Source organism: Streptomyces sp. NPDC104106 (genome assembly GCF_055584345.1).
In genome coordinates this window covers 544,729-600,004 of sequence record NZ_JBVJMF010000004.1, presented here as the reverse complement: position 1 = coordinate 600,004, position 55,276 = coordinate 544,729, and the positions used below count along the sequence as shown (strand labels likewise).

Annotated in this window: 52 protein-coding genes and 6 pseudogenes (2 of these 58 running past the window's edge); 29 read left to right on the top strand and 29 right to left on the bottom strand. The window is 73.6% G+C overall.

The window, feature by feature from the left end:
* Both ACZ60X_RS13515 and ACZ60X_RS13510 read right to left on the bottom strand, forming a co-directional pair.
* Positions 1–275, bottom strand: the 5' portion of a protein-coding gene (locus tag ACZ60X_RS13515; protein ID WP_469597358.1) for an FAD-binding dehydrogenase. The gene continues 1,399 nt to the left of window position 1, outside the view; 275 of the gene's 1,674 nt are visible here — the first part of the coding sequence; it begins with the start codon at positions 273–275; its stop codon lies off the left edge, out of view.
* A gap of 26 nt (positions 276–301) precedes the next feature.
* Positions 302–940: a TetR/AcrR family transcriptional regulator gene (locus ACZ60X_RS13510; RefSeq protein ID WP_469597355.1), complete on the bottom strand. Its 639-nt coding sequence runs from the start codon at positions 938–940 to the stop codon at positions 302–304.
* Positions 941–1,074: 134 nt separating this feature from the next.
* Here ACZ60X_RS13510 and ACZ60X_RS13505 point away from each other — a divergent pair, with 134 nt between their 5' ends.
* The 3 genes from ACZ60X_RS13505 to ACZ60X_RS13495 all read left to right on the top strand — a co-directional run bounded on the left by ACZ60X_RS13505 (position 1,075) and on the right by ACZ60X_RS13495 (position 4,439).
* Complete coding sequence (locus tag ACZ60X_RS13505) at positions 1,075–1,704, top strand: alpha-ketoglutarate-dependent dioxygenase AlkB (RefSeq protein ID WP_469597352.1); 630 nt, start codon at positions 1,075–1,077, stop codon at positions 1,702–1,704.
* Between the two features lie 84 nt (positions 1,705–1,788).
* Positions 1,789–2,535, top strand: a complete 747-nt coding sequence (locus ACZ60X_RS13500) for an MBL fold metallo-hydrolase (protein WP_469597349.1) — start codon at positions 1,789–1,791, stop codon at positions 2,533–2,535.
* A gap of 629 nt (positions 2,536–3,164) precedes the next feature.
* Complete coding sequence (locus ACZ60X_RS13495; protein WP_469597347.1) at positions 3,165–4,439, top strand: DUF4032 domain-containing protein; 1,275 nt, start codon at positions 3,165–3,167, stop codon at positions 4,437–4,439.
* Between the two features lies 1 nt (position 4,440).
* On the opposite strand, the gene ACZ60X_RS13490 is transcribed toward ACZ60X_RS13495, so the two are convergent.
* Positions 4,441–5,307: a universal stress protein gene (locus ACZ60X_RS13490; protein WP_469597345.1), complete on the bottom strand. Its 867-nt coding sequence runs from the start codon at positions 5,305–5,307 to the stop codon at positions 4,441–4,443.
* A gap of 152 nt (positions 5,308–5,459) precedes the next feature.
* On the opposite strand from ACZ60X_RS13490, the gene ACZ60X_RS13485 reads away from it, so the two are divergent.
* From ACZ60X_RS13485 to ACZ60X_RS13470, 4 genes are all read left to right on the top strand, one after another.
* Entirely contained in the window at positions 5,460–5,816 is a 357-nt protein-coding gene (locus ACZ60X_RS13485) for a VOC family protein (protein WP_469597343.1), read from the top strand.
* Positions 5,817–5,933: 117 nt separating this feature from the next.
* Positions 5,934–7,610, top strand: a complete 1,677-nt coding sequence (locus ACZ60X_RS13480; RefSeq protein ID WP_469597340.1) for an NAD(P)/FAD-dependent oxidoreductase — start codon at positions 5,934–5,936, stop codon at positions 7,608–7,610.
* A 16-nt stretch (positions 7,611–7,626) separates the two neighbouring features.
* Positions 7,627–9,087: an ATP-binding protein gene (locus tag ACZ60X_RS13475; RefSeq protein WP_469597338.1), complete on the top strand. Its 1,461-nt coding sequence runs from the start codon at positions 7,627–7,629 to the stop codon at positions 9,085–9,087.
* Positions 9,084–9,443: a UBP-type zinc finger domain-containing protein gene (locus ACZ60X_RS13470; RefSeq protein ID WP_469597335.1), complete on the top strand. Its 360-nt coding sequence runs from the start codon at positions 9,084–9,086 to the stop codon at positions 9,441–9,443. Before ACZ60X_RS13475 ends, ACZ60X_RS13470 begins: the two co-directional genes overlap by 4 nt.
* Before the next feature lie 22 nt (positions 9,444–9,465).
* Here ACZ60X_RS13470 and ACZ60X_RS13465 read toward each other — a convergent pair whose 3' ends face one another.
* The 3 genes from ACZ60X_RS13465 to ACZ60X_RS13455 form a co-directional block, all read right to left on the bottom strand.
* The gene (locus tag ACZ60X_RS13465; protein ID WP_469597333.1) at positions 9,466–10,689 is read right to left on the bottom strand and encodes an SGNH/GDSL hydrolase family protein; all 1,224 of its coding nucleotides are present in this window, start codon (positions 10,687–10,689) and stop codon (positions 9,466–9,468) included.
* On the bottom strand, positions 10,686–10,868 hold the full coding sequence (locus ACZ60X_RS13460) for a hypothetical protein (protein WP_469597331.1): 183 nt from the start codon (positions 10,866–10,868) through the stop codon (positions 10,686–10,688). The genes ACZ60X_RS13465 and ACZ60X_RS13460 overlap by 4 nt, the downstream gene beginning before the upstream one ends.
* A 207-nt stretch (positions 10,869–11,075) precedes the next feature.
* Positions 11,076–12,866, bottom strand: a complete 1,791-nt coding sequence (locus ACZ60X_RS13455) for a M4 family metallopeptidase (protein ID WP_469597328.1) — start codon at positions 12,864–12,866, stop codon at positions 11,076–11,078.
* A 322-nt stretch (positions 12,867–13,188) separates the two neighbouring features.
* On the opposite strand from ACZ60X_RS13455, the gene ACZ60X_RS13450 reads away from it, so the two are divergent.
* The 10 genes from ACZ60X_RS13450 to ACZ60X_RS13405 all read left to right on the top strand — a co-directional run bounded on the left by ACZ60X_RS13450 (position 13,189) and on the right by ACZ60X_RS13405 (position 24,102).
* Entirely contained in the window at positions 13,189–14,361 is a 1,173-nt protein-coding gene (locus tag ACZ60X_RS13450; protein ID WP_469597323.1) for a serine hydrolase domain-containing protein, read from the top strand.
* Between the two features lie 550 nt (positions 14,362–14,911).
* On the top strand, positions 14,912–15,439 hold the full coding sequence (locus ACZ60X_RS13445; RefSeq protein WP_469597318.1) for a hypothetical protein: 528 nt from the start codon (positions 14,912–14,914) through the stop codon (positions 15,437–15,439).
* A 56-nt stretch (positions 15,440–15,495) separates the two neighbouring features.
* Positions 15,496–16,173, top strand: coding sequence for an AIM24 family protein (locus tag ACZ60X_RS13440; RefSeq protein WP_469597314.1), 678 nt, complete (start codon positions 15,496–15,498; stop codon positions 16,171–16,173).
* 176 nt (positions 16,174–16,349) lie between these two features.
* Positions 16,350–17,390 carry a tetratricopeptide repeat protein gene (locus ACZ60X_RS13435; RefSeq protein ID WP_469597311.1) on the top strand — a complete coding sequence of 347 codons (1,041 nt, stop codon included), beginning with the start codon at positions 16,350–16,352 and terminating at the stop codon, positions 17,388–17,390.
* Positions 17,387–18,421, top strand: coding sequence for a polyprenyl synthetase family protein (locus tag ACZ60X_RS13430; protein ID WP_469597308.1), 1,035 nt, complete (start codon positions 17,387–17,389; stop codon positions 18,419–18,421). Before ACZ60X_RS13435 ends, ACZ60X_RS13430 begins: the two co-directional genes overlap by 4 nt.
* Before the next feature lie 102 nt (positions 18,422–18,523).
* Entirely contained in the window at positions 18,524–19,492 is a 969-nt protein-coding gene (locus ACZ60X_RS13425) for a threonine/serine dehydratase (protein WP_469597306.1), read from the top strand.
* A gap of 146 nt (positions 19,493–19,638) precedes the next feature.
* Positions 19,639–21,231 (top strand): protein kinase domain-containing protein, encoded by a 1,593-nt coding sequence (locus ACZ60X_RS13420; RefSeq protein ID WP_469597304.1) that lies wholly within the window; start codon positions 19,639–19,641, stop codon positions 21,229–21,231.
* 110 nt (positions 21,232–21,341) lie between these two features.
* Positions 21,342–22,313 (top strand): LLM class F420-dependent oxidoreductase, encoded by a 972-nt coding sequence (locus ACZ60X_RS13415; protein ID WP_469597300.1) that lies wholly within the window; start codon positions 21,342–21,344, stop codon positions 22,311–22,313.
* A gap of 119 nt (positions 22,314–22,432) precedes the next feature.
* Positions 22,433–23,500: a hypothetical protein gene (locus ACZ60X_RS13410; protein WP_469597297.1), complete on the top strand. Its 1,068-nt coding sequence runs from the start codon at positions 22,433–22,435 to the stop codon at positions 23,498–23,500.
* Positions 23,501–23,691: 191 nt separating this feature from the next.
* Positions 23,692–24,102 carry a VOC family protein gene (locus ACZ60X_RS13405; protein ID WP_469597294.1) on the top strand — a complete coding sequence of 137 codons (411 nt, stop codon included), beginning with the start codon at positions 23,692–23,694 and terminating at the stop codon, positions 24,100–24,102.
* Here the strand turns inward: ACZ60X_RS13405 and ACZ60X_RS13400 are convergent.
* The 5 genes and pseudogenes from ACZ60X_RS13400 to ACZ60X_RS13380 all read right to left on the bottom strand — a co-directional run bounded on the left by ACZ60X_RS13400 (position 24,099) and on the right by ACZ60X_RS13380 (position 28,836).
* Positions 24,099–24,641 carry a DUF6328 family protein gene (locus ACZ60X_RS13400; protein ID WP_469597291.1) on the bottom strand — a complete coding sequence of 181 codons (543 nt, stop codon included), beginning with the start codon at positions 24,639–24,641 and terminating at the stop codon, positions 24,099–24,101. The two genes, ACZ60X_RS13405 and ACZ60X_RS13400, sit on opposite strands and share 4 nt — an antisense overlap.
* 54 nt (positions 24,642–24,695) lie before the next feature.
* A complete protein-coding gene (locus tag ACZ60X_RS13395; RefSeq protein ID WP_469597288.1) occupies positions 24,696–25,679 on the bottom strand; it encodes an aldo/keto reductase in 984 nt (327 codons plus the stop codon).
* Between the two features lie 561 nt (positions 25,680–26,240).
* A pseudogene (locus ACZ60X_RS13390) lies at positions 26,241–26,586 on the bottom strand (MFS transporter); the annotation flags it as partial.
* 173 nt (positions 26,587–26,759) lie between these two features.
* Complete coding sequence (locus ACZ60X_RS13385) at positions 26,760–27,581, bottom strand: lipase family protein (RefSeq protein ID WP_469597285.1); 822 nt, start codon at positions 27,579–27,581, stop codon at positions 26,760–26,762.
* Positions 27,582–27,633: 52 nt separating this feature from the next.
* Positions 27,634–28,836, bottom strand: a complete 1,203-nt coding sequence (locus tag ACZ60X_RS13380) for an FAD-dependent monooxygenase (RefSeq protein ID WP_469597448.1) — start codon at positions 28,834–28,836, stop codon at positions 27,634–27,636.
* 332 nt (positions 28,837–29,168) lie between these two features.
* Here ACZ60X_RS13380 and melC1 point away from each other — a divergent pair, with 332 nt between their 5' ends.
* Both melC1 and melC2 read left to right on the top strand, forming a co-directional pair.
* Positions 29,169–29,552 (top strand): apotyrosinase chaperone MelC1, encoded by a 384-nt coding sequence (gene melC1, locus ACZ60X_RS13375; RefSeq protein ID WP_469597282.1) that lies wholly within the window; start codon positions 29,169–29,171, stop codon positions 29,550–29,552.
* A gap of 35 nt (positions 29,553–29,587) precedes the next feature.
* Positions 29,588–30,409 (top strand): tyrosinase MelC2, encoded by an 822-nt coding sequence (melC2, locus tag ACZ60X_RS13370; protein WP_469597280.1) that lies wholly within the window; start codon positions 29,588–29,590, stop codon positions 30,407–30,409.
* 20 nt (positions 30,410–30,429) lie between these two features.
* Here melC2 and ACZ60X_RS13365 read toward each other — a convergent pair whose 3' ends face one another.
* On the bottom strand, positions 30,430–31,137 hold the full coding sequence (locus ACZ60X_RS13365; protein WP_469597277.1) for a ribonuclease H family protein: 708 nt from the start codon (positions 31,135–31,137) through the stop codon (positions 30,430–30,432).
* Between the two features lie 59 nt (positions 31,138–31,196).
* Positions 31,197–31,991, bottom strand: coding sequence for a VOC family protein (locus ACZ60X_RS13360; RefSeq protein WP_469597275.1), 795 nt, complete (start codon positions 31,989–31,991; stop codon positions 31,197–31,199).
* A 1,023-nt stretch (positions 31,992–33,014) separates the two neighbouring features.
* Here ACZ60X_RS13360 and ACZ60X_RS13355 point away from each other — a divergent pair.
* The 4 genes from ACZ60X_RS13355 to ACZ60X_RS13340 all read left to right on the top strand — a co-directional run bounded on the left by ACZ60X_RS13355 (position 33,015) and on the right by ACZ60X_RS13340 (position 37,460).
* Positions 33,015–34,451, top strand: coding sequence for a family 2B encapsulin nanocompartment shell protein (locus ACZ60X_RS13355; RefSeq protein ID WP_469597274.1), 1,437 nt, complete (start codon positions 33,015–33,017; stop codon positions 34,449–34,451).
* Between the two features lie 16 nt (positions 34,452–34,467).
* Positions 34,468–35,520: a family 2 encapsulin nanocompartment cargo protein terpene cyclase gene (locus ACZ60X_RS13350; RefSeq protein WP_469597271.1), complete on the top strand. Its 1,053-nt coding sequence runs from the start codon at positions 34,468–34,470 to the stop codon at positions 35,518–35,520.
* A 65-nt stretch (positions 35,521–35,585) separates the two neighbouring features.
* The gene (locus ACZ60X_RS13345) at positions 35,586–36,461 is read left to right on the top strand and encodes a geranyl diphosphate 2-C-methyltransferase (RefSeq protein ID WP_469597269.1); all 876 of its coding nucleotides are present in this window, start codon (positions 35,586–35,588) and stop codon (positions 36,459–36,461) included.
* 90 nt (positions 36,462–36,551) lie between these two features.
* Positions 36,552–37,460 carry an aminoglycoside phosphotransferase family protein gene (locus ACZ60X_RS13340; protein WP_469597266.1) on the top strand — a complete coding sequence of 303 codons (909 nt, stop codon included), beginning with the start codon at positions 36,552–36,554 and terminating at the stop codon, positions 37,458–37,460.
* 4 nt (positions 37,461–37,464) lie between these two features.
* Here the strand turns inward: ACZ60X_RS13340 and ACZ60X_RS13335 are convergent, their stop codons facing one another.
* From ACZ60X_RS13335 to ACZ60X_RS13320, 4 genes and pseudogenes are all read right to left on the bottom strand, one after another.
* A complete protein-coding gene (locus tag ACZ60X_RS13335) occupies positions 37,465–37,947 on the bottom strand; it encodes a VOC family protein (protein ID WP_469597263.1) in 483 nt (160 codons plus the stop codon).
* 217 nt (positions 37,948–38,164) lie between these two features.
* Positions 38,165–38,623, bottom strand: a complete 459-nt coding sequence (locus ACZ60X_RS13330; protein WP_469597261.1) for a helix-turn-helix domain-containing protein — start codon at positions 38,621–38,623, stop codon at positions 38,165–38,167.
* A gap of 85 nt (positions 38,624–38,708) precedes the next feature.
* Entirely contained in the window at positions 38,709–39,161 is a 453-nt protein-coding gene (locus tag ACZ60X_RS13325; RefSeq protein ID WP_469597258.1) for an ATP-binding protein, read from the bottom strand.
* A gap of 113 nt (positions 39,162–39,274) precedes the next feature.
* Positions 39,275–40,556 (bottom strand): annotated as a pseudogene (locus ACZ60X_RS13320) (DUF6777 domain-containing protein).
* A 161-nt stretch (positions 40,557–40,717) separates the two neighbouring features.
* Here ACZ60X_RS13320 and ACZ60X_RS13315 point away from each other — a divergent pair.
* A complete protein-coding gene (locus ACZ60X_RS13315) occupies positions 40,718–41,995 on the top strand; it encodes a streptophobe family protein (RefSeq protein WP_469597256.1) in 1,278 nt (425 codons plus the stop codon).
* Positions 41,996–42,260: 265 nt separating this feature from the next.
* On the opposite strand, the pseudogene ACZ60X_RS13310 reads toward ACZ60X_RS13315, so the two are convergent.
* Both ACZ60X_RS13310 and ACZ60X_RS13305 read right to left on the bottom strand, forming a co-directional pair.
* Positions 42,261–42,740: pseudogene (locus ACZ60X_RS13310) on the bottom strand (FHA domain-containing protein); the annotation flags it as partial.
* Positions 42,741–42,810: 70 nt separating this feature from the next.
* Positions 42,811–43,221, bottom strand: coding sequence for a hypothetical protein (locus ACZ60X_RS13305; RefSeq protein WP_469597253.1), 411 nt, complete (start codon positions 43,219–43,221; stop codon positions 42,811–42,813).
* Between the two features lie 318 nt (positions 43,222–43,539).
* Here ACZ60X_RS13305 and ACZ60X_RS13300 point away from each other — a divergent pair, with 318 nt between their 5' ends.
* Together ACZ60X_RS13300 and ACZ60X_RS13295 are read left to right on the top strand one after the other, a co-directional pair.
* The gene (locus tag ACZ60X_RS13300) at positions 43,540–43,941 is read left to right on the top strand and encodes a nuclear transport factor 2 family protein (protein ID WP_469597251.1); all 402 of its coding nucleotides are present in this window, start codon (positions 43,540–43,542) and stop codon (positions 43,939–43,941) included.
* Between the two features lie 210 nt (positions 43,942–44,151).
* The gene (locus ACZ60X_RS13295) at positions 44,152–44,613 is read left to right on the top strand and encodes a DUF5990 family protein (RefSeq protein WP_469597248.1); all 462 of its coding nucleotides are present in this window, start codon (positions 44,152–44,154) and stop codon (positions 44,611–44,613) included.
* A gap of 40 nt (positions 44,614–44,653) precedes the next feature.
* On the opposite strand, the gene mgrA is transcribed toward ACZ60X_RS13295, so the two are convergent.
* The gene (gene mgrA / locus ACZ60X_RS13290) at positions 44,654–45,646 is read right to left on the bottom strand and encodes an L-glyceraldehyde 3-phosphate reductase (protein WP_469597244.1); all 993 of its coding nucleotides are present in this window, start codon (positions 45,644–45,646) and stop codon (positions 44,654–44,656) included.
* 148 nt (positions 45,647–45,794) lie between these two features.
* Here mgrA and ACZ60X_RS13285 point away from each other — a divergent pair, with 148 nt between their 5' ends.
* Complete coding sequence (locus ACZ60X_RS13285) at positions 45,795–46,703, top strand: LysR family transcriptional regulator (RefSeq protein ID WP_469597241.1); 909 nt, start codon at positions 45,795–45,797, stop codon at positions 46,701–46,703.
* 161 nt (positions 46,704–46,864) lie between these two features.
* On the top strand, positions 46,865–47,380 hold the full coding sequence (locus ACZ60X_RS13280; protein WP_469597239.1) for a mycothiol transferase: 516 nt from the start codon (positions 46,865–46,867) through the stop codon (positions 47,378–47,380).
* Here the strand turns inward: ACZ60X_RS13280 and ACZ60X_RS13275 are convergent.
* The 8 genes and pseudogenes from ACZ60X_RS13275 to ACZ60X_RS13240 all read right to left on the bottom strand — a co-directional run bounded on the left by ACZ60X_RS13275 (position 47,362) and on the right by ACZ60X_RS13240 (position 53,606).
* Positions 47,362–48,441, bottom strand: a complete 1,080-nt coding sequence (locus ACZ60X_RS13275; RefSeq protein WP_469597236.1) for an adenosine deaminase — start codon at positions 48,439–48,441, stop codon at positions 47,362–47,364. The two genes, ACZ60X_RS13280 and ACZ60X_RS13275, sit on opposite strands and share 19 nt — an antisense overlap.
* Positions 48,442–48,487: 46 nt before the next feature.
* A complete protein-coding gene (locus ACZ60X_RS13270) occupies positions 48,488–48,883 on the bottom strand; it encodes a VOC family protein (RefSeq protein ID WP_469597233.1) in 396 nt (131 codons plus the stop codon).
* Positions 48,884–49,039: 156 nt separating this feature from the next.
* Entirely contained in the window at positions 49,040–49,969 is a 930-nt protein-coding gene (locus ACZ60X_RS13265; RefSeq protein WP_469597231.1) for a M48 family metalloprotease, read from the bottom strand.
* Positions 49,966–50,346, bottom strand: a complete 381-nt coding sequence (locus tag ACZ60X_RS13260; RefSeq protein ID WP_469597227.1) for a BlaI/MecI/CopY family transcriptional regulator — start codon at positions 50,344–50,346, stop codon at positions 49,966–49,968. Before ACZ60X_RS13260 ends, ACZ60X_RS13265 begins: the two co-directional genes overlap by 4 nt.
* 226 nt (positions 50,347–50,572) lie before the next feature.
* On the bottom strand, positions 50,573–51,478 hold the full coding sequence (locus tag ACZ60X_RS13255; protein WP_469597225.1) for an aldo/keto reductase: 906 nt from the start codon (positions 51,476–51,478) through the stop codon (positions 50,573–50,575).
* A gap of 42 nt (positions 51,479–51,520) precedes the next feature.
* Positions 51,521–52,843, bottom strand: coding sequence for an aldehyde dehydrogenase family protein (locus tag ACZ60X_RS13250; RefSeq protein WP_469597223.1), 1,323 nt, complete (start codon positions 52,841–52,843; stop codon positions 51,521–51,523).
* Between the two features lie 223 nt (positions 52,844–53,066).
* Positions 53,067–53,258 (bottom strand): annotated as a pseudogene (locus tag ACZ60X_RS13245) (RNA polymerase sigma factor); the annotation flags it as partial.
* Positions 53,258–53,606, bottom strand: a pseudogene (locus tag ACZ60X_RS13240) (YciI family protein). The pseudogenes ACZ60X_RS13245 and ACZ60X_RS13240, both read right to left, overlap by 1 nt.
* Before the next feature lie 121 nt (positions 53,607–53,727).
* Here ACZ60X_RS13240 and ACZ60X_RS13235 point away from each other — a divergent pair.
* Positions 53,728–54,762: pseudogene (locus ACZ60X_RS13235) on the top strand (acyl-CoA dehydrogenase family protein).
* A 2-nt stretch (positions 54,763–54,764) separates the two neighbouring features.
* On the opposite strand, the gene ACZ60X_RS13230 reads toward ACZ60X_RS13235, so the two are convergent.
* Positions 54,765–55,276 carry the 3' portion of an HXXEE domain-containing protein gene (locus ACZ60X_RS13230; RefSeq protein ID WP_469597220.1) on the bottom strand. 25 nt of this gene lie beyond the right edge of the window, so the window shows 512 of its 537 coding nt (coding positions 26–537); the start codon falls outside the window, past its right edge — the gene reads right to left on this strand; its stop codon occupies positions 54,765–54,767.

Below are 55,276 nucleotides of genomic sequence, written 5' to 3'. Positions count from 1 at the left end.
CGCACCGCCCAGGAGTCCTCGTCGTCCAGCCGGTCGAACCGGGCGCTGCCCTGCCAGTCGTTCCAGGCGAGGTCGAAGGAGTCCTTGATGCCGAGGCGGCGCTGCTCCGGCGAGTCGACGAGGAAGAGCCCGCCGAAGGACCAGAACGCCTGGCCGCCGAGGTTGGCGGCGTTCTCCTGGTCGACCAGGGCCACCCTGCGACCCCGGCTGGTGATCTCGTGCGCGGCGACGAGCCCGGCGAGGCCCGCTCCGACGACGATGACGTCCGCGTCCATGGCGGCTGTGTCCTTCCTGACGGTGCTCAGGGGGTGCTCGTGCGGGGAGTGCTGCTGCCGTCGGTGAGCAGCGCCGTGAGCAGCTGCTTCAGCCAGGCCCGGGCGGCCTCGACGTCCTTGTCCAGCAGCAGTTGGGTGGTGACGCCGTCGTACGCGGCGACCACGGCGTGCGCGGCGCCGTCCGCGCCGCCGAGCACGGCGGGCAGTTCGGTGTGGCCGCGGGCCCGGAAGAGCCGGTCGGCGACGGCCTCGCGGAGCCGGGTGCGGTGGTCGAGGAGGAGCCGGGCGACGCCGGGGTCGCGGGCGGCGTGCACGAGGAAGTCGGTCTTGACCAGCAGCCAGTCCACGTCGAGCAGCAGCACTTCGGTGACCCGGTCCACGGAGGCCGGGACGTCGAGGCCGGGTCCGTCCTGGGCGAGGGCGTCGGCGACCTGGGCGGCGATGAGGTCGGCGCGTTCCCGGTAGAGCGCGAAGAACAGCTCGTCCAGCGTGGCGAAGTTCGAGTAGAAGGCGCCGCGGCTGTAGCCGGCGGCCTCGCAGATCTCCTCGATCGACACCCGGCCGAAGCCCTTGGCCGCGAACACCTCGAACGCGGCGTCGAGCAGCCGGGTCCGGGTGGCGACCCGGCGCCGGGTGACGCGCCGAGGCGTCTCGCTCGTCTCCATCACCCTCCCGCCGCCCGCGTGGCTTTCGATACACGAATGTATCCGATACATCGATGCATCGAAAGCCCCGATCAAGCACCGCGAGCACCCGATCAAATGGGAACGCACTTTCGATTCGGGAGTACGCTGGACCCATGTCCACGCACCTCCAGGGCTCCCTGTTCGACCAGACCGACGAGCTGCGGCTCGGCCCGCTGGACGGGCTGCGCCGGACCGAACTGGGCGCCGGCGCCTGGATCGACGTGCTGCCGGGCTGGCTGAGCGGGGCCGACGCCCTGTTCGAGCGGCTGGCGGCGGACGTGCCGTGGCGGGCCGAGCACCGGAAGATGTACGACAACGTCGTGGCCGTACCTCGCCTGCTGGCCTTCTACGCGGCCGGTGACCCGCTCCCCCACCCGGTGCTGGACGAGGCGCGCGACACCCTGTCCCGGCACTACGCGCGGGAGCTGGGCGAGCCGTTCACGACGGCCGGGCTGTGCTTCTACCGCGACGGCCGGGACAGCGTCGCCTGGCACGGCGACCGGATCGGGCGGGGCGCCCGCGAGAACACGATGGTCGCGATCCTCTCCGTCGGCGAGCCCCGCGACCTGCTGCTGCGGCCCGCCGGCGGGGGCGGCGCGACGGTACGGCGGCCGCTCGGGCACGGCGATCTGATCGTGATGGGCGGCTCCTGCCAGCGCACGTGGGAGCACTGCGTGCCCAAGAGCGCGCGGGCCACGGGACCGCGTATCAGCGTGCAGTTCCGCCCGCACGGCGTACGGTGACGTCCGGGCACCCGGTTGTGCCGGACGGTGTCACATCTGGTTGGCTGTGCCGCGACGACCAGCGGCCACCGGGGTGGAGAGACCATGCGGGCAGAAGTGAGCCAAGTCGCCGAGGGCATCTATCTGGTGCACGGCAGCAACGTCAACTGGGTGATCCTCAAGGACGGTGACGCCGTCACCCTCGTGGACACCGGCTATCCCGGCGACCGGCAGGGGGTCCTGGAATCCCTTGCCGCGGTGGGCAGTTCACCGGAGGCGGTCGCCGCCGTGCTGATCACCCACGCACACAACGACCACCTGGGGTCGGCCGAGTATCTGCGCGCCACTCACGGCACGCCGGTCTATCTGCATCCCGTCGAAGTCGGCCACGCGCGCCGGGACTTCCTCCAGCAGGCCGCCGTCGGCGACGTCGTGCGCAACATCTGGCGGCCGGGCGTGCTGCCCTGGGCCGTGCACACCCTCCGGGTCGGCGGCATGGAGCAGCACCCCGTCACCGCTCCCGAGCCGTTCCCGGCCGAGGGCCCGCTGGATCTGCCCGGCCGCCCGGTGCCGGTGCACACCCCCGGCCACACCGACGGCCACTGCGTCTACCACCTGCCCGAGGCGGGGGTCGTCATCTCCGGCGACGCGCTGGTCAGCGGGCACGCGATCTCGCGGATCACGGGCCCGCAGCTGCTGACCGACTTCTTCCACCACGACCGCGCCGAGGCGCTCACCTCCCTGAAGCTGATCGCCGAGCTGGAGGCGGACACCCTGCTGCCGGGACACGGACCGCTCCACCGCGGCCCGGTGCGCCACGCAGCCGAACTGGCCCTGGAGCGCGCCTCCTAACCACGCGGAAGGGGCAGCCGGGGCTGCGAGCGGACGGTACGAAACCGGAAGGCACGCCGCCCCGGCACGGACCGCCCGTCAGAGGCCGAAGGGCAGACCACCGGCGATACGGAGCGGGCCGGGCCAAGCCGAGGAACGGGCCACCGGCGGCACGGACCGCGCTCTCCGCGCCGAGCAGCGGGCAGCCCACGGCAGGCGGGCGGCCCGCCTGCCGCCCGCCGACCGGACCCGCGGCGCGCACCACTGCCACCGCTGGCCAACGACCCAGCCACAGCCGACGCACGCACCACACCGCGCCCGCCACCCGACCTTCGACATCCCACAACGCCCGCACCTCCACAGCCGCCTGCCAACGGCCCAGCCCCAGCCCACGCACGCACCACACCGCACCCGCCACCCGACCCTTCACACCCAGACACGCGCCCCACCCGACGACGGCCCGCCCGAACCCTCACAACGCCCCCACCTCCAGGGCCGCCGGCCGACGGCTCAGCCGGACCCGGGCCGGCACGGCCCACCGTCCGGCTCCCGTCCGTCGATGAACCCGGCGGGGGCCGATGGATCCCCACAGGCCCGGATCCCCGCAGCCGCCTCCTGGAACTTGCCCGGGGGGCCTTAGGGTTCGTGGCATGGCCTTGCAGATCAGTGCCACGAACCCCGAGCACCCCGCGCTCCTGCTCGCCCTGCCCTGGGACGTGCCGTTGGAGGAGTGGCCCGAGGAGTACCTCGTCCCGCTGCCCCGGGGCATCTCCCGGCACGTGGTGCGGTACGCGCACGCCGGTGACGAGGTGATCGCCGTCAAGGAGCTGGCCGAGCGGCCCGCGCTGCGCGAGTACGAGCTGCTGCGCGACCTCGACCGGCTCGGCATCCCCGCCGTCGACCCGCTCGCGGTGGTCACCGGCCGCACCGACCCCTCCGGCGAACCCCTGGAGCCCGCACTGGTCACCCGGCACCTGCGCGGCTCGATGCCGTACCGCTCGATGTTCGAGACGACCATGCGCCCGGCGACCATGCACCGGCTGATGGACGCCCTCGCCGTGCTGCTGGTCCGCCTGCACCTGGCCGGGTTCGCCTGGGGCGACTGCTCGCTGTCCAACACCCTGTTCCGACGGGACGCGGGCGCCTACGCCGCCTACCTGGTCGACGCCGAGACGGGCGACCTGCACCCGCGGCTGAGCCCCGGGCAGCGGGAGTACGACCTCGATCTCGCCCGGGTGAACATCAGCGGCGAACTGCTGGACCTGGAAGCGTCCGGCGCGCTGCACCCGTCGGTCGACCCGGTGGACTTCGGACACGAGATCTGCACCCGGTACCAGGGGCTGTGGCAGGAGCTGACCCGCACCTCGGTGTACCCGGCGGGCAAGTACCACTACATCGAACGCCGGATCCGCCGCCTGAACGACCTCGGCTTCGACGTGGCCGAGATGCAGATCGAGCACTCCTCCAACGGCGACACCGTCACCTTCGTGCCCAAGGTGGTCGACGCCGGCCACCACCAGCGTCAGCTGCTGCGGCTGACCGGCCTGGACACCGAGGAGAACCAGGCGCGGCGACTGCTGAACGACCTGGAGAGCTGGATGGCCACCCAGGACGACTACTCACCGGGCGACCCTCCCCCAAGCTCTCGGCTTCGCCCGAGCAGGGAGGACCCCCATGCCGCCCGCCCCGAGGTCCTCGCGCACCGCTGGGTGCGGGACGTGTTCCGGCCCACCGTGCGAGCCGTGCCGCCCGAGCTGCGCGGCTCCATGGACCCGGCGGAGATCTACCACGAACTCCTCGAACACCGCTGGTACCTGTCGGAGCGCGCGCAGCACGACATCGGTCTCGACACGGCCGTCAAGGACTACATCGAGAACGTCCTGCCCAGGGCCCGGGCCACCCTGGAACCCGCCGGCCCCGAGTAGCTCACTCGTGCGGGACGACGGCGACCGGGCACCCGGCGTGGTGCAGCACCCCGTGCGCCACCGAGCCGATCCGCGCGCCCACCGCCGTACGGTGCGCCCGGCGCCCGACCACCATCAGCTGGGCCCCTGCGGCCGCCGACAGCAGCACCTGGCCCGCGCTGCCCATCTCGACCTGCTCGGCCACGGCCACGTCGGGGAACCGCTCCCGCCAGGGCCGCAGGGCCTCGCTCAGCGCGTCCCTCTCGTGCGGCTCCAGGCCGCCCGCGTCGTCCAGCAGCTTGAGCGAACCGGGGCTGTAGGCGAAGACCGGCGGCAGGGTCCACGCGCGTACGGCGCGGACGGTGGCACCGCGCGCGGCCGCCGTCTCGAACGCGAACCGCAGCGCGGCCGCGCTGTCGTCGGCGTCGCCCTGCTGGCCGACCACGACGTCCCGCCCGGCGACCTCGGCCGCCGGCTGGTCCCCGGCGCGCACGAGCACCACCGGCCGGCCCGCCTCGGCGATCACCTGCTGGCCGACGGCGCCGAGCAGGAACCCGACGAGGGGACCGTGGCCGCGCGAGCCCAGCACCAGCATCTCGGCCTCACCGGCCGCGCGGATCAGCGCGTGCACGGGCTCGCCCTCCACGACGTCGACGGTCGTGGTGAGCCGGGGATGCCGTTCGGCGACGCCCCGCACGGCCTCCCGGACGCCCTGCGACACCCACCCCTCCTGGGTGCCGCGGTCCGCCGTGGCGAGCTGTTCGGTGTACCGCCACGCGTGCACCACCCGCAGGGGCAGCCCGCGCCGTACCGCCTCCCGGGCGGCCCAGTCCAGCGCGGCGAGGCTCTCCTCGGAACCGTCCACCCCTGCCGTGATCGGGCGTGCCATGCGCGGGCCTCCTCGTCGTCGCGGTGCGTTCGGCATCGATCATCTCCCGGACCCCCGGCACCCGGCGAACGCCCCCCGGCTCGGAGCGGTCCGGGACGCGGTCACGGAAGAACGAACGGGCGTGCCGCCGCCCGCTGACTACGCTGCCGTCCATGACTCTGGAATGGGAACAGGTGGTCGTGGACGCGGCCGACCCGGTGGCGCTCGGCCGCTGGTGGGCCGAGGCGCTCGGCTGGGTGGTGGTGGACGACTCCGCCGACGAGTTCGAGATCCGGCCCGCGCCCGACCGGCTGCCGGGGTTGCTCTTCCTCCGGGTCCCGCAGCGCGCGTCCGGCAAGAACCGCCTCCACCTGGACTTCCGTCCGGACGACCAGGCCGCCGAGGTGGACCGCCTCCTCGCGCTCGGCGCCCGGCACGCGGACATCGGCCAGGGCGAACAGCCCTGGGTGGTCCTCACGGACCCCGAGGGCAACGTGTTCTGCGTGCTCGGCCGGCGGCAGACGGGCTGATCACGGTTGCGGTGTCCCGGGGCGGGCCGGGGCGATCGAACATACGATGGCCTGGAACGGTGTGGCGGTCCCGATGACGCCGCGCCGTGGAAACGGAACCCTCGGGGTGGGAGACGTATGGCGCAGGCCGCCGACGCAGGCCGGACCGTCATCCTGACCGTGGACGACGACCCGGGGGTCTCCCGTGCCGTCGCCCGCGATCTGCGGCGGCGCTACGGCGAGTCGTACCGGATCGTGCGGGCGGAGTCCGGCGAGTCCGCGCTTCAGGCGCTGCGCGAGCTGAAGCTGCGCGGCGACCTGGTGGCGGTGATCCTGGCCGACTACCGCATGCCGCAGATGAACGGCATCGAGTTCCTGGAGCAGGCGCTCGACGTGTATCCGGGCGCCCGGCGGGTGCTGCTGACCGCGTACGCGGACACCAACGCGGCGATCGACGCGATCAACGTCGTCGATCTCGACCACTATCTGCTCAAGCCGTGGGACCCGCCGGAGGAGAAGCTCTATCCGGTGCTCGACGATCTGCTGCAGGCCTGGCGGTGCAGCGACCACCGGCCCGTGCCCAGCACGAAGGTGGTCGGGCACCGGTGGTCGGCGCGCTCGTCCGACGTGCGGGAGTTCCTGGCCCGCAATCAGGTGCCGTACCGCTGGTACTCGGTGGACGAGCCGGAGGGGCAGCGGCTGCTGAGCGCCGCCGGGCAGGACGGGCAGCGGCTGCCGCTGGTGGTCACCCCGGACGGCACCGCCCTGGTCGAGCCGGAGGCGCCCGAACTGGCCGCGCAGGTGGGGCTGGCGACGACGCCGACGGCCGACTTCTACGACCTCATCGTGATCGGCGGCGGGCCCGCCGGGCTCGGTGCCGCCGTGTACGGGGCCTCCGAGGGTCTGCGGACCGTGCTGGTGGAGCGGTCGGCGACCGGCGGACAGGCCGGGCAGAGCTCCCGGATCGAGAACTACCTGGGCTTCCCCGACGGCGTCTCCGGTGCCCAGCTCACCGACCGGGCGCGGCGGCAGGCGGCCAGGTTCGGCGCCGAGATCCTGACCGCGCGCGAGGTGACCGGGCTGGAGGTCAACGGCGCCGCCCGCGTCGTACGTTTCGCCGACGGCACGGCGATCGCCGCGCACAGCGTGATCCTCGCGACCGGGGTGCAGTACCGGCAGCTCCAGGCCGCCGGCTGCACCGATCTGACCGGCTGCGGGGTGTTCTACGGCTCGGCCCTGACCGAGGCCGCCGCCTGCCAGGGGCAGGACCTCTACATCGTCGGCGGCGCCAACTCGGCGGGCCAGGCGGCGATGTACCTGTCGCGCGGCGCGAAGTCGGTGACGCTGCTGGTGCGCGGCCCGGACCTGTCGGCGTCGATGTCGTACTACCTGATCCAGCAGATCGACGAGGCGCCGAACATCTTCGTGCGCCCGCACACGGTCGTGGACACGGCCCACGGCACGGACCACCTGGAACAGCTGACGCTGCGGGACACGGTGAGCGGGGAGAGCGAACGGGTCGACGCCCAGTGGCTGTTCGTGTTCATCGGCGCCGCCCCGCTGACCGACTGGCTGGGCGACGCGGTGCTGCGCGACGAGCGCGGGTTCATCCTGGCCGGGCCGGACCTGAGCCCCGACGGGCGGCCGCCGGCCGGCTGGGAGCTGGACCGGCCGCCCTACCACCTGGAGACCAGCGTGCCCGGGGTGTTCGTGGCGGGTGACGCGCGGGCCGAGTCCGCCAAGCGGGTCGCGTCCGCCGTCGGCGAGGGCGCCATGGCCGTGATGCTCGTCCACCGGTATCTGGAACAGTCGTGAACGATCTGGAGCAGTCATGAGCGGTCGGATCATGCCGTGCAGTCCCAAGGAGATCGGCTCGCTGTTCCTCTTCGAGAAGCTGAGCGCCGAACAGCTGGGACGGCTGTGCACCGGGGGCCGGGTGGAGCTGTTCGAGCCCGGCCCGGTCTACACCGAGGGCGACGCCGCGACCTGCTTCTTCGTGATGATCGAGGGCACGGTGGTGCTGTCGCGCCGGGTCGGCGGCGACGACGTGGAGGTCGCCCGGACCTCCCAGCGCGGGGTGTACGCGGGCGCGATGCAGGCGTACCTCGGCGACCGGGTCCGCCAGGTGTACAACAACTCGATGCGGGTGACGGAGCCGACCCGGTTCTTCGTGCTCCCGGCGGACGTCTTCGCGGAGGTCATGACCGACTGGTTCCCGATGGCCGTGCACCTGCTGGAGGGGCTGTTCTTCGGCTCGAAGAACACGCAGGCGGCGATCGGGCAGCGCGAGCGGCTGCTGGCGCTCGGCTCGCTGTCGGCGGGGCTGACGCACGAGCTGAACAACCCCGCGGCGGCGGCCGTACGGGCCACGGCCACCCTGCGCGAACGGGTGGCGAAGATGCGGCACAAACTGGCCGTGATCGCCGAAGGGCCGTTCTCGCGGGAGGCGTTGGCAAGCCTGATCGAGGTGCAGGAGCGCACCGCCGAGCGGGTCGCGAAGGCGCCGGTGCTCAGCCCGCTGGAGGCCGCCGACCGCGAGGACCTGCTGTCCGACTGGCTGGAGGAGCACGGCATGGACAACGGCTGGCAGCTGGCCCCGGCCTTCGTGCAGGCCGGGCTCGACGTCGACTGGCTGGAGCAGGTCGCGGCGGCGGTCGATCCCGGGATCCTGCCCGGCGCGGTCGGCTGGCTCAACTACACCATCGAGACCGAGCTGTTGATGAACGAGATCGAGGACTCCACCACCCGGATCTCGCATCTCGTGGACGCGGCCAAGCAGTACTCGCAGCTGGACCGGGCGCCGTACCGGGTGGTGGACGTGCACGAACTCCTCGACAGCACCCTGCTGATGCTCTCCGGCAAGTTCGGCGCGGGGATCGGCGTCGTCAAGGAGTACGACCGTGCGCTCCCGCCGGTGCCCGCCTACCCGGCGGAGCTGAACCAGGTGTGGACGAACCTCATCGACAACGCGGTCTCCGCCATCAACGGCGCTGGCGGCACGGGCACGCTGACCGTGCGCACGGCGCTCGACCACGAGCGGCTGCTGGTGGAGTTCCGGGACACCGGGCCGGGGGTACCGCCGGAGATCAAGGACCGGATCTTCGACCCGTTCTTCACCACCAAACCGGTCGGCGAGGGCACCGGGCTGGGCCTGGACATCTCGTGGCGGATCGTGGTCAACAAGCACCACGGCACGCTGCGGGTGGATTCCGCGCCCGGCGACACCCGGTTCCAGGTGCTGCTGCCGCTGACCGCCGAGACACCCGCCGAGGAAGCGGAGGTAACGCTGTGAGCACCGACGGCCCCGACGAGGCGATCGACCCGGCTGTCCCGCCGAGCGGCACCGGATGCGTGGAGTGCGAGGAGTCGGGCGGGTGGTGGTTCCATCTGCGCCGGTGCGCGCGGTGCGGCCACATCGGCTGTTGCGACGACTCCCCCGCCAAGCACGCCACCGCCCATTACCGGGCCACGGGGCACCCGGTGATCCGAAGCTTCGAGCCGGGCGAGGAGTGGTTCTGGAACTTCGCCACCGACGAACTGCACGCCTCGGGTCCCGAACTCGCGCCGCCGGCCTGCCATCCCGCCGACCAGCCGGTGCCGGGCCCGGCGGGACGGGTGCCGGAGAACTGGGCCCGGACGCTGCGCTGAACCGCCGGCGGGCCGGGCGGCCTCAGCGGCCGCAGTCGAGGCGGGCGAGGTCGATGGCGTCGGCCATGGCCCGCATCCCCTTGTCATCGGGGTGCAGATGGTCGCCGCCGTCGAGGAGCGGCAGCATCCGCTCGGGGTCGTGGGGGCTGCGCAGGGCGCGGTCGAAGTCGGTGACGGCGTCGACGTCGTGCGTGGTGCGCAGGTAGCGGTTGACCCGCTCGCGCACGGTCTCGGCGGCGGGGTCCCATTCGGGCCAGCCCTTGAACGGGCCGACCGTGGCGGCGACGACGCACTTTCCGGCCGCGTGCGCGCGCCGGGCGAGCTGCCGGTAGCCGGCGACGAGTTCGGCCGCGGTGACACCGGTGTGCGCCTTGATGTCGTTCACGCCCTCGAAGAGGAACACGGTGCGCACCCCGGGCAGGGACAGCACGTCCCGGTCCAGCCGGTGCAGGGCGCTTGGCCCGGCGCCGTCGGCGAGGACCTTGTTGCCGGATATGCCCTCGTCGGCGACGCCCTTGAGGTCGGTGCGGGCGGACGCCAGGCGCCGGGCGAGGTAGTCGGGCCAGCGGCGGTCGCGGTCGGTGGTGGAGTGCCAGCCGTCGGTGATGGAGTCGCCGAGCGCCGCCACGGCCCCGACGCCGGCGCGGGACGGCCGTACGGACACGGCGTCGAGGTACCACCAGGAGCCCGTCTTCCGCGTCCAGGAGGTACCGCTCTCGTCGGCGGTGTGGTCGCCGTGACCGGTGTACGACGTCTGCAGCGCCATGCCGTGGCCGGTGGCGGGGCCGGCCGCGTCCGGGGTGTGCAGGCTGACGGCGAGGTCGGTGCCGGGCCTCAGCGTGCCCGGCAGCGGATCGCTCCAGGCCTCGGCACCCGGCGGCACGGTGACCGCGCGGGCGCCGCCGAAGGTCAGCCGCCGGTTGCTTCCGTGGCGCAGCACGGCGCCGTGGTCGCGCAGGCCGGCCCAGACGCTGTCCAGGATCAGCGGGCGGTCGCCGAAGGCGTTGGTCACGCGGACGCGCAGGCCGGTGCCGCCGGCACTGGTGTGCACGATGAGCCGGTAGCCCTCGTCCGCCACGCCGTCGCCCAGCCGGTCGGCACTGGCCGCCCAGGTGACGACTCCGGAGGCGTGCGGGGCGGCCGCCGGCCGGGCCTCGGCCGCCCGGGCGACGGGCAGGGACGGGCCGACGACGGCCGTGAGCAGGGCGGCGACGACGCGGCAGCCGCGTCCGGTCCGGCCGCTCACCGGGCGAGGCCCCGGAGTGTGGCGGACTCGCCGGGCCGTACGCGGACGGTCCGGTCCGTGCCTGCGTGTCCCACGCACGTCATGGTCCCGCCGGCGCCGCGGGCGCGCACCTCGGCCCGTACGCCGGGGCGGCGGTCGGTGCGGGCGGGGAAGCGGCGTCTGCCGGCCGGGGTGTCCATGACGGGCTCCGATCGTGAGGGGGGCGTGGACGCTCACGGTCTCGACGGTGCACCAGTCACCGGGCGGGGGGAAGCGATCGGACGTGGCGGCAGCGGAGTTGGCCGAGATGCGACAGGTGGCCGCCACGACGGCGGCCGGGTCCGGTCGTCCGGCCCTGGACATGCGGATGCCCCGCGCGGGGCGGGGCATCCGGGGGTGCGGCCGGGTCAGTGACGGGCGGCCGGGGCGTTGGCGGCGGTGACGTTGACCGCGGCCCACGCCTTGTCCACCGTCTGGTACTCGGTGCTGTTCGCGCCGTAGAGGTCCTTGGCCGCCTTCAGCGTCGCGACGCGCGCGTCGTGGAAGTCGGTCGTGGAGACCATGTAGCGGGTGAGCGCGCGGTAGAAGATGGCGGTGGCCTTGGCGCGGCCGATGCCCTTGACCGCGGAGCGGTCGTAGGTCGGCGAGTCGTAGGCGACGCCGTTGATGGTCTTCTTGCCGCTGCCCTCGGCGAGGAGGTAGTAGGCGTGCGAGGAGACACCGGAGCCGGCGTGCACCTCGGTGTAGTAGGTGGACGGCGACCAGTAGTCGATCGTGCCCTCGAGCTTGTCGAGCGAGGGGTGGTCCAGGCGGCGCAGGAACTTCTGCGCGAGGCCCAGCTTCTCGCCGATCAGGTAGTCCGGCGTGTCGTTCTTGTTGTTGGCGAAGAACTCGACGTTCGAGCCGAAGATGTCCGCGAGGGACTCGTTCAGCGCGCCCGGCTCGCCGTACTGGTTGCCGCTTGAGTCGACGTAGGTCGGCTGAAGCTTGGCCGTCGCGTCCACCACGCCGTGGGTCAGCTCGTGACCGGTGACGTCGAGGACGACCAGCGGCTTCTTGAAGGTCTGGCCGTCGCCGTCGCCGTAGAGCATGCAGGTGCAGGCCGGGTCCCAGAAGGCGTTGGCGACCTTCTTGCCCCAGTGGACCATGCCCTGGGCGGCCTTGCTGTTGTCGGCTATGCCCTTGCGCCCGAAGGTCTTCTTGTAGAAGTCCAGGGTCTCGGTGATGCCGTACTGGGCGTCCGCGGCGGCGCTGGCACGGTTGCTCGTGGCGTTGTTGCCCCACACGTCGGTCGTGCTGGTGAACTTCGCGCCCGCGCTGAACTTCTCGGTGTACGTGCCCTTGGCGTCGCGCGTCTCGGTGCCGTACCGGCTCGGGTCCTTGAGCTGGTAGTGGCCCTTGGAGGTGGCCGTGGTGGCGAGGCCGACGTTGCCCACGAAAAGGGTCTTGCCGGTGCCCTTCGCGGGCGACGGGTACCGCGTGGCGCCGGCGACGCCGGAGCCGAGCAGGCCGGCCGCGGGGGCGGCGGAGGCGGCGCCGGTGGCGGGGTCGAGGGTCTCGCCGTGCTCGCGCAGGTCCGCGAGCAGCTTCGGGGACAGGAACTCGTCGCTGTCCGGGGTGTTGCTGCGCACCTTGCCGGTGACGGCGTCGACGACCACCGTGCTGGTGGTGCCCTGCCCGTCGGTCACCGTCACCTGGTAGGCGAGCGCGGAGGCACCGTCGCGGGCGTCGACCACGAGCTGGGCGCTGCCCGCGTCACCGCGGGCGGCCTGCGCGGCCTTGGCGGCGGCCTGGGCCGCGGTCAGCTTGGCCCGTGCGGCGGCCGGCTTGACGGTGTGGTCGGCCGCGCGGGTCACGCCCGTGTAGGCCAGCGCCTGGTCGAGGTGGACGACGAGGTCGCCGCCGAGGACCGGCATGCCGTCGTGCGTCCGGACGAAGCGGACGTGCCGGGCGCCCTCGGGGTCGATCATCACGTCCTGGGCGTGCAGTTCGTCGCCCTGCGAGACGCCGGTCGCGAAGGCATGGGCGAAGGCCGCGGTCCGTGCCGCCTTCACCACCGCCGAGGCGTTCGTGCCGGCGGACGCGGTGGACCGCTCCACCCCCGTGTCGGGGCCCGCGAATGCCGTACCGGCCAGGCCCGTGGCAGCGGTCGTCACCGCGATGGCGACGGCGACGCTGCGTATGTGCGGTCTACGCACTGATCAGGGTTCCTTCGTTCGAAGGCGGCCGGGATCGCCAACCGCCCCGCGGCGTGGCGCCGTTCGGCGCCACGGGGGCTGGTCGGGCCCCAACGGGTTACCCTTACGGATCAGTCATGTCCACGTAAAGACGGAATGATCGATTTCATTGCCTTCTATGGCAATCCTTTACGAATGGCCGCCACAGAGTGATCACCAGATGACCAACTGTGTGTCGACTGTGGAGACGCCCGGCCCATCCCCTAGGTTGCGGGGCCGGAATGTGAAGGACGTCTCATCTCATGACGTATCAGTTCTCGTCCCTGACGAAAGTGGGTGCCGGATGGTGTCAGCAACAGCAGGACGGGGCGCGGTCCTCGGTGGCGTGGTCGCGCTCTCGCTCCTCGCGGCTCCGGCGCGGGCCGCGACGGCCGAGCCGCACGCACCGAGGACGCCGGCACTCGCGGCGCCCGACACCGCGGGCGTGGCCGCGGCGCTGCGCTCGGCGGTGAACGCGGGCGCGCCCGGGGCCATGGCGCGGATCGACGACCACGGCACGGCCTACCGCGAGACACGCGGCCTCGCGGACCGGAGCACCCGGCGGGCCCTGACCGCGGACGACCGGTTCCGCGTCGGCAGTGTCACCAAGACCTTCTCGACCGTCGTCCTGCTCCAACTCGCCGACGAGCACCGGCTGTCGCTGGACGCGCCGGTCAACCGCTATCTGCCGGGGCTCCTGCCCGACGACCGGATCACCGTCCGGCATCTGCTGAGCCACCGCAGCGGGCTGTACGACTACACCGACGACATGTTCGCCGACAGCGTCTCCGGCTTCGAGGCGGTGCGGAACAAGGTGTTCACCTACCGTCAGCTGGTCGCCCTGTCCCTGAAGAAGCCCCGCACCAACGCTCCCGGCGCCGCCTACTCCTACTCCAACACCAACTTCGTCATCGCCGGCATGCTCATCGAGAAGCTCACCGGTCAGTCCGTGCGGACGGCGTACGAGGACCGCGTCTTCAAGCCGCTGAAGCTGCGCGACACGTTCTACGTCCACCCGCAGACCACGATCCCCGGCCGGTACGCCCGCGGCTACCTCACCCCGGACGCGGCCGGCGCCCCGCTCGTCGACGCCACCGAGCAGACGGTCTCGTGGGCGCAGAGCGCCGGGGCGATCATCTCCAGCACGCGCGATCTCGACACGTTCTACTCCGCGTTGCTGGGCGGCAGGCTGCTGTCCTCGGCGCGGCTCACCGAGATGGAGAGCTTCAGCGCGGTGGACCGTACGACCGCGTACGGGCTCGGGCTGCGCCGGCGCGCGCTGTCGTGCGGGGTCTTCGTGTACGGGCACACCGGCATCGTGCAGGGCTACTCCACGTACGCCTTCGCCACGAAGGACGGTGCGCGCAGTCTCACGGCAGTCGCCAACACGTCCAACAACGCGAAGGTGCAGGGTGCGCTGGGGGCCGTGCTGGAGTCGGCGTTCTGCGGGAGGGGCGGGAAGGCGGCCAAGGGGTAGGGGCGTACGGGAGCCCGCCTGCGCCCGCGCGCGGCGCTTTCCCCGACACGACGTACACCTCGTGTTCCACAACCAGCCCGGACAGCCGGGACACGGCGGCTCGGTGACACCCTGGCCATCGAGCCGGGGCGGCTGCGGGCCGGTGCCTGCCGGGTCGCCGTCGCCGTCGGCGCGGCCGGGTCGGGCACCCCGCTCGGGCGGCTGCCCGCTCCCCGGCCCCGGGGGCGACGACGGCGCCGGCCGGGCAGTGGCCCGGTTCACGACGACGCAACTCTGGTGCGGAGACCGTGCTGCTGCTCGCCGGGTTGTCTCCGCGGGCCCGGCAGCCGCGGGCTCTCGGGCAGCGGTACGCGGACGGGTTGGCCGGGCTCGCGCGGGACTTCGGGGTGGACGTCACCGACGACGGCGACCGGGCAGCCACCGACGCCCGGGCATCGGCCTCACCTCCGCCGCCGGAACCGCCTACCGCTGAGACGGCACCTGCCTCCGCCCGGCCGACCCGGCCCGCCGGCAGGCCCGTTCGCCGCGCGTCGGTCTCGATCCACGGCTGATGTCCGCGGCGCGCTCACACGCCCGCGCCGGGCGGCTCAGGGCCGAGGAGCGGGACGGGGTCTCGGTGCACCAGCGGATCACCGGTGCGGGGTACGTCTGCATCGGCGCCGGCGAGCACCTGGTCTGCGGGCCGCGCTCAGCGGCGCAGTTCGCGGAGTACGGCCTGGGAGCCGAGCGGGCCCGGCGGATCCTGCTCGATCCCCGGTCCCGGCACGCCGCCGTGGCCCGCGCCGACGCCGGCGACCGGTACCGGACCGCGCCGTGGGCCGCGCCGCCGACCGCCGCGGCACTGTCCCCTACGGCCGCGGAGGTGCTCTCGCCGACCGACGCCGAGCCCGGCCGCGCCGGGCTGCCGCCGCCGGCCGTCGATCCGCGGCTCACGGCGCCCGCGCAGGCGCACCGCGCGGACATGGTGGCCCGTGACTTCCACGACCGCGTACGCCCCGACGGCGCCCGGCCCGGGGACCGCGCCGCCGCGGCGGGCTCCCGGCCGGGCACGCCCTGGGCCCGGCTGTCCGGTGGCTGACCGGGCACATTGCGTGATCTTGGCGGAATGATGGCTTCCGGGACACCATGCCCGACATGAAGGGTGATCTCTTTTCCAGTGAGCACGTCGTGCAGCCGGCCCTGGCGCCGGGCATGTCCGTCGAGAACGCCAAGTGCATCAGGTACGCGGTGAGCGGCGAGATGTACGCCCGGCAGGGCGCGATGGTCGCGTACCGGGGGGACCTGAGGTTCGAGCGCAAGGGGCAGGGCGTCGGCGGCATGCTGAAGCGTGCGGTCACCGGTGAGGGGCTGCCCCTCATGGCGGTGCGCGGGCAGGGCGAGGCGTGGTTCGCGCACGAGGCGCAGAACTGCTTCGTCGTCGAGGTCGAAGCGGGTGACCAGTTCACCGTGGGCGGGCGCAACGTCCTCTGCTTCGACCCTTCGCTGTCGTACGAGATCAGGACGGTCAAGGGCTCCGGCATCGCGGGCGGCGGCCTGTTCAACAGCGTGTTCAGCGGGCAGGGCCGGCTCGGGCTGGTCTGCGAGGGCAATCCACTGGTCATCCCCGTGTCCGAACGGTCCCCGGTGTACGTGGACACGGACGCGGTGGTCGGCTGGACCGCGCGGCTGCAGACCTCGCTGCACCGCTCGCAGTCCATCGGCTCGATGCTGCGCGGCGGTTCGGGCGAGGCCGTGCAGCTGATGCTCCAGGGCGAGGGCCACGTGGTGGTGCGCCCGAGCGAGGCGACTCCGCAGAAGGCACAGCAGCACTGAGCGGTCGCACCGTCACCACGTGATCCGCGTCGCACGGGCAACCCCCCTGGCCGTACGCGCGTCTTGATCGACAACAGACCGACATGCCCCGGTCCCCCGGCCGGGGCGATTTCCCGAACCCCTATGCACGGGATGTATACACGAGCTGTATACATAGTGTGTATAGAAAGGTGCTTATGTACGGCAAGGCTTTCGCCCCGGAGTACCAGGGCGCCCTGACCTCCCTTTCCGTGAACTCCTCGCTGGTGGACGTACTGGCCGAGGGCGTCGAGCGGCTGCGTGCGGCCGAGCGGTCGGGACAGCACGCCGAGGCGGCCCGCTGCGGGCTCGCCGTCGCCGAGGCGCAGCGGCGGCTGGGCCGGATCGAGGACGCCGACCGGTCCTGGAAGGCGAGTTACCGCGCCGCCCGTACGGCCGGGGACACCGGCGCGATGGCGTGGGCCCTGTGGAGCGGCGGCACCCTCGCCCGCCAGCGCGGCGCGTTCCCGCTGGCCTGGCGGCTGCTCGCGCTCGCGGCCGAACTCGGCGAGCGCGGCGGAGACATCGTGGTCCGGGGCTACTCGCTGGCGGGCCTCGCGGAGACCGGCCGCATCCAGGGCGACTACGAGGCGGTGGGCCGGCTGCACGAGCAGCTGCTGGCCGAGGCCCGCCGGCGCGGGGAGGCCCGGCACACGGTGTGGGCGCTGGAGGGCATCGCGCAGATGCACCGCAACACCGGGGACTACGACCGGGCGTACGCGTTGTTCGAGGAGGCGGCGCGGATAGCCGAGCGGGCCGAGGACCGGCGCGGGCACGCCTGGGCGCTGCGCGGCCTCGCCGACATCCTCTCGGTGCGCGACCAGGACACCGGGCGGGCGCTGGAGCTGCTGTCCCGGGCGGAGGCCGGCTGCCGGGCCATGAACCTGTCCGGCGCGCTCGCCTACAACCACAAGATGCGCGGCAACGTCCTGTACCGGGCCGGGCGTTACGCCGAGGCGCGGGAGATGTACGAGCTGGCGCTCCGGGAGTTCCGCGCCATGAGCGAGCCGCGCGGCACGGCGCTGGCCCGGCTGGGGCTCGCCAAGTCGCTGGCCCGGCTGGGCCGCGACCGCGCCGAGACGGCGGCCGAACTCGCCGATCTGGCCCGGACGCTGGAGCGCAGCGGGCTCAGGCACGCCCGGGAGATGGTGGCCCGGGCCCAGGAGGAGTTCGGTCTCGGCGCGGCGGCCGTACGGTGAGCGCGGCACCCGTGACGGCGGTCGGGGCACCGCCGTCGGCGCTCGGCGTCCTCACGCGCTGCCGGGACCTGGTGCGGCCGGCGCTGCAGGAGGCGGTGGCGGGGCTGCACCCCTGGGTGGCCGAGATGGCCGCGTACTCCTTCGGCTGGTGCGAGGTCGGCGGGGCGCCCGCGACCGCGCCGGGCGGCAAGGGCGTGCGGCAGGCGCTCGCCGTGCTCGGCGCCGAGGCCGCCGGCGCCGACGGCCGGGCCGGGATCCCGGCGGCGGTCGCGGTGGAACTGGTGCACGCCTTCTCGCTGCTGCACGACGACATCATGGACGGCGACGCGACCCGGCGCCGCCGCCCGGCCGTCTGGAAGGCGTACGGCACGGGACCGGCGGTGCTGGCCGGGGACGCCCTGTTCGCCCTCGCGGTGGAGACCCTCGCGGGCGCGGCGCGGGGGCCCGGCGCCCTGCGGCTGCTCTCGTCGGCCCTCGCCGACCTGGTGCGCGGGCAGGCCGACGACCTGCTGTTCACGACCCGGCCGGGGACCGGTCCGCGGCGGGTGACCCCCGAGGAGTACCGGGCGATGGCCGAGGGCAAGACGGGCGCGCTGCTCGGCTGCGCCCTCGGGCTGGGTGCCGCGCTCGGCGGGGCGCCCGCGCCCACGGTCGGCGTGCTGGAGCGCGCGGGGCGGCAGCTCGGCGTCGCCTTCCAGCTGGTCGACGACGTGCTGGGCATCTGGGGCGACCCGGCCGTCACGGGCAAGCCCGCGGGGGGTGATCTGCGCGAGCGCAAGATGACCTACCCGGTGCTGGCCGCCCTCGACGCGCCGGCGGCCCGCCGGCTGCCCGAGCTGCTCGGCCGTGCGGAGCGGGCCGCGGAGGCGGCCGCGCTGATCGAGGCGGCGGGCGGCCGTGCGGCGGCCCTGGCCGAGGCCCGCCGGCACTCGGCCGCCGCCCGGGCGGCCCTGGCCGCGGCGCCCCTCGCGCCCGGCGCCGCCAGGGACCTGCTCACGCTGCTGGACCAGCTGGCGGGCCGGGAGCTGTGAGGCGGAGCGGGCCGCTCGGGAAACGGTGTTGACCGGGCCGCTGCGCGCGGGTCAGGGTGCGAAGGGCGCGGTTCCCACCCCGCGCCGGAAGGGTGAGGCACCTTGATCGGCATCTCGGACATCGAAGCCGCCGCGGAGAAGATCGCCGGACACGTCGTACGGACCCCGACCGTACCGAGCCCGGGTCTGACCGCGCTGCTCGGCGTCCCGGTCACCACCAAGCTCGAACTGCTGCAGCGCACCGGCTCGTTCAAGGCACGCGGCGCCACGGCGAAGCTGCTGTCGCTGAGCGAGGCGGAGCGGGCGGCGGGTGTGGTCGCGGTCAGCGGCGGCAACCACGGCGTCGCCCTCGCGGTGATGGCGGCGGCCCTCGATGTGAAGGCGACCGTGGTGATGCCCCGGACGGCGCCCGCGCGGTCCCTCGCGCTCGCCGGGGAGGCCGGGGCGTCGGTGCGACTGACCGACGGTATGGACAGCGCGTTCGAGCTGGTCACGCTGCTGCGGGACGAGGGGCTGACCCTGGTCCACCCGTTCGACGACCCCGTCGTGATCGCGGGTCAGGGCACGGTCGGGCTGGAACTCGCCGAGGACGCGCCGGACGCCGACGCGCCGACGGACGTGCTCGTCAGCATCGGCGGGGGCGGACTGATCGCCGGCGTCGCGGCGGCCCTGCGCGCGCTGCGGCCCGGGGTCCGGGTGTGGGGGGTGGAGACCGAGGGCGCCGAGGCGATGTCCGGCGCGCTGAAGGCCGGCGGGCCGGTGCCGGTGCCGCTGTCGTCCGTGGTCACCACGCTCAGCGCGCCCTCCGTGTCCCAGCTGACGTACGACCATGTGTCCGCGCTGGTCGAGGAGGTACTGGTGGTGCCGGACCGGGACGCCGTGCGGGGCTGCCTGGAGCTGGCCGACCACGCCAAGGTCTGGGCCGAGCCGGCCGCGGGCTGTCTGCTTCCGGCGGCCCGGCAGGTACTGGCCCGGGTCGGCGAGGGCGCCCGGCTCGGACTGGTGGTGTGCGGAGGCAACACCACACCCCGGGAACTCATGGGCTGGGCCGACGAGTTCGGGCTGGGGTGAGCGCCACGGCGGGCGTCCGGGAGTCCGCCGAGCGGGGCGCTCCCGGAATCCTGCGAAAAAGGGGGGCGCATCCGGGAATTCTTTGAACGCACCCCCGCGCGCCCCGCGTACCCCTGGGAGACACGGCACAGGGGTCTCAGCGAGGGATGACGATGGTCGAGGCGCACGTCTCCGCACACGAGTTGGTCGCCGGACGGTACCGGCTCCTGGAGGTCTTCGCCCGCGAGACGAACCGGCTGTGGTGGTACGCCGAGGACGTGGCGGCCGAGCAGCCCCGGCTGGTGGCCCGGACCGTGCTGCCGCAGGACTGCGGAGAGGACACCCTGCACCGCGTCACCTCCCGGGTCATCCGCACCTCGCAGACCATGCAGCTGCTGCGCCCCGGCCGGGTCGCCCCGGTCGTGGACGCCGTGGTGGAGGCCGGTGCGCTGTGGACGGTCACCGAGTGGATCGACGGCACACCGCTCAGCGAACTCCTCGACCGCGAGGGGACGTTCACTCCCGCGCGGGCGGCCGGGATCGGCCTGGAGGTGCTGGATGTGCTCCAGGCCGCGCACGACGAGGGCATCACCCACGGGGAGCTGAGCCCCGGCCAGGTCTTCGTCCCGGAGGGCGGCCCGGTCGTCGTCACCGGGTTCGGGCTGGCCGGGGCGACCCTGGTGCCACGGCTCACGGCACCGTCGTACGCCTCGCCGGAGCAGGCCCGTGACGAGCGGATCGGCCCGGCCGCCGACCTGTGGGCGCTGGGCGCGCTGCTGTACCAGATGGTGGAGGGCCGGCCGCCGTTCCGGGACCGGGGCCGGCCCGAGGCCACCCTGAAGGCGGTGGACCGGCTGCCGCTGCGCACCCCGCTGCGCGCGGGCCCGCTCGCCCAGGCCGTGCAGGGACTGCTGCGGAAGAACTCGCGGGAGCGGCTGCCCCGGCCGGTGGTCCGCGAGGCGCTGGCCCGGGCCCTGGACGAGGACGACGGCGCGGGCGCGGCGACGGCTCCCCTGCCCCGGCTGCGCGGGCCGCGCCCGCGCCTGCGGCTGGCCGGGCGGGAGCGGGGCGGACGGGCGCTGGCAGCGGGCAGCGCGGTGGCCGTGATCGCCGTCGCCCTCGCGGCCCTCGCCGTCACCCACCACCTGCCCGGCACCGGCTCGGGCACCGGCGCCGCGCACGCGCCGTCCCGTGCCACCTCGTCCGCCCCGGCCGAACGGCCCACCGCCTCGGCCACCGCCCCGTCGGCCGCCGCTTCGGCGCCGACCGCGTCGGCGAGCACGCCGGCCGCCGGCCTGCCCGCCGGCTATCACCGCTACACCGCACCGGAGGGCTTCTCGGTGGCGCTGCCGGACGGCTGGAGGCGGCTGGTCACCTCGCGGGTCGCGGACGCCTACCGGATCACGTTCGGCGCGGGCGGCTCCTCCCCCACGCTGGCCGTCACCTACAGCGAACGCGTGGGGCCGGACCCGGTCGCGGTGTGGCGGGACGACGTCGAACCGCACCTGGAGCGGCTCGACGGTTACCGGCGCGTAGGAGCCGTACGGGCCACCACCTACCACGGCCACAGGGCCGCCGACCTGGAGTGGCTGGCGGGCACCGGGGACGCCCGGGTCCACACCTTCGGACGCGGCTTCCTGCTGGGCGGGCACCGGGGCTTCTCGCTGCGCTTCACCACCGCGGCCACGGCCTGGGACGACGCGGAGAACCGGCTGGCGCTGAAGACGTTCCTGGCGACGTTCCGCGAGCCGGACCGCTGACCGGCGGCACCGGTCGCCGTACCGCGGCGGCTTCCCCCGGCCGAGCCGGGAAACCCGCCCGCGCCGTACCGCGGCTGTTTCCCCCGGCCGAGCCGGGAAACCCGCCTTCCATGGTGCGAATCGGATACACGATGATGACCGAGCAGGCCGGCCCCCGGGAGCTGGTGGAGCACGTGGTGGGGGCCGAGGAGGCCGGCTTCGACTTCTCCGTGATCTCGGATCACTACTTTCCGTGGCTGAGTTCGCAGGGGCATGCCTCGTACGCGTGGAGCGTGCTGGGCGCGGCCGCCCAGGCCACCTCGCGGATTCCGCTCATGACATATGTGACCTGCCCGATCCTGCGCTACCACCCGGCGATCGTGGCGCAGAAGGCGGCCACCGTGCAGCTGCTGTCCGAGGGCCGGTTCCGGCTCGGACTGGGGGCCGGTGAGAACCTGAACGAGCATGTGGTGGGCGGCGGCTGGCCGCCGGTGGACGTGCGCCACGAGATGCTCGAAGAGGCCGTGGGGATCATCCGGGCGCTGTTCGAGGGCGGTCACGTCACCCACCACGGACCCCACTACGACGTCGAGTCGGCCCGGCTGTGGGACCTGCCGGACCGGCCGCCGCCCCTCGGGATCGCGGTCTCCGGCGAGCAGTCCTGCAAGCTGGCCGGGCACCTCGCCGACCTGGTCATCGCGACGGAGCCGAAGCCGGGGCTGCTGGAGGCCTTCGACCGGCACGGCGGCCGCGGCAAACCCCGCGTCGGCCAGCTCCCGGTGTGCTACGACCCCGACCGGGACACCGCGATCAAGCGCGCCCACTCCCAGTTCCGCTGGTTCGGCCTCGGCTGGAAGGTGAACGCAGAGCTGCCGCACCCCGACTCCTTCGAGGCCGCGACCCAGTTCGTGGACGAGGACGACGTCGCCGCCGCGATCCCGTGCGGCGACGACCCGGGCGCCTTCGTGGACGCCGTACGGGCCTACGCCGACGCCGGGTTCGGGGAGGTCGCGCTCGTGCAGATCGGGGGCGACGCGCAGCGGGAGTACCTCGACTGGTCGGCGAAGACCCTGCTGCCCGCGCTGCGGGAGGCCCTGGGCTGACCGCGTGACCCGGTGGCCGCACGGGTCTGCCGCAGCCGGCCGGTATGTCCCGATAGGCTTTCCTGTCCGCGCCCGCTCCCGGGCGCGGCCCCTTGAGTGATCGTGCAGGAGAGTCATCCGTGACCCTGGTCATCGACCCGTCAGAGACGTCCGAAGCGTCCGGGACATCCGGGACGTCCGTCCCGGCCGCCGCGCCGCTGTCCGACCTGGTGGCGCGTGACGCCCGGGAGTTCGGCGTCTACGCGCGCACCGGAGGCTGGGCCTTCGCGCTGCTGGTGGCCCGCAGCGTGCGGCCGGGCGGACAGGCCGCCGGTGAGACGCCGAAGGTGTCGGCGAAGGAGTTCGCGCAGCTCGCGGGCTGCTCCCCGGAGCGGGTCATGCGCTACTACAAGGCCTGGGACCGGGCCGCCGACGACGGACTCGTCCCGCACTTCGAGGCCCTGCGGCCCGGCCAGGACGTGGAACTTCCGGACGCCGACGTGTGGTTGAGCTACTACGCCGCCCGCAACAGCGCGGCCTCCGAGCGCGGCACGGCGATCGCCGAGGCCGCCGAGGCCGAGGGCATCCGCCCCACCAAGGCGCTGGAGGTCGCCGAGAACCCGACCGCGCTGCGTGCCGCGATCCTCGCCGACCCCTCCACCGCCCGCGCGGCCCGTGCCGCCCTGCTGGACCGGGTCCGCGAGGACCCCGAGCTGCAGGCCGAGCTGGCGCGTGACGTCGTACGCACCGACGACCTGAAGAAGGCCGTCGCGACCGAGAGCCGGGCCGCCGACCGGATCGGCTACGTCCGCCAGATCGCCGAGTCCGGGCAGATCAGGACCCCGGCCGGGCAGACCGCCCCGGCCCCCGCCGAGCTGCGCGAGGAGGCCGAGCGGCATCTGTCGCTGATCGACGAGCTGGAGGAGGGCGAGGACACCGGCGAGTGGGCCACGGAGGCCTACGACACGATGAGGTCGCTGGTCGCCGAGGCGGTCGAGACCGACCCGGAACTGCGCGTGCAGGAGAAGCGGACCAAGTTCTACAGCAGCCTGCAGAAGGCCACCAAGGCGTTCGAGGAGCTGACCTTCGACGACGCCCAGGACTTCTACGAGGACGACATGGTCCAGCGCCTGGAGCAGCTCCAGCAGGCCATCGGCACCTGTCTCGCGGCGCTGCGGAGGTCGAGCGCAGACCGGCCGCGCGACTGAGGACGTGGGCTGGACCAGGCCGGTCATGATCACTTAGGGTCGGCCGGGTGACTGCCGGGTCGGCCATGGGCCATACACGAGTGAGGGTCCCGGCCTCGGCGTGAGCGCGGGGCGGGCGAGAGGCCCGCCGTCGTCTTCCGTGTGTTCCTGCCTGCCAGCGCGTACCGACACCCGGAAAGACACCTTCACCCATGCGGACCACAGCACAGCACGACACGAGCACCGTGCGGCTCGACCACACCGCCGTCCTCGCGAGGGACCGGCGGCTGTCGGCCGAATTCCTCGCCGCCGTCCTGGGCCTGGAGGTCGGCGCCCCCTTCGGGCCCTTCCTCCCGGTCGACCTCGGCAACGGGGTCACGCTCGACTTCTACGAACAGCGCGAGGAGCCGGTCCAGCCGCAGCACTACGCGTTCCTCGTGCCCGAGGAGGGGTTCGACGGCATGATCGCCCGTCTGGAGGCGCTCGGCGTCACCTACTACGCCGACCCCCACCACGGGGAACCGGGGCGGATCAACCGCCTCTTCGGCGGCCGCGGGGCGTACTTCGCAGACCCCTCGGGGCACAACATGGAGATCATGACCCGGCCGTACGTCCGCCCCTAGCCGGCGCCGCCCCCGAGGTCGGGCGGCCCCGGGGGCGCGACCCGCTCCTGCGGCGCGGTCGCGTGCCGGCGGCGGGCCCACAGCGGCACCCCGAACCAGCAGATCAGGTACCAGACCACGACGGCCGCCACGATGTACGGCACGACGCCGTTGTGCAGGGCGATGCGCAGGATCAGCAGCAGGGCGCACGTCATCGTCGCGAGGAGCAGCAGCAGGCCGACGAGCGTCAGCCGGGATCCCAGCCGCACCGCCCGCGGCTTGACCCGGCGGCCGGAGACCAGGCGGTGCAGGGAGACCGGGCCGACCAGGGCGCCCGTGGTACAGGCGCCCAGGACGACGGTGACGATGTAGATGACCTGGTCGGTGTGCGGGAGCGTGGTGAACTTCGGATAGAAGACCACGGTCAGCAGGAAGCCGAAGAGGATCTGCACGCCCGTCTGGGCGACGCGGACCTCCTGGATGAGTTCGCCCCACATCCGGTCGGCCCGCTCCTCCGCGGTCTCGTCCCGCCCGCTGCGCCGTCGCCCTTCCTCCGTCATGCGCCCCGGGTAACCGTCCGGCCGTTCGTTCAAACGATCGGTGCCCGGCCGTGGCTACCAGCGCCGCTCGACCTGGTCCTTGACGCGGCGCTCGTACAGCGCGCGGATCGCCGTGAAGGTCTCCTCGGGCAGGGGCGGCAGCTTGGCGGCGGCCGCGTTGGCGCGGGCCTGCTCGGGCGTGCGGGCGCCGGGGATCACCGTCGTCACGCCCTCCTGCTCGACGATCCAGCGCACGGCCAGCTGGGCCGGGGTGTACCCCTCGGGCGCGAGCGCGGCGAACTCCGCGGCCGCCGCCACTCCGGTGTCGTAGTCGACGCCGGAGAACGTCTCGCCCTGGTCGAAGGCCTCGCCGTGACGGTTGAAGGTGCGGTGGTCGTTGGCGGCGAACACCGTGTCCCTGGTGTACTTCCCGGACAGCAGCCCGGAGGCGAGCGGCACGCGCGCGATGATGCCGACGCCGGCCGCGCGGGCGGCGGGCAGCACCTCGGCGAGGGGCTTCATGCGGAACGGGTTGAGGATGATCTGCACGCTCGCCACGTTCGGCCGCTCGATCGCGGTCAGGGCCTCGGCACAGGTCTCCACGCTCACCCCGTACGCGGCGATCCGCTCCTCCTCGACCAGGGTGTCCAGCGCGTCGTAGACCGCGTCGCAGGAGTAGACGGGCGTCGGCGGGCAGTGCAGCTGGACCAGGTCGACGCGGTCGACGCCGAGGTTGCGGCGCGAGCGGTCGTTCCAGGCGCGGAAGTTGTCCAGGACGTAGTTCTCGGGGATCTGCTCGACCCGGCGGCCCATCTTGGTGGCGATCAGCACGTGCAGATCGGGCCGGCCGCGCAGGAAGGAGGCGATGGTCTCCTCGCTGCGTCCGTCGCCGTACACGTCGGCCGTGTCGAAGAAGGTGACCCCGGACTCGGCCGCCGCCTCCAGGACCGCCAGGGCCTCCTTGTCGTCCACGTCGCCCCAGTCGGCGCCGAGCTGCCAGGTGCCGAGACCGACCACCGAGGCCCACTGGCCCGACCTGCCGAATTCGCGTTCGTCCATGGCGCCAGTGTGTCATCCGGCGCCGGCCGCACGGAACGGGCCGCTCCGGTCGCGGAACGGCCCGCCCGGCCCTGGCGCCTGGGCGCGGACCGGCCCTTCTTGACTTCCTGCCACCGACTCCCGCTCCCCGTCCGGGCGTTCGCGTGCCGCCGTACCGGTACCGCTCGCGGCCGGGTCGTGAACCGGGCCCGGCGCCACGGCCGGCGGGTGCCGTGCCGGGGCCGTGCGCACCGCCGGTCGCCGCTGACGATCAGCGAGGGGACGACCGGGAACAGCCGGACCCTGCCGGCGGCCGGCGTTCCGGGCGTGTACGTCCGTCGCGGACCGACCACGGTCCGGCTGTACGGCGTCGCGCCGAACCGGTCCGGTGACGACCGGTGGCTGCTGACGGCCTTCCGCCCGCGCAGGCCCCGTTCACCGGGTCGGACGAGGGGGTCGGAGTCAGCCGACCGGGGTCAACCGGGCCTGGACGGGAGGGCCGTAGCGCTCGGCGAGGGGGCCGGCGGCGGCCTGGCGCAGATGCGTGCCGCGGGCGATGCCGTACATGACGCCGAGTCCGGCGAGCGCGGCGCCGATGCCGACCGTGGAACTCCTCAGCGCCACGGCCGATCCCCGGCGCTCCCGCGGGATCCTCGCGCAGGATGCTGATCGACAGCGGGACCGCGCAGACGGCGGCGCGCTGGAGCGCGCGGGCGGCGATGAGCACGCCGATGTCTGAGGAGAGGGCGCACAGCGCCGAGCCGGCGGTCATCAGCACGAGCGCGGTCGTGAGCACCCGCTTCCTGCCGTACAGGTCCCCGGCCCGGCCGAGCACCGGGGTGAGGACGGCGCCGCAGAGCAGGGTCGCGGCGACCGTCCGGGAGACGGTCGCGGCTAACGCGCCGGCGAGCGGGGGTAGCTCAGGCAGCGCGGGTGCCGGGGCGGGGGCGCGGGCGGCCGGGGTATCGGGGCCGGCTGGTCCGTCGGCACTCCCGGGGGCGGGGGCGGGCACGGTCGGGCGCAACAGTGAGACACCATTCACCCTGACGAGTGGATGGTGTTTCACCCATGGCTTTCCGCGGGCCTCGAGCCCGGCTCCGGTCAGCCCAGGTTCTTCTCCAGGGCCGCCAGGTAGTTGTGCATGAAGTGGTCGCGGATGCCGTCGGACGCGGGCGCGAAGACGTCCGCGGCCATCCCCGCGACCCGGTCGGTGAGGGCCGAGAACACCGGCATGCTCTCGTGCAGCCTGCCCTTGGAGTCGATGTAGCACAGGGCGCGGACATGCGTGAAGACGGGCTCGGGCGGCAGCTGGGGCACGATGTCGTTGTTGTTGACGAAGCGGTACGTCCGGCCGCCGAGCCCCTTGTGGAACGCCTCCGCGAGCACCGGGTCGCAGGTCCGCGGCTGGCCGAAGGTGTAGACGCCGTCCGCCGCGAGGTGCGGGTCCTCCAGGTACATCCGGGCGCCGGCGAGCATGGCGAGGGCGCCGCCGAGGCTGTGTCCGGTGAAGTACAGGGCCTGTCCGTCGGTGCGCAGCTCCTTCAGGGTGGCCGCGACGTCCGGGTACACCGAGCGCAGGGCCTCGGCGAAGCCGTGGTGGACGTGGCCGTTGCCGCCGGGGCCGGTGACGGGCGGGGTGCAGGCGTCGGTGAGCCAGTCCCTGATCTGCCGGGGCTCGGTGCCGCGGAACGCGGTGACGATCATCCTCTCGCCGGCCATGGTGTAGGCCTGGGTGTCCTGCAGCGGGAACGGCGGCGTGAACCGGGTCTGGTGGTGCCGCACCTGCCCGAAGCCCCATGCCGCGGCCTGGGCCTCGATGGTGGCCTCGTCCTTGTAGGCGAGATCGGACGCGCGGGCCAGCCAGTAGGCGCGTCGCACGCTGTAGCCGTCGCAGGTGTGGTCGAACGTGCCGGGCACGGTCATGGGCGGGGCTCCTTGCGGGTGGGGGGTTCGGGGTGCCGGGGCGGGTGGCGGCTCAGCCCCGGCGGGCGGTGGACCGGGCGTGCAGGGCGCGGGCCGCCCGGGGGCCGATCCAGCGCTTGAGCCGGCGCAGCACCTGGAGCTGCCCGGCCGCCTTGTCGAGGCCGTAGTACAACTGCGGCGGGACGTACGGCAGCAGCGGCGAGTGACGCTGGCCGAGCAGGGCGAACATCCGGTGCGGGGGCAGGTCGATGTAGCGGGGCAGGTTCTCGTACCAGCGGGCGCTGTAGCGGGCGGCGCTCTGCGCGGACAGCAGCTCGGACAGGCGCCGGCGCTCGTAGGCCGCGAGCGCCTCGGGCAGGGCGGGGTGCGTGCGCAGGGCACCCGCGAGGCAGATCGCGTCCTCCAGCGCGAGCGTGGTGCCGGCGCCGATGGAGTAGTGCGTGGTGTGGGCGGCGTCGCCGAGCAGCACCAGATTGCCGTGCCGCCAGGTGCGGTTGGTGAGGGTGCGGAAGTTCAGCCAGCCGGCGCCGGGCCTGCCCATGAGCCGGTGGCCGTCGAGAACGTCCGCGAAGAGTCCCTCCAGCAGCGCGATGCCCGTCGCCTCGTCCGCCCGGTCCAGGCCGAGGCCGGTGAACGTCTCCGGGGAGCACTCGACGACGCAGGTGCTGTGCTGGCCGCTGTAGCCGTAGCCGTAGGCCCAGATCCAGCCGTGCGGGGTCTCGGTGAAGGCGAAGGTGAAGGCGTCGAAGACCTTGGTGGTGCCGAGCCAGATGTAGTGGTTGCGGCCCGATGCGGTCTCGGTGCCGAAGGCCTCGGCCCGCCGGGTGCGCAGGGCGCTGTGCACACCGTCGGCCGCGACGACGAGGTCGGCGTCCGCGGGCGGTTCGGTCAGTGCGCTCTCGTACTCCAGCCGCACCCCCAGCGCGCGGGCCCGGTCGGCGAGCAGGCCGAGCAGCCGGTGGCGGCCGATGCCGAAGCCCTCGTCGCCGTGGTGACGGGTCGTCACGTCCCGGACGTGGGCGACGCCGTCGCTCCAGCGGACGGAGGCGTCCTCGATCGCCCGCGCCGATTCGGGATCGTGCGCCTGGAGCCGGTCGAGCAGGCCGCGCCAGTACGTCACGCCCCAGCCGTAGGTCGACCCCTCGGGGTTGCGCTCGTGGACGGTGATGTCGTGGGACGGGTCCTGCCGCTTGAGCAGGATGGCGAGATACAGACCGGCGGGCCCGCCGCCGGCGCAGACGACCTTCACGCACACACCTCTGTCACTCACTGAACGTGCTCGGACGGCACCGGAGGGTAGCAGCGCGGACGGACCCTTCGATCGCGTCAGTTTGGCGTGGTGAGCAGCACCACTCGGACAGCCGGAACCCGAGAAAGATCATCGGAAAGGCGGCTCCGGCGGCAAGGAATTCCCCGTTCCGGGACGGTTCGGCGGAGACCGCGGCAAGATCAACTTGGTTCAACACTGTACGACATGTGGTCAATTGTCCGGATCACAGCCAACCGGTTCCGGGAGATTTCTTCCGCTCCCCAGGGCCTCGATAGGCATGCCTCGTCACCACCGGAACCACCCTCCAGGAGGACCGCATGCCCGACATCAGCCGTCGCCGCGCGCTCACCGCCGCGGCAGCCCTGGCCGCGACGGCCACCGCCGCCGGCGTCGTCGCCCCCACCGCCTCGGCCGCCACCGGCCACATGCACCCCATGCCGACGCCGGAGAGCTTCGACGAGGTCTACCACGGCCGCCGCATACAGGGCCGCCCGACCGGCGCGGGCGGCCACCACGCCGAACACGGCGGCGGATTCGAGGTGTTGATCGACGGCGTCCCGCTGCACCTGATGCGCAACGCCGACGGCACCTATATCAGCATCGTCAGCCACTACGCGCCGGTGGCCGGCCCGCGCGCCGCCGCCCGGGCAGCCGTGGACGAGCTCCAGGGCGCGCCACTGCTGCCGTTCCCCGCCAACTGACCGCCACCGCAAGGAACTCCGGAGCATCGCGCACCATGACCGTACGCAAGAACCAGGCCGCCCTCACCGCCGACGAGAAGAAGCGGTTCGTCCGCGCCGTCCTCGAGCTCAAGCGCAGCGGACGCTACGACGACTTCGTCCGCACGCACAACGAGTTCATCATGTCGGACACCGACACCGGCGAGCGGACCGGCCACCGCTCCCCGTCCTTCCTGCCCTGGCACCGCAGATTCCTGCTCGACTTCGAGCGGGCGCTGCAGTCGGTGGACCCCTCGGTCGCCCTGCCGTACTGGGACTGGAGCACCGACCGCACGATACGTGCCTCGCTGTGGGCCCCGGACTTCCTCGGCGGCACCGGGCGCAGCACCGACGGCCGGGTGATGGACGGCCCGTTCGCCGCCGCGGCCGGCGACTGGCCGATCAGCGTGCGGGTGGACGGCCGTACGTTCCTGCGCCGCTCGCTCGGCACGGCCGTGCGCGAGCTGCCGACCCGCGCGGAGGTGGAGTCGGTGCTCGCACTGCCGGCGTACGACATGGCGCCGTACAACAGCGCCTCGGACGGATTCCGCAACCACCTGGAAGGGTGGCGCGGAGTCAACCTGCACAACCGGGTCCATGTCTGGGTCGGCGGCCAGATGGCCACCGGGGTCTCCCCCAACGACCCGGTGTTCTGGCTGCACCACGCCTACGTCGACAAGCTGTGGGCCGAGTGGCAGCGCCGGCACCCGGAGGCCGGCTACGTGCCGACCGACGGCACGCCGGACGTCGTCGACCTGAACGAGACGATGAAGCCGTGGAACGACGTGCGCCCGGCGGACCTGCTGGACCACACGAAGTTCTACACCTTCGACAGCTGAGGAGATGCCGGGCGGGCCGCTCAGGCCTCGGCGGTGCGGCACTCCGGGTGGCCCCAGCCCTGCGTGTTCTTGGCGATCTTCTCGCCCGCCGCGTAGGAGCGGCCGCACAGGCAACGGCCGGGGAACTTCGCCTTGATCGTGCGGGCGGTGGGGCGGGAGGCCGCGCCGCCGCCGGTGCCGCGGGGCGCCCTCTTGCGCGGGGCCGCCGCCTTCGGGGTGTCGGGCGAGGGCGGCGGCTCCGGGGAGCCGAGCGCGCTGCCGGCGCTCTCCTGCGCGGAGGCGGCCTGGCTGGCGGCGCGGTCGGCGAAGTCGTTCAGCGGGTCGCCGTCGACCTGGTGGGCGGGGACGTAGCGGAACTGCACCGACCGGCCGTCCAGCAGCGCGTCGATGCGCACGACGAGGTCCTGGTTCGCGACCGGCTTGCCGGCGGCGGTCTTCCAGCCGTTGCGCTTCCAGCCGGGCAGCCAGGTGGTGACCGCCTTCATCGCGTACTGGGAGTCCATCCGGATCTCCAGCGGCACGTCCGGCGCGACGGCGGTGAGCAGGCGCTCCAGGGCGGTGAGTTCGGCGACGTTGTTGGTGGCCCGGCCGAGCGGGCCGGCCTCCCAGCGGGCGGGGGTCCGCTCGTCGTCGTCCGAGACCACCCACGCCCATCCGGCCGGTCCCGGGTTTCCCTTCGAAGCCCCGTCGCACGCGGCCACCACACGTTCACGCATGCGTACGATCATGCCACGGCGGGGCGGACGGCCGCTCCTGCGCCCGCCCGCGCGCTCACACCGCCGTGACCTCACACATCCGTGACGGACGGCATCTGCCCCTCGGTGGTCGTGACGTCGATCACCGAGAAGTTCGCGCCCTGCGGATCGCTCAGTGCCGCGAACCGGCCGAAGGGGCTGCTCATCGGCCCGAAGCGGAGGACGCCGCCGAGCTTGACGGCGCGCTCGACCGCCTGGTCGCAGTCGTCGACGGCGAAGTAGACGTTGATGTACGAGGGCACCTCGGGCGGGAAGTCGTCGGTCATCCTCATGCGGCCGAGCACGGTGCTGCCGGCCACCTCGAACATCCGGAAGTCGACGGCGTGGTCCTCCATCTGCTTCATCCGGTACGGGAAGACGGCGCAGAGGAAGGTGTCGGCCTTCTCCGGCTCCCGGGTGAAGACCTCGGCCCAGCAGTAGGCGCCCGGCGTCCCGGTCGCCTCGAAGCCCTCGTGGGCGCCCGCCTGCCAGACGCCGAAGACGGCCCCGCTGGGCTCCCGCGCCAGGCACATGGTGCCGAAGTCCCCGACCCGCATCGGCTCCATCAGCACCTCGCCGCCGTGGTCGCGGACCTTCCCCGCCGTGGCACCGGCGTCCGGCGAGGCGAAGTACAGGCACCACTGCGACTGCCCTTCCTGGCCGGGCATGGGCGGCACGACGGCGGCCACCGCCTTTCCGTCCACGTAGGCCTGGGTGTAGTTGCCGTACTCCGACGACGACTCGCCGAAGGTCCAGCCGAGGACGTCGCCGTAGAAGCGCTTGGCTCCCTCGACGTCACTGAACATCGCGTCGGCCCAACAGGGCGTTCCCTCCGGTTGCACGGCCATGTCGACGACCCTTCTGGTGCGGTATGTCCCGACAGCTCACGCTTGTCACCCCGCTGCTCACGCTAACCATCCAGCCGTCCCCCCGCGCGCCGAACGGCCGAAGCCACGGGGCACGGCGGCCCAGGCGCGGGGGCTGGGGGCCGGGGCGCAGGGGCCCGGTGCGGGGACACGGAGGCTGGGGCACGAGGAAGCCGGGGCGGGGGCACGGAGGCTGGGGCAACGAGGGCCCGGTGCGGGGGCACGGAGGCTGGGGCACGGGGAAGCCGGGGCGGGGGGCCAGCGGCGCAGGGGATGCGGTCGGGGCGGCCGGGTCGAGGCAGTCGTCGGGCGGCCGCGGCGGACGCGGTCGCAGCGGGCACGGCCGAGGCGGCAGCGGTCAAGGCGAGGCGGACTAGGCACCGGGCAGCCCTGGCCCTCGCGGTCTAGGCGCGGCGCTCATGGCAGTCGCAGCCGAGGCGGGGCGGTCCAGGCGGTGCAGCCGCAGCGGACGCCGTCTCAGCGGTCACCGTCGAGGCGGGGCGCTCCAGGCGCCGGGCAGCCCCGGCCGTTACGGCCGGGGCGGTCACGGCCGGGGCGGTCACGGTCAAGACCTGGCAGCCCCCGCCGTCCCGGCCGAGGCGCCGGGCAGCTCCGGCGGACGCGGTCGCAGCAGTCACGGCCGAGGCGGTCACGGTCGACGCGGTCGCCGCAGGCACGGGGAGGCAGGGCAGCCGGGGCGCGGCGCGGGCGTGCGGCGCGGGCGTGCGGCGCGTCACGGGAGTCACGCGCCAGGCGCGTCCGGGTACCCGCGCGAGTGAAGGGCGGCCGGGAAACCCGCTTTCGGAGGCGGCGGACCGGCGCGCTGGCGTGCTGCGCGCCGCATGTTTGACACAAACGGCGGGTTTGCACAACCCACGCGCGCAACCGCCCCTCTTCACGCCTTACCCGGTGATCATCAGGCCTGTTTGGCTGGTGCCTGCCCAACGCCACTGGCACACCACTGCTCGATCCCGTCACCCCCTGTTCCGCCCTGCTGGAGGGAATGTGTCCACACCGGACAGCGCCACCGGTTCCGTCGTCGAAGAGCCCGCCCCCGACCCGGACGAGCAGCTCACCAGCCTGAGCACCCGGGCGGCACGCCAGCTCACCACGACCACCAAGTCCGAACCCCAGATGCAGGCCATCACCTCCCGATGGCTGCTGAAGGCCCTGCCCTGGGTGGACGTCAAGGGCGGCACCTACCGGGTCAACCGCCGACTCCAGCTGCGCACCGGGCGCGGCCGGGTGCACTTCGAGCACAACGGCGCCGACGACATCCGGGTCATCCCGGAAACGCTGACCGAGCTGCCGATCCTGCGCGGCTACCCCGACGGCGAGGTGCTCCGGGAGCTGGCGGGCCGCTTCCAGCCCCGCGAGGTGCGCGCCGGGCAGGTGCTGTTCGAGGCCGGCCAGCCCGTGACGGAGGCGTACCTGGTCGTCCATGGCCGGTTCACCCGCTACACCAACGGCAAGTACGGCGACGAGGAGATCACCGGGGTCGTCGCCGCGGGCGACCAGATGGGCGACGAGGCGGTCGGCCAGTCGGACCCGCTGTGGCTGTCCTCGGTACGCGCCGACACCGCCGGCGTGGTGCTCGCGCTGCCCTGGGCGGCCGTCCAGGAGGTCACCGGCCGGGCGCCGTCCCTCGCCGCGCATCTCCAGGAGTACGTCGACCGGCAGCGCAGGCCCGCGAACCGCAAGGGCGAGGCCGAGGTGCCGGTGCAGGCCGGCCACACCGGCGAGCCGACCCTGCCGGGCGGCTTCGTCGACTACGAACTCTCCCCGCGCGAATACGAGTTGTCGCTCACGCAGACCGTGCTGCGGGTGCACACCCGCATCGCCGATCTCTACAACGACCCCATGGACCAGACCCAGCAGCAGCTGCGGCTGACGGTCGAGGAGATCCGCGAGCGCCAGGAGTGGGAGCTGGTCAACAACCGGGAGTTCGGGCTCCTGCACAACGTCGACTACGGTCAGCGGATCAGCACCTTCACCGGGCCGCCGACCCCGGACGACATGGACGAGCTGCTGTCGATGCGGCGCAAGACCAAGGTGTTCCTCGCCCATCCGAAGGCGATCGCGGCGTTCTTCCGGCAGTGCAACCGGCGTGGCCTGGTGCCCGGCACCGCGACCGTCGACGGGCACGAGGTGCCGGCCTGGCGCGGGGTGCCGATCTACCCGTGCAGCAAGATCCCGATCAGCGAGGACCACACCACCAGCATCATCGCGATGCGCACCGGCGAGGCCGACCAGGGCGTCATCGGCCTCTACCAGACGGGGATCCCGGAGGAGTTCCAGCCGGGTCTGAACGTCCGCTTCATGGGCATCAACGAGCAGGCCGTCATCAACTACCTCGTCACCGCCTACTACTCGATGGCCATCCTCGTCCCCGACGCGGCGGGGATCCTGGAGCACGTCCAGCTCGGCCGGACCGCCGACTGACGGGCTGGAGCACGCCATGAGCACACCCACGACCGCCTACACGCTGCCCGGGCCGCCGAACATCGCCCAGGCCCTGCGCCCCGCCCGCCGCACCGGCGTGATCCCCGGCCTGCACCACCGGCCGGCCGTGCCCGCCGACCCGGAGAAGGCCGCCGAGATCGACCGCCGGCTGGAGGCCTGGGCCCGGGAACTGGACCTGTTCCCCGAGGCCTGGACGGGGGACTTCGCGGACTTCCAGACCGGCCGCGCCATCGTCCTGCAGCATCCGGGCGGCCTCGACCTGGACCGGCTCACCGCCGCCGGCAAGCTGCTGCTCGCCGAGAACATCGTGGACTCCTGCTACTGCGAGGAGGACGAGGGCCGGGGCGGTTCGCGGCTCGGCCTCGGCGGCCCGCTGATCATCGCGCAGTCGGCGCTCGACCCCTACCACGGCGTCCCGGAACTCGAGGCCGAGTGGCGCGAGGGCATCCAGGCCGACGGCCCGCTGCGCTCGTACCACCACGCCCTCGCGGACTACGCCACCTTCGCCACCCCCAGCCAGACCGACCGGTTCGTGCACGACATCGCCCGGCTGCACATGGGGTATCTCGCCGAGGCCGCCTGGATGCAGACCCGGTACATGCCGCGTGTCTGGGAGTACCTCGTGATGCGGCAGTTCAACAACTTCCGTCCCTGTCTGTCGCTGGTCGACGCGGTGGACGGCTACGAGCTGCCCGAGCAGGTCTACGCCCGCCCGGAGATCCAGCGGATCACGGCCCTGGCGTGCAACGCCACGACGATCGTGAACGACCTCTACTCCTTCACCAAGGAGCTGGCGAGCGACCCGGACCACCTCAATCTGCCGCAGGTCGTCGCGGCCAACGACCGGCGCGGGCTGAAAGCGGCCTATCTGAAGTCCGTCGGGATCCACAACCGGGTCATGGAGGCCTTCGAGGAGGAGTCGGCGGCCCTCTCCGCCACCTCGCCCCTGATCGCGCGCTACGCCGAGGGCCTGGCCGCCTGGGTCTCCGGCAACCACGAGTGGCACGCCACCAACACCAACCGCTACCACCTGCCCGACTACTGGTGATCCGCCCGCCCACGGGTGAATCAGCCTCTCCGCAACGCCGTCACATGTGTCCAGAGGAGTCATCGTTGACCACCGCCCCCGCCCGGACCACCTCGCTCCCGGTCCCGACCCAGTCCGTCTACCAGAACCGAGTCGCGGACTACTGGAACGCCGAGGAGAACCCGGTCAACCTCGAACTCGGCAAGATCGACGACCTGTACCACCACCACTACGGCATCGGTGAGGCCGACCGGTCGGTGCTCGACGAACCCGATCCCGAGCTGCGCAAGGAGCGGATCACCGGCGAGCTGCACCGGCTGGAGCACGCCCAGGCCGAGCTGCTGGCCTCCCACCTCGGTCCGCTCACGCCCACCGACCGCGTCTTCGACGCCGGTTGCGGCCGGGGCGGCGGCAGCATCGTGGCGAACCTGCGCTACGGCTGCCACGCCGACGGGGTCACCATCTCGGCCAAGCAGTGCGACTTCGCCAACGAGATGGCCCGCAAGCGGGGCGTCGGCGACAAGGTGCGCTACCACCACCGCAACATGCTGGACACCGGTTTCGAGTCGGGGGCGTACGCCGCCTCGTGGAACAACGAGTCCACGATGTACGTCGAGCTGGAGCTGCTGTTCGCCGAGCACGCCCGGCTGCTGCGCCGCGGCGGGCGCTATGTGACGATCACCGGCTGCTACAACGACACCTACGGCAGGGCCTCGCGTGAGGTGTCGCTGATCAACGCGCACTACATCTGCGACATCCATCCGAGGTCGGAGTACTTCCGCGCGATGGCCAGGAACCGGCTGGTGCCGGTCCATGTGGAGGATCTGACCGCGGCGACGATCCCGTACTGGGAACTGCGCAAGCAGGCCGACCATCTGGTGACGGGCATCGAGGACGCGTTCCTGGACGCCTACCGCAACGGCAGCTTCCAGTATCTGCTGATCGTGGCCGACCGGGTCTGATCCGGACGGCCGGTCGGCCGCGGGGGTATCCGGTCGGCAGGCGAAATCCGGTCGACAGCGGGGGCGCCGGGGGGCTGGGATGGGTTCTCGATGGATGCCGTCACCCCACCGCCGCGCATGCACGCGGACGAGTTCCGCGTCGACACCCCGCTGGTCGGCCGGCTGGTCGTCCGCCGCTTTCCGCACTGGGCCGGTCTGCCGGTACGGCCCCTCGCGTCGTCCGGCACCGAGAACGCCATGTTCCGTCTGGGCGCCGATCTCGTCGTACGGCTTCCCCGGCGGCCCGGCGCCGTCGCGGACGTCGCCCACGAGCAGCGTTGGCTGCCCCGGCTCGGGCCCGACCTGCCGGTGGCCGTGCCCGAGCCGCTCGGGATCGGCGAGCCGGACACGGAGTTCCCCTGGCCGTGGTCCGTCTACCGCTGGCTGGAGGGAGGCAACCCCGTGGCGGGCGCCGTCGCGCAGCCGCTGCGGCTCGCCGCCGACCTCGGGGCGTTCGTCCGCGCCCTGCGCCGGATCGACGCGCGGGAGGCGCCCGCCGGTTACCGTCCCGGTCCGCTGCGGGACCGGGACGAGCCGACCCGCGCCGCGATCGCCGAGCTGCGCGGACGGATCGACACCGCAGCGGTCACGGCCCGCTGGGAGCGGGCCCTGGCCGCACCAGCCCACCGCGGCCCGGCCGTATGGGCCCACGGGGACCTCTCCCCCGGCAATGTGCTGGTCGACGGCGACCGGCTGAGCGCCGTGATCGACTTCGGCTGCGCGGGCGCCGGCGATCCGGCCGTGGACCTGATCGTCGCCTGGAACCTGCTGCCCGCCGCCGCCCGGGACGTCTTCCGCGCGGCCGTCGGCGCCGACGACGCCCAGTGGGCGCGCGGACGCGGCTGGGCCCTGTCGATCTCGCTCGTCCAGCTGCCGTACTACGAGCACACCAACCCGGCGCTGGCCGAGAACTCCCGGCACGTCATCGCCGAGATCCTCGCCGACACCGCGGCCGGATGAGCGGCTACTCCCCCGCGTGCGCCTGCTCCAGGGCGGCGACGTCCAGCTTGCCCATGCTCATCATCGCGCTGGTGACACGGGCCGCCTTCCGCGGGTCCGGGTCGTTCAGGAGGTCGGCCATCCGGTCGTAGACGACCTGCCAGGAGACGCCGTAGCGGTCCTTGAGCCAGCCGCAGGGGCCGGGCTCGCCGCCGTTCTCGGTGAGCCTGGTCCAGTAGTAGTCGATCTCGTCCTGGTCGGCGCAGAAGATCTGGAAGGAGATGGCCTCGTTGAACGTGAACTGGGGGCCGCCATTGAGCCCGATGAACCTTTGGCCGTTGGCGGTGAACTCGACGACCAGCACGGATCCGGCCGGGCCGGGTCCGGCCTCGGTGTGGCGGGTGATCCGGCCGAGGGACGAGTTCTTGAAGACCGACACGTAGAACTCGGCGGCCTCCTCGGCCTGGCCGTCGAACCAGAGGCAGGTGGTGAAACCGTCGGTGGTCATGAGTACCTCCTGGGCGGGGAACGCGGTCATCTGTACCGACCGGCCCGCGCGCCGAAACTCATCGGCCGGGCGGCGGGAAAGGGCGAGGAATCCGGGCCGCGTCCCTCCCCCTGCCGGCCCGGCGCACGCCACCGGCAGGCGGGCCCGGCCGACCGAGCCGTCCAGGGCAGCGACCGCGCGGGACCGGCTGCCGGGCGCGGCGGTCGCGGGCGGCCGGTCAGGCGGCCAGGCAGAGGCCGTTGTAGGGCCGGTGCGGTGCGGCGGCCGGGCGGCGGGAGATGCTCGGCTGTGTGCTCGTGCGCCGGGTCAGCTCGCCGTGGACCAGCGACAGCAGGTCGCCGAGGCCCAGCCCGAGGGCGTGCGCGGCGGCCGCGAGGACCTCCGAGGATGCCTCCTTGCGGCCGCGCTCGACCTCGGAGAGGTAGGGCAGCGAGATCCGCGCGGCGTCGGCAACATCCTTCAGAGTGCGCTCCTGTGCCCGCCGCTCGCGCCGCAGTACCTCACCGACCAGATCCCGCCACAGGGGCTCCTTGCCGTCCAGGGGTTCGGAGTCCTGCCGTTCCGGGCGGTCCCCTGAGGCGGGGCGGCCCCGGGGGGCGGCCTCGGGGGTCCGCGGGCGGGCGGGCGCGGGCCGCAGCGGGATCACTCGGGCTTCGTTGCTCACCTGGTTGCTCACCAGCGTCAGCCTAGAAGCCGGGGGCCCGGGGACAAGAGCCCGGCATTGCGCCCTGAGGGGAATCGGTCCGGCGCCCGCGGCGTGCTCAGCGCCTCAGCGTGAAGCGGGCCCGCACCAGCTTGCCGACGGGGACGCGCTCGGCGGTGACCTCGGTGGCCAGCGCGTAGACGATCTCCAGACCGTGACGGCCGACGCGTGCGGGATCCCGGGGGTAGCGGCGCGGCAGCGCGGAGCTGCTGTCGTAGACGCATACGGTGACCGCGCTGTCCGTCCCCTCCAGCTCCAGGATGTAGGGCCCGTTGCTGTGCCGTTCGGCGTTGGTGACCAGCTCGCTGACGAGCAGGAGCAGCTCACCGTCGGCGCCGCGGTCGAAAGTGGCACACCACTCGGTCCTCAGCTGCTCCAGGAACCGGGCCGCGAAGGCGCGTGCCTCGGCGATGGAGCCGGGTTCGCCGGTGTAGTGCGACGCGCGTCGCAGCGGTTCCACTGGGACGTCGAAACCGGTCGGTATCACATCCCCGCCCACGTACTCGGTCATGCTGTCTCTCTCGAATGCCGGGTCCGGCCGTTCGCCTGTTGCACGGGTTCTGATACCCCGAGCCGTCGCCGACAGTCCCCCCGGAGTTCGCCGAACGCGCACAGTGGCGATGGTCACCCTCCGGGCGGGCTCGCCGACGACTGACCGGCGGCGGGGGACGCGGCCGACGACGACCTCGCCGGGGACGACCCCGGCGACGACCCTGCCGGCTTCGGCCCCGACGACGAGGGTCCGGCGGAGGACGGCGAGCCGGAGGAGGGCGCCGGCGGGGAGGAGGACGGCGGGGGCGAGGACGGGGGCGTGCTCGGCGCCGGCGAAGAGGAGGGGGACGAGGAGGAAGGGGAAGGGGAAGGGGAAGACGGCGAGGGCGAGGGCGAGGGCGAGGGCGGCGAGGCCGACGACGAGGAGGAGGCGCTCGGCGACGACGGCTTGCCCGACGGTGACGGGCAGGACTCCGCGCCGGGCGGGCACGACGAGGACGGTGACGGGGGCGGGCTCCAGGGGTGGGGGTCCTTCGGCGGCCTGGCGTGCTCGTCGTGCCGTCAGCCCTGGTCGCCGTGCGGGCGCTGGATCCAGTCGTCGTGGTGGGGGTCGAAGAGCACGAAGACGTCGACCACCGTCGGCGCAGGCGTCACGACGACCACGTTCGAGGGCCGGTACGCCGGCCAGCGCGGTCCCACCAGCGTGGGCGCACTCTCGGCGACGGGCGGGGTCAGGGGGTTGCCGCAGGCACAGCGCACCCGGGGCACGCCGTGGCTGTCGATCAGCACGGCGGTGCCCGCCTGGAGGACGGCCTGGTAGCTGGTCGCGGCAGCCGTGGTTGGTGACGCGTGTGTCGACGCGCAGCTGGACCGGGGTGAGCGCGCGCAGATAGGCGGGCACCCCGGACGGCTGGACACCGGCCAGGGAGGCGAACGCCCTGGTCTTGGCCTGGTCCGCCTGGAGGGCCTTGACCTGCTGCTCCACCTCGCAGGCGGCGACGTCCCGGGTGCCGCCGTACAGGCCGGGCGCCCCGCCCTGCACACCCTGCACCGTGGTGGCCGGGCCGGTGGGGGCGGCGGAGGCCGCGGAGGGCGGCGGCATCGAACTCTGCCTGGCGGTCGATGCCGTGAAGGGGGCCTGGCCGACGGCGGCCGCCTGGAGGAAGACCTCACCGCCCTTCCCGGAGGAGCCGCCGCCCGAACGGGTGAAGACGACGGCGAGCACCACGGCGGCGACCACGACGGCGCCGAGGGCGCTCATGCGGGGGACGGACTTCCACCACGGCCCGTGCGGCTCCCTGGATCCACTGCCGCCGCCCGAGGGCCCGGTGGACGGGCCGGAGGACCCCGACAGCGGACCGGAGAGCGGCCCGGTGGGGCGGCCGGATGACGGAGGTTCGACGCTGACGACCACTTCTTCCCGTCGCGTACTTCGCCCCGTCGCGATGCGCGGCTTTGCACCGCGAACTCCCGACAGGTGCCTACAGGGGCACGTTCAGCCCATTGTGGGTCGGAGTGTCGCGGCGGTCGCAAGCCGACGGGCGGGACGGCCGGACGCTGCTTAGCGTGAACGGTGTGAGCCCTCCGACCGTCTCCCCGCGGCCCGTCGCCCGCCATGGCTGGGCCCAGGCGCTCGGCGCGGTGCTGACCGGGCTGGCCGTCATGGTGCTGGTGGCGGCGCTGGGGCTGTGGGCGGCCGGCGCGGCGGATCTGCCGGACGGCGCGTTCCCGCGGGTGGTGGCCGCGACCCTGGCCACGGCCGTCGGCGGCAGCGTCGAGCTGTCCGGCAACGCGGGGGCGCTGGCCCAGAGCCACGCAGGACTCACGGTGCTCCCGCTGTCGGTGACGCTCGCCGGTGCCCTGGTGATCGGCGCGGGCTTTCTGCGCCCGCTGCGCCACCGGGCGGTGGCCTCGGCCGCGGAGCTGGCGGGCTGGGCCGCGCGGCTCGCGGTGCTGTGGCTGCTGGTGCTGATCGGCCTGGCCCTCGGTGCCCGGCAGACCTTCGCCGTCGACGTGGGCAGCGGCACGCTCAGCGACCTGGCCGGGCTGTTCAACGCCGCCCCGGAGGTCGGCTTCACCACGGACGTGCCGCTGACCGTCGTGTTCGGGATGGTGTGGCTGGCCGGGGTGCTGCTGCTGGCGCTGCTGGTCGCGCGGGGGGCTCCGCTGCCGGGGCGGCTGCTGCGCTGCCAGGAGTCGGTGCGTCCGGCGGCGCACGCGATGGTCGTCCTGCTCGTCGGCTACGTCGCCATCGGCTTCGTCGTCGCGCTGATCACGGCGGCCTCTCGCGGGCACGCCGCCGCGACCTTCGCGTTGATCCTGCTCGGCCTGCCCAATCTGGCCTGGCCGGCCTTCACGATCGGTCTGGGCGCGACCTGGTACGGCCGCGTGGACGGGCCGTTCGGGCTGCCCATGCCCCATGTTCTGGACGTGCTGCTGCGCACCCCGGACGTCTCCACGCTGAACCTGCGCTCGCTCACCGGCTACGACGGCCGCTGGTGGTGGCTGCCGGTCGTGGACGCGATCATGCTGCTCGCCGTGGCCTTTTGGATGGCGGTCCGCTCACCGGCCCGGATGCGGCTGTGGCAGCACGCGGTGCACCTGGCCGTCGCGCTGGCGCTCACCGTGCTGATGATCTGTCTGGCGAGCCGCGTCTCGGCGCACTACGGCCTGTCCCTGCTCGGCATCGGCGACCTCGGCGGCGGTCTGTCGGGCGAGGTGCTGCTGAAGCCGCGGCTCTGGCAGGCGGTGGGGCTGGGCGCGCTGTGGGGTCTGGTCGCCGGACTGGTCGGCGGGCTGCTGGCCCTGCCGGTGCGCCGCCGTGGCGAGGTCGACGAGCCGTCTCCGCCCTGAGACGGCCCACCGGGACGCGGAACACCGGTGTCAGGCCCGGAACACCGGATCCGCCCAGTGCGGCGGGCCCGGGACGTCGGTCACCGTGCGGCCCCGCTCCGTCGCGGCCTCGCACGTCGGCGCGCCCGCGGTCCCGGCCGTGGCCGCGGCCAGAGCGGCGCGCAGCGCGGCGACGAAGCCGAGGCAGGTGTCGTACCGCTCGTCCGGTCGCTTGCGAGGGCGCGGGCGAAGACGGCGTCGGCGGCCGGGGCGGGCCGCGCTCGGCTTCCGGGCGGGCGCGCGGTTCGGCGTGCCGGCGCGAGACGGTCAGGTCGCCCACGACGAGGTCGTTGTCGGGTGCGCGGGCGGTGGACGGACGCTGGTGGGGCTGCGGAAGGTGCCGGTCAGCCAGCGACACCGCGGAGGGCCGGTCGGAGCCGGGGCGCGGGGCCCCGGCGGGCACCGCGCGGGGGCCATGGGCGGGGCTGCCGAAGCGGAGCACGCTGCCGGGGCGGACGTCCCACCGTTCGATCCGGCGGCCGTCGGCATAGGTGCCGTTGGTGCTGTGCTGGTCGGCCTGGGTCCAGTGGTCGTGGTCGCAGCGCAGCACGGCGTGGTGCCACGAGACCCGGGCATCGTCGAGGACGATGTCGCTCAACGGGTCGCGTCCGACGTGGTAGTCACGGCCCGGGCTCATCACCGTGGAGCCCGTGTCGGTCTCCAGGACGAGTTCCGGCGCCGCCGGGGCGACCGACCGCTCCACCATGGCCAGAATTCCACCGATACGCCCCCGTTCGGGCCTCTCCATCGAGGTTGCCCGGACGCGTGGACACGTGTCAGGCGACGGGAACGACGAGGGCGGGCAGGGTGCGCTGCATCCGGAGGGCGTCGACGGACTCGGCGAGCAGCTCGTACTCGGTGGTGTCGTCGCTGGCGGCGATCCGCACCAGCCGGCCGCCCGCCAGTTCGTCGGCCACCCGCTCCTGGCGGGCGTCGTCCGCGCACCAGGCACGCAGCAGGGAGGGCACGTCCGCGACCGTCTCGGCGACCGGCACCAGCGCGCCCGCGGGGAAGACGGAGTCCTGCGGGGTGGGGTCGAGCCGCTCGGCGATCCAGGACGCGCGGTCCCGTAACCACCACAGGGCGAGGGCGAGCGTCGGCGCGCGGTACGTGCCGAGCGGCACGCCGATCCGCCGCCCGTCGCACATGCCGTACGCCGTGACATGGCACAGGAATTCGTCGTGCACCTCTCACTCCCCCGTCGCCTCGCTGGTGTGCCGGCCGAAGCGCTCGCTTCCCGTGCGGCTCCTGTGCGGTGAAGTGCCCTGATGTTCGAGTATCGCCCCTCCCGAAACACTGTCACCATGACTTTCCGGCCAGCCTGCTGGCATATTCGGTGCCCGTTTCCGGCCGGAATGCACCGGGCTGCGCGCCGCCCCGGGCATGACCCGAGAGGTAATCGACCCGCTCCACCGGCCTGCGGCATGGTGGTCACACCGGATCGGCGAGAACCTCGGATCCGGCTTTCGACCAGCAGGGACGACCTCGATGGAGGCTGATTCAGCATGTCCGTGAACACCGACCGTTACACGATCGCGGCCGCCCGTTACTTCGAGGCCTGGAACGCCACCGAGCCGGAGGCGCTGAAGAAGGCGGTCGCCGCCGCGTGGACCGCGGACGGCGGCTACACCGACCCCCTCGCCGACGTCCGCGGCCACGAGGGCATCGCGGCCGTGATCGCCGCGGCCCACGAGCAGTTCCCGGGGTTCGTCTTCCGCCCGCTCGGCACGGTGGACGGCCACCACGACACCGCACGCTTCGGCTGGGAGCTGGTGAGCGAGACCGGGGGTGCCGCCTCCGGGGAAGGCTCGGCACCGGTCGCCGGCTTCGACGTGGTCACTCTGGACGAGGAGGGCCGGATCCGTCGGGTGCTGGGCTTCCTGGACCGGGTACCGCAAGGCGCCTGACACTCCCCCGGCCCGCCCGCCCGGCGGCGTACCGACCGTTCCCGCCGGTCAGCGCGAGCGCGGTGGCGAGGTGGCGTCCGGCCACGGCGAGGGCGGCGGTGAGGGCGCCGGCGGCGAGGCAGGCCAGCAGGGCGGCGCGGGGCCCCGAGCGCCCTGCGGCTTCCGGCGGAAAGGGATGTCCCCCTCCCCCGCGTCGTCCACACTGGCGCCATGCACCTGCGCATCGAAGGTCACACCCTGCCCGGCCGCGACTGCGGGCCCGGGCCCGGTTTCCCGGGGGTCAGCGGAATCGAGGTCGCCGTCCAGCGCGCGGACCGGCCCGCCGAGCTGCTCGATCCGCAGCCCGGCGACGCGCCGACGGCGACATGGACGCTTTCCTGCGCGTTCACCGCCGATGGCGAGCTGCGCGGCCCGTACCTGCAGAACGGGCTCGGCGGGCGCTTCGTCTACCTCTCCTGGGTCGGCAGCCGGCCGCCACAGGAGGCACCCCGGATGTTCCGGCGCGCCAAACTGATGCTCGCCGAGGTCCCGCCGGAGGTACTCGCCGAGGCACGCCGACGCGGTGTCCTGGTGGGCCGGCTCCCCCTCACCGACGCCCAGGGCCACCCGCTGTGCGGGCGGGTGGTGCCCCCGGCCGTTGTCTGGAGCGCGGGCCCATCGGCGCTCGCGTGAACGTCCGGGTGCGCGGCCCTCTCGCTCCCGCCCCGCGGGGCTACGGCTTGACGATCGCGTCGATACGGGCGAGTTCCCCAGCGTCGAAGTCGAGGTTCCGGATCGCGCCGACGCTGTCCTCGACCTGGCGCGCGCTGCTCGCGCCGACCAGCGCGGAGGTGACCCGGCCGCCGCGCAGCACCCAGGCGAGGGCGAGCTGGGCGAGGGTCTGCCCGCGGGAGGCCGCGATCTCGTTCAGGGCGCGCAGCCGGGCGACCAGGTCCTCGGTGACCGCGTCGGAGCTGAGGAACGGGCTGTCGCTCGCGGCCCGGGAGTCCTCGGGGATGCCGTCGAGATAGCGGCCGGTGAGCAGGCCCTGCTCCAGCGGGGAGTAGGCGATGGAGCCGATCCCCAGCTCGTCCAGGGCGTCGAGCAGGCCCCCGTCCTCGGGGCGCCGGTCGAGCATCGAGTAGCGCGGTTGGTGGATGAGCAGCGGGGTGCCGAGATCGGCGAGGATCCGGGCGGCCTCGCGGGTCTGCTCCGCCGAGTAGTTGGAGACGCCGACGTACAGCGCCTTGCCCTGCCGCACCGCCGAGTGCAGGGCGCCCATCGTCTCCTCCAGCGGAGTGTCCGGGTCCGGGCGGTGCGAGTAGAAGATGTCCACGTACTCCAGGCCCATGCGCGCGAGGCTCTGGTCCAGCGAGGACAGCAGGTACTTGCGCGAGCCCCATTCGCCGTACGGGCCGGGCCACATGAGGTAGCCGGCCTTGGTCGAGATGACCAGCTCGTCGCGGTACGGCGCGAAGTCGGCCCGCAGCGCCTCGCCGAGCGCGGACTCGGCGGCGCCGGGCGGCGGGCCGTAGTTGTTGGCGAGGTCGAAGTGGGTGACGCCCAGGTCGAAGGCGCGGCGCAGGATGGCCCGCTGGGTCTCGACGGGCCGGTCCGGGCCGAAGTTGTGCCACAGGCCGAGGGACAGCGCGGGGAGTTTCAGTCCGCTGCGTCCGGTGCGCCGGTAGGGCATGCCGTCGTAGCGGTCGGGGTGTGCGGTGTACAACGCGACTCCATCAGGGGTGGACACACGGTCGGGCCGGGGGTTCGGCGGAGGCATCGGCTCCGCGGTGACCGCTCCCACTCTCCACCGCCCCGCGGGCAGCGGTCCAACAGAAGAATCCGATGGAATTCAGCGGATAGGCTTCTCAATCATGGAACTGCGCCACCTCCAGCACTTCGTCGCGGTCGCCGAGGACCAGCATTTCACCCGGGCGGCCGAGCGCCTGATGGTGTCCCAGTCGGGGCTGTCGGCGTCGATCCGGGCGCTGGAGCGGGAGTTGCGGGCGCCGTTGTTCGTGCGGACCACCCGGCGGGTGACGCTCACCGAGGCGGGCCGGGCGCTGCTGGGGGAGGCCGAGCGGATCCTGGCGCAGGTGCGCTCGGCCCACGAGGCGGTGGCCGCGGTGCAGGGCGTGCTGCGCGGCACGCTGGCGCTCGGCACCGAGCAGTGCATCGCCGGGGTGCACGTGGCGCGGCTGCTGGCGGGCTTCCGGGGGCGGCACCCGGATGTGGAGATCCGGCTGCGGCAGGCCGGTTCCGGCGCGCTGGCCGAGGAGGTCGCCGCCGGCCGGCTGGACCTGGCCTTCGCCTACCGCACCCGGGCCGACTCCGACCAGCTGCGTTCGGTGGCGCTCACCAGCGAGCCGATGACCGTGCTGTGCCATCCCGGGCACCGGCTGGCCTCGGCGGGCGCCGCGCTCGCCCCGCAGGAGCTGGCCGGTGAGGTCTTCGTCGACTTCCATCCGGACTGGGGACCGCGCCGTGCGACCGACGCCGCGTTCGCCGCGGCCGGGGTACGGCGCACGGTGGCGCTGGAGGTCAACGACGTGCACAGCCTGCTGGACCTGGTGGACGAGAACCTGGGGATCGCGGTCGTCCCCCGGCACTTCCGGCACAAGCGGCCCGCGCTCACGGCCCTCCCGCTGAAGGGCACGGGCGAGGCCGAGTACGAGACCGTCGCCCTGCTGCCGCCGGACCGCGCCACCAGCCCCGCCGCCCGCGCGCTGGTCGCCCTCCTCGGCACCGGGAGCGATCCGGAGTGCCTGAGCCCGCGCCCGTAGCCTCCGCGAGAGGGCGGTGAGTTGACGACACGTCGAGGACGGGACGCGCTCGTCCGGTACGACTCGCCGCGCGGCACCCCGGGCGAGGCGCGGCGCACGGCCCTGCCCGATCGCTTCCGTTCCGGACGCGTGAACGGCCGCTGTTTGGGATGGTGGACGGTATGCATGCCAAGGACATCCTCATCGACGGCTACGGCCGCATCCAGGAAGAGGTCCACGCCGCCCTCGACGGCCTCGGACCGGTCGAGCTGAACCACCGCCCGGCGCCCGACGCCAACTCCATCGCCTGGCTGGTCTGGCACCTCACCCGGGTGCAGGACGACCACGTCGCCGACGCCTTCGACCTGGAGCAGGTCTGGCTCGGCCAGGACTGGCAGAAGCGATTCGGCCTCGATCTGCCGCCCGCCGACCACGGCTACGGGCACACCCCCGCCAAGGTCGCGAAGGTCACCGTCGACTCCGCCGACCTGCTGACCGGGTACTACGACGCCGTCCACGAGCAGACCCTCGGTGCCCTGCGCTCCCTCGCCGCCAAGGACCTGGAGCGGATCGTGGACGAGCGCTGGGACCCCCCGGTCACGCTCGGGGTCCGCCTGGTGAGCGTCCTGTCCGACGATCTCCAGCACGTCGGACAGGCCGCCTACCTCAGGGGGCTGCTTCAGAGCGCGGCCGCGTAACCCGGCAGGACCACGTCCTCGATGAGGGCCTTGCGCTCGTCGAACGGGATGAACGCGCTCTTGAGGGCGTTCACCGTGACCGTGCGCAGGTCCTCGACGCCCCAGCCGGCCTCCTCGACCAGCAGTGACATCTCCCGGGTCATCGTCGTGCCGGACACCAGCCGGTTGTCGGTGTTGAGGGTGACCCGGAAGCCGAGGTCCTTCAGGGCCGTGATGGGGTGCTCGGCTATCGAGGTGGCACAGCCGGTCTGGAGGTTGGAGGTGGGGCACATCTCCAGCGCGATACGGCGGTCGCGCACCCAGGAGGCGAGCCGGCCGAGCTTGCCGGCCGCGAGGTCCGGGATGTCCTCGACGAGGCGGACGCCGTGGCCGATGCGCTGGGCACCGCACACCTGCAGGGCCTGGTGGATGCTGGGCAGGCCGTACGCCTCGCCGGCGTGGATGGTGAACGGCACGCTCTCGCGGCGCAGGTGCTCGAAGGCGGCCAGGTGCTCGGCGGGCGGGAAGCCGTCCTCGGCGCCGGCGATGTCGAAGCCGACGACACCGGCGTCCCGGTAGGCGACGGCCAGGTCGGCGGCCTCGCGGACCCGGTCGAACATCCGCATGCCGCACAGCAGGGTGCCGACGCGCACGGGGGTGCCGGCGGCGGCCGCCTTGGCCATGCCGGCGGCGAGGCCCTCCTGGACGGTCTCGACGACCTCGCTCAGCGCGAGCCCGCCCCGGGTGTTCAGCTCGGGGGCGTAGCGCACCTCGGCGTAGACGACGCCGTCGGCGGCGAGGTCCAGCACGTACTCCTCGGCGGTGCGCAGCAGGCCCTCGCGGGTCTGCATGACGGCGAGGGTGTGCTCGAAGGTGGCGATGTAGCGGACCAGGTCGCCGGAGTTGGCCGCCTCGTAGTACCAGGCGGCCAGCTCGTCGGGGTCGGTGGTGGGCAGGGCGTGACCGATCTCCGCCGCGAGTTCGACGACGGTGGCGGGGCGCAGGCCGCCGTCGAGGTGGTCGTGCAGCACGGCCTTGGGCAGCCGGCGGAGGGTCTCGGTGTCGATGCGGGGCGCGGTCATGTGCGTGGTGTCCTCGGCAGGTGGTGCGGTGGTGGGTCGGTGTGGGTCAGCGGTCGGCGGGCTGGAGCAGGTCCCAGCGGTTGCCGTAGAGGTCCTGGAAGACGGCGACGGTGCCGTACGGCTCGTGCCGCGGCTCCTCCAGGAAGGTCACTCTGGCCGCGGTCATCCGCGCGTGGTCGCGGGCGAAGTCGTCGGTGTGCAGGAAGAAGCCGACGCGTCCGCCGGTCTGGTCGCCGACGCGGGCGCGCTGTTCCTCGTTCTTGGCGCGGGCGAGCAGCAGTCCGGGGCCGGCCGCGGGATCGCCGGGCGCGACGACGACCCAGCGGGAGCCGTCGGGGCGGGGGGCGTCCTCGGCCAGGCGGAAGCCGAGGGCCTCGGTGTAGAAGCGGATGGCCTCGTCGTAGTCGTCGACGACGAGGGTGACCAGGACGAGGCGTCGCATCGAAAACCTTCCGGGGGGCCTTCCGGCGGGGGTGGTTAGCGGGTGAGGTTATACGTAAAACTACGCAGGCGCCAGTCATGTTCTACGCGCGTTGCGGCGAGGGTGTCCTCCCCGCGTTCCGTACGGCTGCCGCGGGGTGGCGCCCGGTGCTCCGGGTCAGGGCTTCTCGTCGCCCTGGGCGATCTCCACCCGGTGGTGGAAGTCGGCCGTTCCGGCGACCGAGGCCCCGCACGAGAAGACCGTGCAGGCGAGGAGGAGGACGGCGATGGCGCGGCCGGCCCGGGGGGCGCGCGGAGCGGCCGCCAGCAGGGCCTGCACGCGCTGCGGGACCGGTCCGCTGGTCGCGGCGGCCGCGAAGTCGGGGCGTTCGGCGTGCGGGGCCTGCCCGGCGAGGGCGGCGCGGGCGATGGCCCGGGCGGTCAGCCTCCGGTCGCCGACCCGGGCCGCGGCGGCTTCGTCGGCGGCGCGCTCGGCGGCCAGGCGGATGTTCTCGCGGACCGGTCGCAGGGCGGGGTGGCAGTGCGCGGCGAGTTCGGCGGCGGCGAGGAAGTAGTGGTGGCCGCCGTCGTTGTGCGCCCGCTCGTGCGCGAACAGCGCCTCGCGCTCGGGGCCGTCCAGGCTGCGCAGCATCGCGGTCGTGACGACGATGCGGTGCGGGCGGCCGGGCAGGGCGTAGGCGTCCGGGCGGGGCGAGTCCACCACGCACAGGTCACCGGCGGCGGGGCCGCGCCCGGCCTGCGTGCGCGCGACGCGGAAGGCGCGGGCCTGGCGCAGCACGGAGCGGACGAGGGTCCAGCCGCACACGGCGAGCACACCGACGGACGTCGCGGCGACGGGCAGCACCACGAGGTCCGAGGCGGTGCGCAGCGGGCGGACCAGCTCGCCGAGCGCGGCGAAGACCGGCACCTTCAGCAGCCCGATCAGGACGAACGAGCCGAGCGCGGCCAGCGAGGAGCCGGCGAGGACGACCGCGCAGACCGTGACGGACCACAGCGCGACGGCCGGGGTCAGCCGGTCCAGGGCGCGGCGGGCCAGGGCCGGCAGGGCGAACGGCAGCAGCAGGGGCAGCAGGAGCAGGGCGGTCATCGTTCGTCGGATTCGAGCAGGTCCCGCAGGATGCGTTCGTCGTCGGGGCTGAGCTGGGCGACGAAGCGGGCCAGCACGGTCTCGCGGTCGCTGTCGCGGTCCAGCTCGCTGTGCATGCGGCGGGCGGTGAGCCCCTGGGCGTCCCGCACCTCCTGCACCGGGAAGTAGGCGTACCCGCGCCCCTGGCGGTGCCGCACCACGACACCCTTGTCGTACAGCCGGGTGAGGATCGTCGTCACGGTCGTCCGGGCCAGGTCCGCGCCGAGGCGCGACTGCACCTGCCCGGGTGTCTGCGGCAGCCCGGCGGCCCACAGCGCGGCCATGACGCTGGCCTCCAGCTCACCGGCCGGCCGGCGCTCGTCCTTCGCCTCGGTCATGGCTCGTTCCTCACCCCGTCTGTGTCTGCCCGTCTCCGTCTGCGGCCAGGGACACCGTCGACACGATGGTAGTCAACGGTTCCTTCGTACGGCTGTGCGCCCGCGTGTCCCGTACCCGCCCCTCGTGGAGAGGCGGGAGGACGGTCACGCCTCGGCACCGGCCCGTCCGCGACCGTACCCCCCTCCCCCGCGCGGGCGCACCCCCCGCCCGCGCCCCGCGACCTCCTCAGCTCGTCCCGGTGTGCAGGGCGTCCAGCCGGGCCAGCTCCTCCGCGGTGAGGCGCAGCGCCCCGGCCGCCACGTTCTCGGCGAGGTGGCCGGGGTTGCCGGTGCCGGGGATGGCCAGGACGTGCGGGCCCTGGTGAAGGGTCCAGGCGATGCGGATCTGGGTGGGCGTCGCGCCGTGGGCCCGGGCTACGGCCCGTACCTCGTCGTCGTGGGTGTCGGTCGCCGCGTGGGCGCCGGCCTCGCCGGCGACGGCGTAGAAGGGCACGAAGGCGATGCCGCGCTCGCCGCACAGGCGCAGCATCGCGTCGTCGACGGGCTCGGGGCGGTCCAGGGCGTAGCGGTTCTGGACGGAGACCACCGGGGCGATCTCCAGGGCCTCGGCGAGGTGGCGCGGTTCGACGCCGGAGATGCCGAGGTGGCGGATCAGGCCGGCCTCGCGGAGTTCGGCGAGCGCGCCGAAGTGCTCGGCGATGGAGTCCTGGCGCATCCGGCGCAGGTAGACGACGTCGAGGTGGTCGCGGCCGAGCTGGCGCAGGTTCTCCTCGACGTGGCCGCGCAGCTGGTCGGGGCGGGCCGCGGTGCCCCACTCGCCGTGGTAGTCCCGGAAGGGGCCGACCTTGGCGGCGATGACCAGGTCGTCGGCGTAGGGGGCGAGAGCGGTGTTGATCAGTTCGTTGGCGGAGCGTGTGGCGGAGAAGTAGAAGGCGGCCGTGTCGATGTGGTTCACGCCCAGCTCCACGGCCCGCCGCAGGACGGTCAGGGAGCGCTGCCGGTCGCTCGGCGTGCCCAGGTGGAACGCGGCGCTGCCCGTCAGCCGCATGGCTCCGAGGCCGATGCGGTGGACGGGCAGGTCGCCGAGTGTGACGGTGCCCGAGGCGTCCGCGGTGATCGTTTCAGCGGTCATTCGGCGGAGTGTCGCTCCCCCCGGCGTGCCGCGCAAGCGAATTCAGCTCAGCGGCTTGTGCAGGACCGCCTTGCGGTGGCTGAAGGTCTCGATGGAGAAGCGGCCGTGGTAGTTGCCCATGCCGCTCTCTCCCACCCCGCCGAACGGCAGGTCGGAGACGGTGAGATGGGCCAGGGGCAGGCCGTGGCCGAGGCCGCCGGAGGACGTCTCGGCGGCGATGCGCTCGCGCGTGCGTTCCGACTCGCTGAAGACGTACAGCGCAAGCGGCTTGTCGCGGTCGTTGATGAAGGCGAGCGCCTCGTCCAGGCCGGCCACGGTGACGATCGGCAGGACGGGACCGAAGATCTCCTCCCGCATGACGGGCGAGTCCGGGGGGACGTCCGCGAGGACGGTCGGGGCGATGTACCTGGCCGTACGGTCGCTCGTGCCGCCCACCGCCACCCGGCCGGAACCGAGCAGGGCGGTCAGCCGGTCGAAGTGGCGCTCGTTGACGATCCGGCCGTACTCCGGCGACCGGGCCGGGTCCGTGCCGAACAGCGTCTCGACCGCGCGGACGAGGGCGGGCTCGAGGGCGGCGGCGGTCTCCGGGTCGGTCAGGACGTAGTCGGGGGCGACGCAGGTCTGCCCGGCGTTGAGGAACTTGCCGCGCGCCAGCCGGTCCGCGACCACGCCGAGGTCGGTGTCCCGGTCCACGAACACCGGTGACTTCCCGCCGAGTTCGAGGGTGACGGGGGTGAGGTGCTCGGCGGCGGCGCGCATCACGATGCGGCCGACGGTGCCGTTGCCGGTGTAGAAGATGTGGTCGAAGCGCTCGGCCAGCAGGGCCGTGGTCTCCGGGACGCCGCCCTCGACCACGGCGACCGCGTCGGTGTCGAGGTAGGCGGGGATCAGCCCGGCCAGGGCGGCCGAGGTGGCCGGGGCCAGCTCGCTCGGCTTGGCGACCACCGCGTTGCCGGAGGCCAGCGCGCCGGCCATGGGGGCGAGCAGCAGCTGCGCCGGGTAGTTCCAGGGCGCGATGACGAGGACGACGCCCAGCGGGTCGAGTTGGGTCCAGGCCGTGGTGTCGGCGCCGAGGTGCACCGGGACGGGCGCGGGCTCGGGGCGCAGCCAGTCCGCGAGGTGGTCGAGGGTGTGGTCGATCTCGCGGATCGTGAAGTCGATCTCGGTGCGGTAGGCCTCGGTGCTGCTCTTGCCGAGGTCGGCGCGGAGGGCGGCGGCGAGGTCGGCGCCGCGTTCCGTGAGCATCGCGCGCAGGCGGCGCAGCTGCTCGGTGCGCCACTCGACGGGCTTGGTGCGGCCGGTGGCGAAGGTGGCGCGCAGCCGGGCGACGATGTCGGCGGGCCGCGGGGTGGCGGGGTGGTTCACGGTGCCTCGCTGGTGGTGCACGGGCGGTTCGGCCCGAGTACGGACGGTCGGTAGATGTATTCGCCAACCTTTCAGGACCTCAAGTTCATTCCGCCGGGCCGGAGTGATCACGCTCACAGGGCCGGCTCGCGCCCGCGCCGCTCCAGGTACGCCCGCTCGGCCTCGCCCGGGGCCGGTCCCGCGGCCAGGCCGTACTCCGCCGCCGCCTCGGCGGTGCGGTCCAGGCGGCGCGGATGATCCAGCCGGCCGGGCTCGGCCGCACGCCGGTCCCCGGCCGGGTGCGTACGGCGGTGGCGAAGGCGTCCTGGACCGCTTCCTCGGCGAGGTCGATGTCGCCGAGGAAGCGGACGAGGACGGCGACCGCGCGCCCGTACTCGGCGCGGAAGACGGCCTCGACGCCCGGCGCGCCGTCCATCAGTGCTGGTCGGCGAAGGACCGCACCTCGATGGGGAGCGTGGACGCGAGGGCGGCCCTGCGCCCCCACTCCAGCGCCTCGTCCAGATCGGCGGCCCTGGTCAGGCACAGTCCGCCCGTGTACTCCTTGCCCTCGGCTAGGGGCCGTCGGTGATCAGGACGTCGCCGTCCTTCGGGCGGAGGAGCCTCGCGGTCTGCGGGCCGTGCAGCCCGCCCGCGAAGACCCACGCGCCGGCGGCGCGCAGCTCGTCGTTGAAGGCCTGCGGGTCGCGCATGATCGCGGCGAGCACGTCCGGCGCGGGCGGGTGCCGCCAGTCGGCGTGACCGCACTGAGCAGGTACTGCTTCACGGTGTCCTCCTTGGTGTTCCCAGGGTCTCGCGGCTCCCTGTCATCACCTACACGAACGGCGGCCCCCGGATCGACACCCGGCCCCGCACCGCGGGGAAAGGGATCGTGAAGAATCGTCGCCGTGACCACCAGCGCGCATCCCCTCGTCGCCCGCGCCCGCCGGCTCGCCGCCGAGCTGCTCGTCCCGCAGGCCGAGCGGGTGGATCAGGAGGGGGTGCCCGCGAGCCACATCGCGGCGGTGAAGCGGTCCGGGCTGCTCGGGGCGGGCGCGCCGGTCGCGTACGGCGGCTTGGGGGCGCCGCCCGCCGTCCTGCGTGAGACCGCCGAGATCCTGGCCGGGGCGTGCTGCTCGACCTGGTTCGTGCAGACGCAGCACCACACGCCGGTGCAGACCCTCGTACAGAGTGAACTGCCCGTGCGCGAGCGCCTGTTGGAGCCGCTGGCGCGCGGGGAGCTGCTGGCCGGGGTGGTGTACGCGCATCTGCGGTCGTACCCGCGGGTCCCGGTGAAGGTGCGCGCGCAGGCCGGCGGCTGGCGGTTCGACGGGACCGTCCCCTGGTACACCGGCTGGGGGCTGAACGACGTGCTGCTGCTCGCCGGGATGACCGACGCGGGCGAGGTGCTGTTCGCCTTCGCCGAGGCCCGCGAGCAGCCGGGCCTGCGGGCCTCGCAGCCGATGCGGCTCGTCGCTCTCACCGCCGCGCGCACGGTGTCGCTGGAGCTGAGCGGCCTGTGGCTGGCCGGCCGGGGCCGTGGCGCTGCGGGCGCCGTACGAGCGCTGGGCCCCCGGCGACCGGGCCCGGACGCTGAACGCCGGCCCGGCGGTCTTCGGCGTCGCGCGGGCCGCCCTGGACCTGCTGGACGACGAATCCGCCGCCCCGCTGCGCGCCCGGCTCGGCGACGTCCGCCGCCGGGCCTACGCCCTGGCCGACCACCCGGTGCCCACGAGCGGGCGGCGGAGCGGCTCGCGCTGCGCGCGCAGGCGTTCGACGTGCTGCGCACGGCCACCACGGCGGCGGTGGTGGCCGGCGGCGGCCGGTCGACGGCCCTGACCAGCCCGGCCCAGCGTCTGGCCCGCGAGGCGCTGTTCCTGCTGGTGCAGGGGCAGACGGCGCAGACGCGTGCGGCGCATCTGCGGGCGCTGGGCGGCGCCTGACGTCACCGGCGCCGCGCCACCGCCTGGGCCAGCGCGTGCGTACCGGCCGCGGCGGCCGCGGCGAAGGCGAGGCCCTGGGCGAGGTCCCGGGGGCGCGTGGGGCGCAGGACGCCGGAGCGGCGCAGCCGGCCACGGGCCCAGACGGTGAACGGCAGGACGACCAGGGGCGTGGTCGCCGAGCCGGGTGTGTAGCCGCGCGTCACGGCTGCCTGTGCGAGATGGACCAGGCCGTGCAGGCCGAAGGCGTTGAGCGCGGTCTGGTAGACGGCGGACCGGCCCCCGGTCCGGTGGCCGTCGGCGGCCGCGGCCGCCACCACGGCCGCCATCGCGGCGACCGCGGTGGCGAACTCCCGTGCGTCCACGGACTCCATCCCCCGCCACACCGCCTCGGGCACCCGGGGGAACCGTTTGCGCAGCTCCGGCACCCGCGTGCGCACCCAGCGCGGCACCACGGCGACTTCCTCGGTGTCGTGCAGGGCCCACGCGGCCAGCAGGCCCCAGGTGACGGCGGCGG

What these genes read in the sequence shown, in the direction of transcription:
- ACZ60X_RS13275 (WP_469597236.1), bottom strand. Translation starts at nt 48,441, where the DNA reads ATGACCGCGCCCCGCATCGACACCGAGACCCTCCGCCGGCTGCCCAAG.
- ACZ60X_RS13480 (WP_469597340.1), top strand. Translation starts at nt 5,934, where the DNA reads ATGGCGCAGGCCGCCGACGCAGGCCGGACCGTCATCCTGACCGTGGAC.
- ACZ60X_RS13335 (WP_469597263.1), bottom strand. Translation starts at nt 37,947, where the DNA reads ATGACCACCGACGGTTTCACCACCTGCCTCTGGTTCGACGGCCAGGCC.
- ACZ60X_RS13405 (WP_469597294.1), top strand. Translation starts at nt 23,692, where the DNA reads ATGCGGACCACAGCACAGCACGACACGAGCACCGTGCGGCTCGACCAC.
- ACZ60X_RS13415 (WP_469597300.1), top strand. Translation starts at nt 21,342, where the DNA reads ATGGTGCGAATCGGATACACGATGATGACCGAGCAGGCCGGCCCCCGG.
- ACZ60X_RS13450 (WP_469597323.1), top strand. Translation starts at nt 13,189, where the DNA reads ATGGTGTCAGCAACAGCAGGACGGGGCGCGGTCCTCGGTGGCGTGGTC.
- ACZ60X_RS13325 (WP_469597258.1), bottom strand. Translation starts at nt 39,161, where the DNA reads ATGACCGAGTACGTGGGCGGGGATGTGATACCGACCGGTTTCGACGTC.
- ACZ60X_RS13365 (WP_469597277.1), bottom strand. Translation starts at nt 31,137, where the DNA reads ATGATCGTACGCATGCGTGAACGTGTGGTGGCCGCGTGCGACGGGGCT.
- ACZ60X_RS13280 (WP_469597239.1), top strand. Translation starts at nt 46,865, where the DNA reads ATGCATGCCAAGGACATCCTCATCGACGGCTACGGCCGCATCCAGGAA.
- ACZ60X_RS13420 (WP_469597304.1), top strand. Translation starts at nt 19,639, where the DNA reads ATGACGATGGTCGAGGCGCACGTCTCCGCACACGAGTTGGTCGCCGGA.
- ACZ60X_RS13360 (WP_469597275.1), bottom strand. Translation starts at nt 31,991, where the DNA reads ATGGCCGTGCAACCGGAGGGAACGCCCTGTTGGGCCGACGCGATGTTC.
- ACZ60X_RS13395 (WP_469597288.1), bottom strand. Translation starts at nt 25,679, where the DNA reads ATGGACGAACGCGAATTCGGCAGGTCGGGCCAGTGGGCCTCGGTGGTC.
- melC1 (WP_469597282.1), top strand. Translation starts at nt 29,169, where the DNA reads ATGCCCGACATCAGCCGTCGCCGCGCGCTCACCGCCGCGGCAGCCCTG.
- ACZ60X_RS13265 (WP_469597231.1), bottom strand. Translation starts at nt 49,969, where the DNA reads ATGACCGCCCTGCTCCTGCTGCCCCTGCTGCTGCCGTTCGCCCTGCCG.
- melC2 (WP_469597280.1), top strand. Translation starts at nt 29,588, where the DNA reads ATGACCGTACGCAAGAACCAGGCCGCCCTCACCGCCGACGAGAAGAAG.
- ACZ60X_RS13350 (WP_469597271.1), top strand. Translation starts at nt 34,468, where the DNA reads ATGAGCACACCCACGACCGCCTACACGCTGCCCGGGCCGCCGAACATC.
- ACZ60X_RS13490 (WP_469597345.1), bottom strand. Translation starts at nt 5,307, where the DNA reads ATGGCACGCCCGATCACGGCAGGGGTGGACGGTTCCGAGGAGAGCCTC.
- ACZ60X_RS13510 (WP_469597355.1), bottom strand. Translation starts at nt 940, where the DNA reads ATGGAGACGAGCGAGACGCCTCGGCGCGTCACCCGGCGCCGGGTCGCC.
- ACZ60X_RS13445 (WP_469597318.1), top strand. Translation starts at nt 14,912, where the DNA reads ATGTCCGCGGCGCGCTCACACGCCCGCGCCGGGCGGCTCAGGGCCGAG.
- ACZ60X_RS13300 (WP_469597251.1), top strand. Translation starts at nt 43,540, where the DNA reads ATGTCCGTGAACACCGACCGTTACACGATCGCGGCCGCCCGTTACTTC.
- ACZ60X_RS13500 (WP_469597349.1), top strand. Translation starts at nt 1,789, where the DNA reads ATGCGGGCAGAAGTGAGCCAAGTCGCCGAGGGCATCTATCTGGTGCAC.
- ACZ60X_RS13485 (WP_469597343.1), top strand. Translation starts at nt 5,460, where the DNA reads ATGACTCTGGAATGGGAACAGGTGGTCGTGGACGCGGCCGACCCGGTG.
- ACZ60X_RS13295 (WP_469597248.1), top strand. Translation starts at nt 44,152, where the DNA reads ATGCACCTGCGCATCGAAGGTCACACCCTGCCCGGCCGCGACTGCGGG.
- ACZ60X_RS13435 (WP_469597311.1), top strand. Translation starts at nt 16,350, where the DNA reads ATGTACGGCAAGGCTTTCGCCCCGGAGTACCAGGGCGCCCTGACCTCC.
- ACZ60X_RS13260 (WP_469597227.1), bottom strand. Translation starts at nt 50,346, where the DNA reads ATGACCGAGGCGAAGGACGAGCGCCGGCCGGCCGGTGAGCTGGAGGCC.
- ACZ60X_RS13385 (WP_469597285.1), bottom strand. Translation starts at nt 27,581, where the DNA reads ATGACCGTGCCCGGCACGTTCGACCACACCTGCGACGGCTACAGCGTG.
- ACZ60X_RS13495 (WP_469597347.1), top strand. Translation starts at nt 3,165, where the DNA reads ATGGCCTTGCAGATCAGTGCCACGAACCCCGAGCACCCCGCGCTCCTG.
- ACZ60X_RS13440 (WP_469597314.1), top strand. Translation starts at nt 15,496, where the DNA reads ATGAAGGGTGATCTCTTTTCCAGTGAGCACGTCGTGCAGCCGGCCCTG.
- ACZ60X_RS13475 (WP_469597338.1), top strand. Translation starts at nt 7,627, where the DNA reads ATGAGCGGTCGGATCATGCCGTGCAGTCCCAAGGAGATCGGCTCGCTG.
- ACZ60X_RS13255 (WP_469597225.1), bottom strand. Translation starts at nt 51,478, where the DNA reads ATGACCGCTGAAACGATCACCGCGGACGCCTCGGGCACCGTCACACTC.
- ACZ60X_RS13270 (WP_469597233.1), bottom strand. Translation starts at nt 48,883, where the DNA reads ATGCGACGCCTCGTCCTGGTCACCCTCGTCGTCGACGACTACGACGAG.
- ACZ60X_RS13460 (WP_469597331.1), bottom strand. Translation starts at nt 10,868, where the DNA reads ATGGACACCCCGGCCGGCAGACGCCGCTTCCCCGCCCGCACCGACCGC.
- ACZ60X_RS13340 (WP_469597266.1), top strand. Translation starts at nt 36,552, where the DNA reads ATGGATGCCGTCACCCCACCGCCGCGCATGCACGCGGACGAGTTCCGC.
- ACZ60X_RS13285 (WP_469597241.1), top strand. Translation starts at nt 45,795, where the DNA reads ATGGAACTGCGCCACCTCCAGCACTTCGTCGCGGTCGCCGAGGACCAG.
- ACZ60X_RS13505 (WP_469597352.1), top strand. Translation starts at nt 1,075, where the DNA reads ATGTCCACGCACCTCCAGGGCTCCCTGTTCGACCAGACCGACGAGCTG.
- ACZ60X_RS13400 (WP_469597291.1), bottom strand. Translation starts at nt 24,641, where the DNA reads ATGACGGAGGAAGGGCGACGGCGCAGCGGGCGGGACGAGACCGCGGAG.